Consider the following 57058-nt stretch of genomic DNA (forward strand, 5'->3'; position numbering starts at 1 on the left):
GAAGCCCTGTCAGCTCAAAGCCTCTATTCCCTCAAACCTTCACCCTTCGTCGCCAGAAGAGAGGTCGCTTACCCCTCTCTCCCACTCTCCCCCACAAGGGGGGGAGAGAGCGCCGCTTGGTTCTCTTCAGAACCGACAATCCTCGAAAGCTCTGGCCGGACACTCCTGACCGGCCCTCTCCCCCCTTGTGGGGGAGAGTAGGAGAGAGGGGTGAACCCGGCCAGACACCGGCACGCCCTCAGCCCCAAGGCTCCAATCTTACCCCTTCACGCCCTGCCACGCCTCGACCAGGCGGCCGAATCTCCCGGCCATGTCCTCGATCGCTTCGGCGTCGCTCATCTCGCCCTTCAGCCAGCGCGCGGCGGCGTCGGCGAAGATGGTGCGTCCCACGGCGAAGCCCTTGACCAGCTTCGAGGTCGCGGCACTGCGGAAGGCCGTCACCAGTTGATCCTCGGGCGCTTCGAGGCCCAGGAGCACGATGCCGCGGCAGTAGCGGTCGTTGGCCGTGATGGCCTTTTCGATGTTGGCCCAGGCAGTCACGCTGTCCTGCGGTTCCAGCTTCCACCAGTCGGGCTTGATGCCCAGCGCATAGACGCGCTCGATGATGGACGACACCGTGGTATCCCCGAGCGGGCCGTGCTTGCCGGCGATGATCTCGATCAGCAGCTCGCGGCCCGAGGTGCGGGCGGCATCATAGAGGCGCAGCAGCTCGCGCTCCTGGCGGGCCTTCAGCTCGGCACTGTCATCGGGGTGATAGAAGCACAGGCATTTGATGGTATGGCCGATCGGCCATTCGGCAAGATGGCTGCCGAGGTCGGGCAACTGGTCGAAGTCCAGCGGGCGCGAACCGGGCTTCTCCACCGGGCGGCCGACCCAGAAATTCTGGTAGCCCGCCTTGTAGAGCGCCTTCTGGCCATAGGTGGAGTCGAGCAGCATGCCGAAGCCTTCGCGGCCGCCGGCGATCTTCACGGCGGCGTCGACGGCCAGCACCTTGAAGTCGGAGATCTTCTCGCGCGGCGCACCGACGCTGTCGGCGATCTCCTCCAGCTGGATGCGATGGTCGATCGCCAGCGCCACCAGGCTGTCGGGCTGGGCCCGGCGGGTGGTCGCCCAATGAATATGCTTGAGATCCTCGTCCTTGCGCAGCGCGCGCGTCTTCGAACCATGTTCGAGGAACCAGCTCAGTTCATCCCAGGTGGGATATTCCGGCGAGCACAGCAGGCGCGACACCGCAAAGGCGCCGCAGGCATTGGCCCAGGTGGCGCAGGTGGCGAGCGGTTCGCCCTTCAGCCAGCCGCGCAGGAAGCCGGACATGAAGGCGTCGCCGGCGCCCAGCACATTGTAGACTTCGATCGGGAAGCCCTGGCCGACGATGCCGTCCTCGAGGTCATCGGAGATCGGGCCGTCATAGACGATGCAGCCCATGGCGCCGCGCTTCAGCACGATGGTGGCCGGCGTCAGCGCGCGGATGGCCTTCAGCGAGCCCAGCACCGTGTCGGCGCCGGTGGCGATCATGATCTCTTCTTCGGTGCCGATGATCAGGTCGCAGTCGGTCAGCACGCTGCGCAGCTTGGCCGACACCGTGTCGGACTTCACATAGCGCTCGAAGCCGGCGTCATGGCCGGCAAGGCCCCAGAGGTTGGGCCGATAGTCGATGTCGAACACCACCTTGCCGCCGTGCTTCTTGGCCAGCGCGATGGCCTTGCGCTGGGCAGCGTCGGAGTTGGGGCGGGAGAAATGCGTGCCGGTCACCACGATCGACCGGGTCGAGGCGATGAAGGCTTCGTCGATATCCTCTTCGGCCAGCGCCATGTCGGCGCAGTCGGTGCGATAGAAGATCATCGGTGAAACGCCTTCGTCCTGCACGGCCAGGATCACCAGTGCGGTGAGGCGAGCCTTGTCGATGGCGATGCCCTGCGTCGATACGCCCTCGCGCGTCAGCTGCTCGCGGATGAAGCCGCCCAGCTGTTCGGCGCCCACGCGGGTGATCAGGCCCGACTTGAGCCCGAGGCGGGCGGTGCCGACGGAAATGTTGGCCGGGCAGCCGCCGACCGATTTGGCAAAGGAGGTGATGTCTTCCAGCCGCGATCCGATCTGCTGGCCGTAGAGATCCACCGACGACCGTCCGATCGCCACCACGTCGAGGGTCTTGGTCATGCGGGCGTCCTCCCGTCAAAAAGCTTCTTGTTTTTGCCCAGAAATCTCGTGCAGCGCTGGGGCGACCTAACCGCGACATTGAGCGCCGCCGTCATCGGGGCCGGAGTGACCAAACCGTGACATTGTCGCCCGACTTGGAACACCCGCTGCACGTCGAATTTCAATTCATATGTTCTCTATCTCATCAAAAACGGAATGTAAATTCTATTCCGGCTTTGTCCGACGCATCTCCGCAGTGCCCACGGTGAGTGACAGGGCGAGGGACATGGTGGCGGCCAGAGAACGGAAGCCCTCGAAATCGGCCTCGACCACCTCGAACCACACGCCTTTTTCCGGCACCAGCGGGCTGAACGGGCTGTCGGTGATCACGATCAGCGGCACATTCTGGCGGGCCACCTGGCGGGCGAAATCCACTGTCGCCGAGGCATAAGGTGTGAAGCTTACGGCGAAGGCTGCGTCCTTTGGTCCGGCGAAAGAGAGGGTTTCCACATCCGTGCCGGCGCCCGATCCGACGAGGACCGTCTTGATGCCGAGCTTGCCAAAAGCGTAGCTCATATAAGAGGTTATCGGAAAGGCGCGGCGCTGGGCGATGAGATAAATGGTCTCTGCGTCGGCCAGAAGACGGCAGGCTTCCTCGAGCGTCGCCGCGTCGACTCGGGCGCGCATCTGCTCGACGGAGCGGATGGCGGCTGACGAGAATCCTTCAATCAGAGCCGCGCCAACCGCGGGGCCGGCGGCGTGCGAGACCAGCGACTGCAGGCGGTCGTCATAGTTGGACGGCCGGTCGCGCAGGCGCTCCTGAAACACCGATTGCAGTTCGGTAAAGCCCTGATAGCCGAGCGCCTTGGCAAAACGCACCAGCGTCGAGGGCTGCACGGCTGCATTCTCTGCGATGGAGGCCGCGGTTCCGAAGGCGATATCGTCAGGAGATTCAATGGCATAAGCGGCGACTTGCGCCAGGCGCTTGGGCAGGGCGTCGCGCGAGGACACCAGGAGATCGCGCAAGGAGCGGAAATCCCGTGGCGGCTGAGAAGGGGAGTTGTCTGCCATGGCCTGTCCTTGCCCTATAATCGGAGTCATCCGGCGTCAAATCGGCTTTGGAGTGCTCGAACCCCGGCCGTTGTAAGGCGTCGTTGCAGCTTGACGCTTCCTTGTAATATGGAATATACGTTCCACGCAATGCAGCATCGGTTCCAAAATGCCGATATGCCCCAGGGAATGTCAAGGAAAAATCCCGACTACTGAAGTCCAACTTCTTGATATTCAACCATAATCAGACTTTTCCCCGTCAGGTTGCCACATTTGGCGCCGTCTTTGGGAGGATGAAGCAATGACATTGAAATTTGGTCTCCTCGGCGCCGGTCGAATCGGCAAGGTGCACGCCGGCGCAGTCGCCGCCACAGCCGGCGCCAAGCTGGTTGCCGTGGCTGACGCCGTGGCCGATGCTGCGGCCTTCATCGGCTCGTCCTATGGCGCCGAAGTGCGTTCGGTGGATGCCATCATGAACGCCAAGGACATCGACGCCGTCCTGATCACCACGCCCACCGACATGCATGCCGACATGATCGAGCAGGCTTCCAAGGCCGGCAAGGCGATCTTCTGCGAGAAGCCGGTGGATCTGTCGGTCGAGCGCGTCCGCAAGTGCCTCGACACCGTAAATGCCAACAATTCCGCGCTGATGATCGGCTTCAACCGCCGCTTCGATCCCAATTTCATGGAAGTGCGCGCCCGCATCGACGCCGGTGCCATCGGCGCCGTGGAGATGGTGTCGATCACCTCGCGCGATCCCAATCCGCCCCCGGCCACCTATGCGGCCCGCTCGGGCGGCATCTTCCGCGACATGACCATCCACGACTTCGACATGGCCCGCTTCCTCCTCGGCGAGGATCCGGTGTCGGTGTTCGCGTCCGCCTCCTGCCTCGTCGATCCGGAGATCGGCAAGGCTGGCGACGTGGACAGCGCCTCGATCATCCTCACCACCAAGACCGGCAAGATCGCGCAAATTTCCAATTCCCGCCGCGCGACCTACGGTTATGATCAGCGCATCGAGGTTCACGGCTCGAAGGGTCTGGTCTCCGCCGAGAATGTTCGTGCCACCACGGTCGAACTTGCGACGGCTGAAGGCTACAAGCGCGATCCGCTGCTGGACTTCTTCATGACGCGCTACACGCAGGCTTATGCCAACGAGATCGCGACCTTCATCAAGACGCTGGAAGCCGGCAAGGCGATGACCCCGTCGGGCGACGACGGCCTCAAGGCCCTGCTGATCGCCGAAGCGGCGCTGAAGTCGTCGAAGTCGGGCAAGGCGGAAGCTGTCGCCTACTGATTTAAGTATTTGAAAAATAATGAAAAAGGCGCGTTCGGCAAATCGCCGGGCGCGCCTTTTTCAATATCGGACGTAGGACGCGTCGAAGCTGGCGATGCAGGGCAGGCCGCCATAGCCGGGATCTTCCCACGGTCCCTTGATCTGGCCGCGCAGGGTGACGAAGCGGGTTGACGTGGTGATCGGCACCGGACTGCGACTGGTCACCCTGACCTGGGCCGAGGAGGTCCAGCCGGAGTCGCCGACGGCGGTGACGGTTACCTTGCGGAAATTGCTGTCGAATTCGGCGTTGGCGAGATCAAGCGCTGCGGCGTTGAGGTCATAGACCAGCGTCACCACCGCATGGGCGCCGTTGTCGCCGACATTGCGCGGCGAGTAGATCGAGCCATATTTCGAGCCCTTGGTCTGGTAGGCGCAGTGGTCGGTGGCGGTGAACACCACGGTGCCCCGAAAGCGCACCTGCGCGGCTTCGGCGGCTCCGGAAAATGAAACGGCGGCCAGTATGGCCGCCAGCGTCTTCTTGCAGGCAATCCCCATGCTCAGCTCCAGCCGCCGTAGATCGTCTGGTAGAATATGTGCTTGCCGATCTTGGCCTTTTTGGTGAACACCCCGGCCCAGTTCGGCCGCACATAGGTGGCGTGATAGTGGGTGGCGGTGCCGATGTCATCGAGCCAGACCAGCCCCGAAGTCACCTCGGCGGCGATCTTCTCGGCGCGGGCATAGGCGCCCTGGCTGTAGACCACGTCGCGGTAGCCGTCGCAGGCAAAGGAGAACTGGCACTGATTGTAGGCGTCCTTGTTCTGGTAGACGACGCCGCAGATCGTATCGGGATAGGCGGGATTCTTGACGCGGTTCAGGACCACCTGCGCCACCGCGACCTGTCCCTTGTAGGGCTCGCCGCGGGCTTCGAAATAGATGGCATTCGCGAGGCATTTCTGCTGCTTGGCCTCGTGAACCGAGGCGGGCAGGGGGTTCACCGCCCACCAGTGGTCGCCGGGGTTCAGCGTCGGCTTGGGCGGCGCCGGCTTGTCGCCGGGCAATGCGAACAAGGCGGCGAACATGTCCTGGCTCACCACCGAACTATCAGGCGCATAGGCCTGAATGAGTTCCGATGCGGCGCGATTGGTCACCGACGGCGCATAGCCGCGCGCCGGGTAGTTGGCCGCCACCAGCGTGGTGACATGCGGTCGCGGCGCGGGCAGGGGGATCGGGTCCAGGGCGGCCACCGCCGTCAATTCTGGCTTGGGGCTGATGAAGCGCGACAAAGCCAGAATGGAGAGCGGGGCCGACGAGGCCTCAAAGGTCATCGTCGGCAGGTCTTTGGGAGCTTCGAGGCGGCTGTGCTCGCTGCCAACCGACCCGGCATTGAAGCCGCGCTCCGTCGGTGGCGTGGTGACCGTCATGGGCAGATCGCCCTTCCAGCTGCGGTCGATGCGCTCTTCGTCCGGCACGAAGGCCGAGCCGTTGACGGCACCGGTCACAACTTCGCCAACCCCTTCAAGAACAACGCTTCCGCCGTTCATCTGGACGGTCACGGCGTTGGGGTTGACCTCGTCGAGGCGCGGCGCGACGACGGCGGTGGAGCCACCGGTTCCAGCCGTCACCGTCACCGCCCAGCGGGCGGCAGGGTCGAGGCGATCGAGGAACATCCCGGCCATGTCCTGATAGGCTACGCGGACGGGCGTGAGGAGATAGAGAGTGGCAGCCAGCCCTGTGATCAGCGCATAGCGCATGGAACTGGCGGCCACACTGTTACGGCGGCGACGCATCACAATCTTGTCCTCCGGTCGGGACAGTGCTGCTACAAGGATACGGACACGAGTTCTGTTTCCGACGGGATCGATGATGGCGGGTTAACCTTGCGAAGCCGTTAATCGGGACACGCCGTCCCCGGGAAAATGCGGAATCGTCGGGCGAGCAGATTTGCCACCAATTGCGCCTTGCAACGCGTGTTGGCGGCCATGGTAAACAGGGCAACAGGTCTATGCCGGGAATCTAGGGAGGGACAGGCACATGAACCCGTTCAAGGCGGTCGTCGTCGAACGTGACGAGGAGAAGCGGCAGTCGGTCAGCCTGCGCACCCTCACCGAAGCCGATCTGATGGAAGGCGACGTCACGCTGCGCGTCAGCCATTCGTCGGTGAACTACAAGGACGGCCTTGCTGTCACCGGCAAGCTGCCCGTCGTGCGCCGCTGGCCGATGGTGCCCGGTGTCGACGTGTCGGCGGAGGTGATCTCGTCGGCCGATCCGCTGTTCAAGCCGGGCGACCAGGTCATCCTCAACGGCTGGGGCGTGGGCGAGGCCCATCTCGGCGGCTGGTCGGAGATCATGCGCGTCAAGGGCGACTGGCTGATCAAGCGCCCGGCCGAGCTGTCCGCCTATGATTGCGCCGCCATCGGCACCGCCGGCTATACCGCCATGCTCAGTCTGATGGCGATCGAGAGCTATGGCCTGAAGCCCGCCGATGGTGCGGCGGTGGTGACCGGCGCGGCCGGCGGCGTCGGCTCCATCTCCCTGATGTTGCTGAAGAATGCCGGTTGGCACGTCATTGCCACCACGGGCAAGCTGTCCGAAGCCGATCACCTGCGCCATCTCGGTGCCGAAGAGGTGATCGACCGTGCCGAGCTGTCCGGCCCGGCCAAGCCGCTCGCCAAGGAGCGCTGGGTCACGGGCATCGACAATGTGGGTTCGCACACGCTCGCCAACGTGCTGTCCATGACCAAGGGCGAGGGCGCCATCGTTGCCTGCGGCAACGCGCAGGGCATGGACCTGCCGAGTTCCGTCGCCCCGTTCATCCTGCGCGGCGTGGCGCTGATCGGCATCAACTCGGTCACGGTGCCCCGGGCCAAGCGCGAGATCGCCTGGGCGCGACTGGCCAAGGAGATCGATCTCGCCAAGTTGCACCTCAACACTCGCAAGGTGTCACTCGATGGCGCCATCGAAGCCGGACGCGCCATCGCTGAGGGCAAGATCAAGGGGCGGGTGGTGGTGGAGGTGCAGTGACCTGACCGCGCAGGAACTTCTGATAGGCCAGGCCGACACCGACCAGCACGATGCCGAGGCCGATGAAGCTAAGGGCGCGCAAGGCTCCCGTCAGGCCGGCGGTGTCGATCAGGAACACCTTGGCCACAACGACAATGACAATGGCGGCGGCGACCTTGCGCAGATTGCGCGAGGCGCCGGCCACGCCGGCAGCCAGCACGATAAGACCGCTCAGCAACCAGGCGGCGGAGTAGGCGTAGAGCTCGGCTTCCTCCGGGTCGCCCCAGGAAAGATCGCCGCTGTGCCAGCCGGCGCGGACGGCCAGCGTGACCCAGATGCCCGCCAGCACGCCGCCCAGCCAGCCGCAGGCGCTGATGTAGCGCTCCGGCTTGTCCGGTCGCTTGCTCGCCAGCCAGCGGGCGATGAACAGCATGATCGCCGGAAAGAGATATCCGAGCAGCAGCGTGCCATCGAAGCTGCCGCCAATGATGTACTCGCCGGTTAGCAGCGGATTTTCCAGGACAATCAAGCCGATGGCCGAAGCCAGCAGGCCGAGGCCGCCGAGCGCGAGGCTTCCCTTGCCGAAGACCACGCTGTTGCGGCGGATGTTGAGCCAATGCAGGCCGAAGGACACCGCCAGGAAGCTCATGGTCAGCAGGCTCTGTTCGGCCAGACCGGACACGCCGGCGAACACGTCGCCATGATTCATGCCGTGGTGGATTTCCATGACGACGGTCAGCGTCGTGTAGATGACCGCCAGGGCCTCGAACACCGGCACCCAGAAGCCGTCGTCCCGGGTCTTGCCGAAGCGCCAGGCGGCAAAGGCGAAGGAAGCGGCCGGCACGCCGTAGCCATAGAGCAGCCAGTTGAAGATCGGCGTCGTGCCGAGGTCCGGTCCGCCGATGCTGGGATCGGCGGCGATGCGCAGCGACACCGCCAGGGCAAGCAGCGCGCTCGTGAAGCGCAAGGCCTTGACCGGGCGGTAGGATTCGACCCAAGCGATGGCCGGCACCATCAGCGCCAGCACGATGGTGAGCGCGCCGCGTTCAAGGACGAAGGCGGCAGCGGCCCCCAGCGCACCAATGGCGCCGATGGCGTTCAGCGCGATGGCGCCGTCGCGCGAGGGGGTGGTCTCCGGCAGGCGGCGCAACAGATACTCGGTCACCGAGCCGAGGTAGAAGGCGAGGATCAGGCCGAGCAGGCTGAAGGCGGGGCTCGGCGTCAGGTAGTCGGTGCGCACATAGGCGACCACCAACAGGCCAAGCGGCGTCATGGCGCCGGCGGCGGCGAGCCAGCTGCGGCCACGGGCGAAGATCGCGCCGGCCAATCCTGCGGCGGCGAAGGCCAGGCCGAGGAAGATGCCCATGCCATGGAAACGGCTGCTTGCCGTCGAACGCAGGAACTCGGGCAGGCCTGGCGCGATCGGATCGCCGGAGGCGGCTGTGGTGGCGTCGACCAGAACCTCATAGGGCAAGGCAAAGGCGGCATAGCCGAGCACGGTGGCAAGCGTCGCCGTCACCGCCAGCGTGCGGACGGCGGGCCATTCGCTGGCTAGCGCCAGCAGGGCAAGGCCGTAGGCGCCAAGCAGGACGGGCGCCAGCATGCCCTCGGCATAGGCTTCCTGGAAGATCAGCACCGGCAGTGCGAACAACGTGACGCAAAGCATTGCAATCACGTCGTGTTTGGCATCCGCCGATCGATTGCGCGGGTGGATGCTGGCGACGAAGACATAGGCCGTCAGCGCCGTTGCGGCACTGATGTAGAGGGCCACGGACAGTTGATCGCCGAAGGTTGCCTCGGCCAGCATCAGTAGAGCCCAGACTGCGGCGCCCACCGTCGCGGTGATCGCCAGCCAGCGCCAGCTCCTGAGTCGTGCCACAGCCAGCGTGGCTGCGGTGACGATGAGGAGATAGACCGCCAGCGCTGCGATGGCCGGCGCGTTGGACGAGACCAGCAACGGCGTCGCATAGGAGGCGGCGAGGCCGAGGGCGGCGAGGGCCGGGCCGTGCAGCAGGGCCAGCGCCAGGGTCGCCAGGGCAATCAGCGCCAAGGCGGCAAAGGCGACGAAGGTGCCGATGAAATCGTAGAGCGCATAGGCGGCGTAGACGTCGGCGAAGGCCGCGACGATGCCGGCGGCGGTGAGCACGCCCGGTACATAAGCGCGGCGCTGGTTCTCGGTGGGGCCGTCGGCAAAGCCGGACCGGCGCAGCGCTTCGCCGCCGCCGAGCAAGGCCAGCGCGAAGAGCAGGCCGAGGGCGATACGTGCCGCCGGCCCCAGCAATCCGGCCTCGATCGAGTAGCGAACGAGGAAAATGCCGCCAAGCCCGAGGGCGAGACCGCCGACCCAGACGGCCCAGCGCGTGCCGATGGTTTCTTCAAGCGATGCCTTGGGTTTCGGCGGTTTCGAGCTGACGCTGTCGTTCTGTGCGGTGGCGGTCGGGATTGCCGCTTCCGGTGTGGCGATATGGTCCGGCGCTGCGACAGGTTCCGGTGCCACCTCGGTTTCGCTCTCGGCGAGGTCTGCTGCCGGAATCGGTGCGTCTTGCTGCGCCTGGCCCTTGATCACGACGCCTGCGGCCAGCTGCCTGCGCAGCCGCGTCAGTTCGACCTCTGCGACGGTCAGGCGCGCGCTGAGGCTTGAGGTTCGGATGAAGGCGACGAAGCCGAGAAGGGCACCGATGACCAGGATGAGTGCGGCCAACGCCGCCAGGGCCAAGATATCGTCCATTACCGCCCCAAATGCTGAAAGCCCGGTGGATGCTAGCGCATTTCCGGGCTCAGGAACATGGTGTGTCGGTTGGTCGTCTCAGGCGCGGCGGCGATCGCGCGCCTTGGCGTCCGGGCGATCTTCGCGGATGGCCGGCATCACCTCCATCACGCGGGTCGGCGGGAAGGTGATCAGCACTTCGGTGCCTTCCCGAAGTTTCGAGCGCAGATCCAGTGTTCCGCCGTGCATCTTGGCCAGCGCCTCGCAGATCGGCAGGCCGAGGCCGGTGCCCTGTTCGGCGGTCTTGATGGCCAGCGAGCCCTGGCCAAAGGCCTGCATGACAATGGGGATCTCGTTCTCGGGAATGCCCGGGCCGTTGTCCTTGACCGAAACATATTGCCCGCCGCCGGCGGTCCAGCCCAGGCGGACGCGGACTTCTCCGCCGTTCTGGGTGAACTTGACCGCGTTGGACAGCAGGTTGAGGACGATCTGCCGGACGGCGCGTTCGTCGGCCCAGATTTTCGGCAGATCGGGCTCGAACTGCTCGATGACCGTGATGTTCTTGTTCTTGGCCCGCAGCTTGATCAGGTGGTGGCAGTCCTCGACGACCATGGCGAGGTTGACCGCTTCCTCCTGCAGCTGATAGCGGCCGGCCTCGATGCGCGACAGGTCGAGGATCTCATTGATCAGATTGAGCAAATGCTTGCCGGAGTTATGGATGTCGACGGCATAGCCCTTGTAGTGCTCGTTGCCGATCGGGCCGAAGACCTCGCCCATCATGATCTCGGAGAAGCCGAGCACGGCGTTGAGCGGCGTCCGCAGTTCGTGGCTCATGGTCGCAAGGAAGCGCGACTTGGCAAGATTGGCTTCCTCGGCCCGACGGCGGCTGTCGTCGGAAACGGCCTTGGCCTGCTCGAGTTCTGCGATCAGGGCGTCCTTCTCGGCGCGGAACTCCATGGCGGTAAGCGCCGTGGCGTGCAGTCGGTAGGCCAGCAGGATGAAGAAGCCTTCCGCCAGGGCCATGAAGGCGGCCATGGTGTAGCCGACGAGTGCGTCGCCCGTCGCCAGGCGCAGCGCACCGATCAGCGCCATGGGGATGGTGCCGGCGACCACTGCGCTTGGCAGGTTGCTCGCGACCATCGCGTTGATGGCGACCGAGGTCAGCAGGGCGCCGAAGATGTAGACGCTGGTGTCCTGCGAGAAGGTTCCCGGCAGGAAGAACAGGACCGCAAAGAAGGTTCCGTAGAGGGCTTCCGCAACGATGAACTGCCGCTTCCACATGCGCAGGTTCACGTCATTGGCGGGGAGGGTGATGAAGCGGCGCCCGATCAGGCCGTTCATCACGTGAACCGACATGCAGAAGATGAACCACAGGCCGACGAAGCTGTAGTTGATCCAGTAGGTCGCGGTTCCCCCAAGGGCGATCAGCAAAATGGTCTGCGCGAGCCAGCTGGATTGCCTGTTGCGGGCGTATTCGAGAAGAATCTCGAAATCAAAGGCTGGGCGCGTGCCGGAGTCGGATGAAAGCCGCTCGCGGACGTCCTTGACGGCAAGCGACACGTCCCGCCGGCGATTGGCTCGCTGACGGTTGAGCATTGTACGGCTGGCCGTGCTTTCTACGGGCGTGTCGGTCATGCGCGAGGACAATCCTTGCCAAAGTCGGTCAAATCCTACGGGGCTTTCCCTAAAACTCGGTTCCTAGTCATGGTTAATGATTTTTTTTACCGCGCATTGGATATGAAAAACGGAATTTTTTGGAAAAAATTTCTGTTTCAGGCTTGATTTGTTTTCATGGTTGGAAAATAATTCCGTCAAATCAGGAGGGCGCCATGCTCGATCGTCTCGACAAGAAGATCCTGTCCATCATTCAGGATGATGCCACAATTCCCGTTGCTGAAATTGCCAAGCGCGTCGGCTTGTCGACAACGCCCTGCTGGCGCCGAATTCAGAAGCTCGAAGAGGATGGAGTCATCCTGCGCCGGGTTGCGCTGCTGGATCCCAAGGCGGTGAACACCAAGGTCACGGTTTTCGTCTCGATCGTGACCAATCAGCATTCGGAAGAATGGCTGAAGCGCTTTGCTGAACTTATCCGCGAGTTTCCCGAAGTCGTCGAGTTCTACCGCATGAGTGGTCAGGTAGACTACCTATTGCGCGTCGTTGTTCCGGACATCGAATCCTATGATGCCTTCTACAAGAGGCTGATCGCCAAGATTGAGATTAGCGATGTATCCTCAGCATTTGCGATGGAACAGATAAAGTATACTACGTCTCTTCCATTGTCTTACATTCAGCTGGAGAAGGACAAGCCTGTGTGATCACATGGGCGTGTAACAGTAAACTTTGCGACAGTCTGAATGATCAAGTGTTGCAAATTGCATCACTGCCTAAAATGACGCGTTTTCACTGACTGGTATTTGAGCTATCTTCCTTGGATTCCGCCAAAGGCCTTATACTGAAGGTCAGGGTGAGGATTTGTCAGGAACCGTGGTCATGAGTGAAAAGCCGGAAAGCGCGGAAATGATCGATCCTTTCGGACGACAGGTTTCCTATCTTCGGATATCCGTGACCGATCGGTGCGATTTCCGCTGCGTCTATTGCATGGCGGAGGACATGGTCTTCCTGCCCAAGAAGGACCTGCTGACCCTTGAGGAGCTTGACCGGCTCTGTTCGGCCTTTGTCGACAAGGGTGTGCGCAAGCTGCGCATTTCCGGCGGCGAGCCCTTGGTGCGGCGCGACATCATGGTGCTCTTCCGGTCGCTGTCGCGGCATCTCAAGTCGGGCAAGCTTGAGGAACTGACCGTAACCACCAATGGCACGCAGCTCGGGCGCTTCGCTTCGGAACTGGCGGACTGCGGTGTTCGCCGCATCAACGTGTCGCTCGATACGCTCGACCCTGCCAAGTTCCGCCATATCACCCGCTGGGGTGAGCTCGACAAGGTGCTGGCGGGTATCGAGGCGGCGGAGCGGGCCGGCATCAAGATCAAGCTCAACACCGTCGCCCTCAAGGACTTCAACGACGCCGAGATTCCGGGCATGCTGCGCTGGGCGCATGAGCGCGGCCATGATATGACGCTGATCGAGACCATGCCGCTCGGCGAGATCGAGGCGGATCGGACCGACCAGTATATCTCTCTCGCCTCCCTCCGGGCGAAGCTCTCCGACGAGTTCACCTTCGAGGACATTCCCTACAAGACCGGTGGTCCGGCGCGCTATGTGCAAGTGCGGGAGACCGGTGGGCGGCTCGGCTTCATCACGCCCATGAGCCATAACTTCTGCGAAAGCTGCAACCGCGTGCGCGTCACTTGCACCGGCACGCTCTATATGTGCCTTGGTCAGGACGATGCCGCCGACCTCCGGGCTCCCTTGCGGGCGTCCGAGGGCGACGAGTTGCTGAAACTGGCGATCGACGAAGCGATCGGCCGCAAGCCCAAGGGCCATGACTTTGTCATCGACCGCGTGCGCAAGGCGCCGGCGGTGGCGCGCCACATGAGCACGACCGGCGGCTGACCCTCAGCCGCAACGCAAGCGGGCGATCCGGCCGTCCTTGCTGAGTTCGATGTTCAGCCGGTCGGTCCGGAAATCCATGGTGACCATCGCTCCGACCTTGATCACGCGCACGGATCTTGCGCCGGACACCTGGCTTGCCTTGGCGATATTGGCTTCGCTCGCTGGCTGACCGATCAGATCGGTCAGTTGCTCCGTGCTGCAGGCTTCCGTCGAGGATGGGCCAGGCATTGTCTTGGGGGATGCTGCAATGCACCCTGTTGACGGCGCAATGGCGAGCGCCAGAAGGCCTGCAGCATAGAAATTTTTCATGAAATGCGTCATAGGAAAGTCTCTTTGGTAGGCGATGGTCCACTCTAGCCTGTCATCGCTGCTGGCGACAGCATTTCAGTGGTTGCGGACATCGACAAGCGGTACGGCGGAATTTGATTTACGCTGCACTGAAACATATCGATTTCTGCAATTGCCCTTGCGGCTGAATCGATCCATACCGTTATCAGGGACATCTCCGGTTCCCATCTGCTCTGGTCTCCTTCTCAATGTCCGATTATCGCGAAACGCTTCGCGGCATTTTTGCAATGCTCGTAAGCTGCCTCTTCTTTGTCCTTCATGACACGATGGTGAAGGTCGCCACGCGCGACATGCCGATCGGTCAAGTGCTCGTCCTGCGTGCCTTGGTGACGACCGCTGTTGTCACCTACATGGTCTGGCGTGTCGGTGAGCTTGGGCGCGTGCACAAGCATCTGTCACGCTATGTCGCCTCCCGCAGCATTGCCGAAGGCATTGCCGGTGTCATCTTCCTGGTGTCGCTGACCCATCTGCCGATTGCCAATGCCTCGGCCGTGTCTCAGGGCGCGCCGTTGGCCGTTACGGCGGCCAGTGCGATTTTCCTGCATGAGAAGGTGGGTTGGCACCGCTGGATGTCGATCGCCGTCGGCTTCGTCGGCATCATGGTGATTGTCAGGCCGGGAACGGCAGGGTTCAACATGTGGGCGCTCGGCCCGCTGTCCACCGTTTTCATCGTCGCCTTCCGCGAGATGAATACCCGCTTCATTGCCAAGACCACGTCGTCCCTGATCGTCCTCTTCTACACCACGGTCGCCGTAACGATTGCCTGCGCCATCCTCTCGGCATTCGAGGTCTGGCAGCCGATCTCGTTGTTGGGCGGCGCCCTCATCCTCGGGGCAGGGTTGGCCGGTCTGGTGGGCACTCAGTATTCGATCGTGGCCGTCCAGCATGGCGATGTCTCGACCGTGGCGCTGTTCCGCTATTCCTTCATTCCCTATGCCGTGTGCCTTGGGTGGCTCGTCTGGGGCGAAATCCCCGACATGATGACGCTCGTCGGCATCGTCATCGTCATCGGCTCGGGCATGTACACCTTCCATCGCGAGCGCGTCCGTCACCAGCGGATCGCGTCGGTCATGGACCCGAGCGTCTGACGATTGGCATTTGGCCAAATGAAAAGCCCCGGATCGTGTTTGCGCGATCCGGGGCTTTCTGCATTCGTGGTGGGTGATATCAGTCAATGACGATGCGCGGCGCAGCCCGGCGTGTCGTGCCGGTGACGGTGGACCACAGGTCGGCGGCGAGCTTCCGGTAGGTCTTGGCCAGCGCGCTTTCCGGATCGGTGGCGACGATGGGAAGGCCCGCGTCCGAGGTCTCGCGGATCTTGAGTTCCAGTGGAATTTCGCCAAGGAAGGGAACGCCAAGGCGCTCGGCGTCGTGGCGGGCGCCACCGTGGCTGAAGATGTCCGAGCGACCGCCGCAATGGGGGCACAGGAAGTAGCTCATGTTCTCCACAAGGCCGAGGACGGGCACTTCCACCTTCTGGAACATGGCGACGCCGCGACGGGCGTCGATCAGGGCAAGGTCCTGCGGCGTCGATACGATCACCGCGCCGGTCAGCGGCACCTGCTGCGCCATGGTCAGCTGGGCATCGCCGGTTCCGGGAGGCATGTCGACAATGAGAACGTCGAGGTCGCCCCAGGCGCATTCGCGCAGCATCTGCGTCAGGGCAGAGACGACCATGGGGCCGCGCCAGATCATCGGCACGTCCTCGTCGACCAGGAAGCCGATGGACATCACCTTGAGGCCATAGTTTTCCTTGGGCACCAGGATCTTGCCATCGATGGTTTCGGGATTGCCCGACAGCTTGAGCAGGCGAGGAATGGAGGGGCCGTAGATGTCGGCGTCGAGGATGCCGACCTTGAGGCCGTTGGCAGAGAGGCCGAGGGCCAGGTTCACCGCCGTCGTCGACTTGCCGACGCCACCCTTGCCGGAGGCGACGGCGATGATCGACTTCACGCCGGGAACGCCTGCCTTCTGGGGGACGGTACCGCGCTGCTGCGGCGCGGGCGCCGGCTTGGCACCCTGCTTGACCTCGGCGGTCAGGGCGATCATGGCCTTGTCCACGCCGGGTACCGCCTTGACGCGCCGCTCGACTTCGGCGCGGAAGCCTTCAAGTTCGCGGGCTCGTTCGGACGGCACGGAGAGCGAAAACATCACACGCCCGTCGTTGACGTAGATGTCCGAGACGATGCCGGCGGACACGATGTCCTGCTGGGAGCCGGGCAGGGCGAGCTGGCGGAGAGTTGCGACTACCTGGTCCTTGATGGAAAGGGACATGTGGGGCTCCAAAATTCGATCTGGTCCGTACCTAAGCATTGGCGTCTGGCAGGTCAACGGCACTGTCCGTGCAAAGCCCTGCGGCCCATAGCCTTGGCAGATTTCGGGGCCGTGCAGTTTGAGCAATCGCAAGTCTTGTTTCAAACTTGTGGCGCGCGCCCTTTTCTTCCCTGTGATGGAATCCGGTACAGCTCGATTAAATATGCATCTTGCATGCAACAATTTGGCGTGTTCCATTGGCACGGCGCCAGTGCTGGCAACTGGAGCGGCCATTTCCATTCCGTTCGATTTCCAGGAGGCTCATATGCAGAAAGTTGCGTTTGGTGTCGTCGCTTTGATCGCCCTTGCCGGTCCGGCCGAAGCTGCAAAGGTTCGCTTCGAGGGTGGGGCGGTCATCACGTCCGTGTCCGGAACCTGCAAGGACTACAATCCGACGGGCAATCGCTTTCATACGCGTTTCCGGCCCGCCGGTGTCGGTGATAACGGCAACTGGTCCGGGCTGTCCTTCTTCCAGTTGAACGGTGCAATGTCCTTTGCCATCGACAATGGCTCCTTCACGTCCAGCTTCAAGACCGTCACCTATGGTCAGATCTATGACAATGCCTGGGGCGGAGACTTCCCGGTGCAGGTGAAGTTCACCAAGCAGTCACCTGCGACGATCGCCACAACAACGCAGTTCGTGAACATCACGGGGGCCATCACGAATTTCGACAGCATGAAGGGATGCACGGCGAACTTCAACGCGGCGCTGGTCAAGCGCCTCGAATGATCGCTTGATTTCGATGTTTCCGTTTAGCACATTGAACTCATGCGTATTTCAGCGGGACTGATCTTGGCGGGCGGGCGTTCATCTCGCATGGAGGGGGTCGACAAGGCCTTTTGCATGCTGGGCGGACGCTCTCTTGTCGATCTGTGTGTCGAGAGGCTGGGGGCGCAAGTCCAGCCTTTGGCCATCAGTTCCAACGTTGCCGCGGCCTCGTTCTCAGACGTGGGGCTGCCCGTACTTGCCGATACGGTCCCGGGCTTTCTCGGTCCTCTGGCTGGCATCCTGGCCGGTTTGCGTTGGGCGCAGTCCTGGAATCAGCCGCCGAGCCATCTGGTCAGTGTCGCCGTGGACAGTCCGCTGTTCCCGCAGACGCTGGTCGCGGACTTCGAGGCTGCGCTCGGCGACGACACGACCATTGCCATTGCCCGGTCGGAGGATGGACGGCAGCCGGTCTTTGGTGCCTGGCCGCTGGCCGTTGCCGACGATCTCGAGGCCTGCCTTGCCACTGGCGGCATTCGCAAGGTGGCTTTGTTCCTTGAGCGGCACAATGTGGTCCATGTGCATTTTCCGGCCGTCGCGGTTGCCGGTGCCGAGGTTGACCCCTTCTTCAACATCAACAATCCACAAGACCTGAGCATTGCCGAAGGTCTTGTTTCCGCTTCCCGTTTTGCCGGCATAGCCGCGGGAAACTGAGCGCCTGAATTGCCGGCACCCTTAAATTGTGCCTGCAAATCGAGCACGCGGCGTAACTTATCCGTTGCATCAATGCGCGGAATACGATGAAGATACGTCCCCAAGTGCGGCGTCAATTTTTGACCGCATGAAAAAATATGACATCAGGAAGCCAGGTTTCGATGCATTTGGCGCGATGGCGGCTCGCATCACCAAAGGTGACATCTGCGGGCCATCAGGGGATCGCGCGATCGGAACCCCCACTGCAGAGGGGCAAAATGAAACTCACCAAGACGATTCTGACCGCCGCCACCGTGCTCGCCATCTCGCTGGGCGGCGCCATGGCCAAGGAATGGAAGAAGGTCATCATCGGCACCGAAGGCGCCTATCCTCCGTTCAACTACATTGACACGGACGGCAAGGTGAAGGGCTTCGACGTTGATATCGCGCTCGCCCTCTGCGCCGAGATGAAGGTCGAATGTGAGGTCGTCACCCAGGATTGGGACGGCATGATCCCGGCGCTGCTGGCAAAGAAGTTCGATGCGATCATCGCCTCCATGTCGATCACCGACGAGCGCAAGAAGACGATCGACTTCTCCGAGAAGTATTACAACACCCCGCCGGCCATCGTGGCTCCGAAGGATACCGACATCAAGGGCGTGACGCCTGAAGATCTCGCCGGCAAGACCATCGGCGCGCAGAGCTCGACCATGCATGCCGACTATGCCGAGAAGATCCTGACCCAGAGCACGCTCAAGACCTACCCGACTGCCGACGAGTACAAGCTCGATCTGGCCGCCGGTCGTCTCGACGCGGTGACCGACGACAGCATCGTGCTTGGCGAGTGGCTGAAGACCGAGGCTGGTGCCTGCTGCAAGATCGTCGGCCTCGTGAAGTCGATCCCCGAGATCCACGGCATCGGTGCCGGCATCGGCGTCCGCAAGGAAGACACCGACCTGCGCGACATGTTCTCGGCCGCCATCAAGGCCATCCGCGCCAACGGCAAGTACAAGGAAATCAACGACAAGTACTTCCCGTTCGACGTTTACGGCGATTGATCCGCTCTTCCCTCGAGCGGGTGTTCTCAACGCCCGCTCGAGGGGCCAGGCCAACTGATCAGGACGCGGCAAAGCCGGGAGGGGCTCTGTGGCTCAATATTTAGAGCTGTTGTCTTATGGTGAGACCGGGTGGGGTGACGAACTTATCCGCGGTGTCCTCATCACCATCATACTTGCGATCGCGACCCTTCCCCTTGGGCTCCTGTTCGGCTTCTTCATCGCGGTTGCCAAGAACTCCAGCGAACCGCTGCTGCGCAATGCCGCCCATATCTACACGACCATTTTCCGCGGTCTTCCCGAACTCCTGACGCTGTTCCTCATCTACTACGGCGGCCAGATGGCCATGTCGGCCCTGTGGATGCTGGTGTTCGGCGCAGAGTTCGAGGTGAACAGCTTTCTGGCCGGCATCGTGGCCCTGGCGCTGGTGTTCTCCTCCTATGCCAGCGAGACCTTCCTGTCGGCCTTCAAGGGCATTTCGCACGGCCAGTATGAAGGCGCCTATGCGCTCGGCCTGAACCGGGGCGCGACCATGCGGCTCGTGATCCTGCCGCAGCTCATCCGTCTGGCGCTGCCGGGGCTCAGCAATCTCTGGCTCAACCTCCTCAAGGACACTTCGCTGGTTTCGGTGATCGGCCTGTCCGACCTGTTGCGCAACACCAACATCGCCGTGGGCGTCACCAAGCAGGCTTTCTTCTTCTTTTTCGTCGCCTGCCTCATCTACCTCCTGCTGTCGATCATCTCGTCGCTGGGACTCGGGCGCATCTCGAACTGGGCTCATCGCGGGCAGGGAGGACACTGATGGCCGGCTATGTCGCCTCTTCCTTCATCGCTCCGCAACCGGCGCCAAAGGGGCTGCGCGGGCGCAAATGGACCGTCTCCCGTGCCGCCGGTCTGGTCATGCTGCTGTTCTGGGCTCTACTCGGCATCGGCATCATCATGATCCTGGTGAACGGCTATGATCCCGAGAAGATCGCCAAATATGCGCCCAAGATCGGCGATGGCATCATCGTCACCATCGAGCTGGTCGCCATGTCGCTGGTGCTGGGGGCTCTGATCTCCGTGCCGGTGGCCATGGGGCGCATGTCGGCCAGCCCCCTGTGGGGCGGCATTGCCTTTGGCTATTCCTACTTCTTCCGCGGCACGCCGCTGCTGGCGCAGACGTTCCTCGTCTATTACGGGGCAGGGCAGTTCGTAGGCTTCTTCAAGGCCATCGGCCTGTGGGCGCTGTTCCGCGATGCCTATTTCTGCGCGGTCTTCACCTTCTCGCTCAACACGGCCGCCTATCAGGCGGAGATCCTGGCGGGCGCCATTCTTGCCGTGCCCGGCGGTCAGCGTCAGGCAGCTGATTCTCTGGGATTGCGGCGGTCGGTCACCTTCTGGAAGATCATCCTGCCGCAGGCGTTGATCACCGCGCTTCGCCCCTATGGCAACGAAGTGATCCTGATGATCAAGGCCTCGTCGATCGCCTCGATCATCACGGTGCTCGACGTCATGGGGCAGACCCGTGTCGCCTTCTCCAAGACCTATGACCTGCAGATCTACCTCTGGGCGGCGATCATCTATCTGATCACCGTCGAGGTTCTTCGCCGGCTGTGGGAGCTGATGGAGCAGAGGCTCACGCGCCATCTCAAGCGCTGAGGCTTTCGCACCTAAGAACATGGGGTGGTTCATCCCCCACAAAAGCAAACGGCCCGGAGAGCATCCGGGCCGCTTTCTCATCTTGAACCGAATGTCGGATCAGGGGCAGACGACCGCATAGGGGCGACCGTAGGCGTCATAGGCGACGCAATTCTTCGGGGCGGTGGCGCCGGCAACAGCCGCGCCGCCAATGCCGCCAACGGCAGCACCGATCAGGGCACCCTTGCCGCCACCGGCGATGGCGCCAACGGCGGCACCACCCAGCGCGCCAACGGCCGCGCCGGTCGTGACGCGCTGCTGCGTCGCGGTCTGACTGCAAGCGGAGAGGCCGAGTGCCAGAACGGCTGCCAAAGCTGCTATCTTCTTCATGATGTCCTCCATTTGGTCCACTAAATAGGATAACGAAGTTTACGGTCTGAAATAAGGCGAATCTTTCTGCCGCCCCGTATGACTGCACGACGGCTAAAAGATAAGCGAAATTCTGATGCTTGGATAGATGAGGTAACAAATGGCAAGGGTTGCTTTCCTCGGGCTTGGCGTGATGGGGTATCCGATGGCCGGACACCTCCTCAAACGTGGCGGTCACGATGTCACCGTCTACAATCGCACCGAGGCCAAGGCGGAAGCCTGGTGCGCCGAGTTCGGGGGGCAGATGCGATTGACCCCGCGCGAGGCGGTGGAAGGCGTCGACTTCGTATTCGCCTGCGTCGGCAATGACGACGACCTCCGCTCGGTCACCACCGGTGCGGATGGCGCTTTCGCCGGCATGAAGCCCGGCGCGATCTTCGCCGACCATACCACCGCCTCCGCCGTCGTGGCGCGCGAGCTCCACGCTGCGGCAAGCGCGCGCGGCCTGCACTTTCTCGATGCTCCGGTCTCCGGTGGCCAGGCCGGTGCCGTCAATGGTGTCCTGACGGTCATGGTGGGTGGTGATGCCGAGCCTTACGCGGCAGCTGAGCCTGTCATCCGCAGCTATGCGCGGATGATCGGGCACATGGGGCCGTCCGGCGCCGGGCAGCTCACCAAGATGGTCAACCAGATCGCCATCGCCGGTCTGGTGCAGGGCTTGTCGGAAGCGGTCCATTTCGCCATGCAGGCCGATCTCGAAGTGGAACAGGTGATCGGCGTCATCTCCAAGGGGGCGGCGCAGAGCTGGCAGATGGAGAACCGCTGGAAGACCATGAGCGAGGGCAAGTTCGATTACGGCTTTGCCGTCGACTGGATGCGCAAGGATCTTGGCATCGTGCTCGATCAGGCCAAGGAAATCGGCGCCAAGCTGCCGGTCACGGCGTTGGTCGATCAGTTCTATGCCGACGTCCAGGCCATGGGCGGTCGCCGGTGGGACACGTCCAGCCTGATCGCGCGCCTGCAGCCAAAGAGCTGAGCCGGGTATCTTCTCAAGACGAGGAACGAACAATGGTGGATGGCAATACGGCATGGCCGGAGGAACTGCGCCTGTCTTCCGACAAGAAGACGCTTCATGTCGCCTTCGACAACGGCGAGTCCTACGATCTCGGCGCCGAGCTTCTTCGGGTCCGTTCCCCCTCGGCCGAGGTGCAGGGGCATGCGCCCGACCAGCGGCAGACCGTTCCGCGCAAGAAGGATGTGCGCATCGTGAACCTGGAGCCGGTCGGCACCTATGCGGTGCGGATCGTGTTCGACGACACGCATCAGACGGGGCTCTACACCTGGGCCTTCCTGCTGGATGCCGGCCGCAATCAGGCACGCTACTTCGACGACTATGTCGCCGAACTCAAGGCCAAGGGTCTGTCACGCTAACTCCTTGGGCAATCCCATGAAAAAAGCCGCCGGGCAGGGTGCTCGGCGGCTTTTTTCATTGCGCTGTCTCGGCACTCACTCGTGCAGGACGACGACCTTGGTGCCGACGCCGACGCGCTCATAGAGGTCGGCCACGTCGTCATTGGTCATGCGGATGCAGCCCGAGGAGACGGCCTCGCCGATGGTCCAGGGCTCAGCGGTGCCGTGGATGCGGTAAATGGTCGAGCCGATGTACATGGCGCGGGCGCCAAGCGGATTGTCCGGGCCGCCGGGCATGAAATAGGGGAGCTTCGGCTGGCGCTTGCGCATGGCCGGGGGCGGGGTCCAGCCGGGCCATTCGGCCTTGCGGGTGATGTGGTGCTCGCCCGACCAGGTGAAGCCGGGACGACCGACGCCGATGCCATACTTCATCGCCTTGCCGTCGCCCATCACGTAATACAGCCGGCGCTCACCGGTGTTCACGATGATGGTGCCCTTGGAATAGGGACCGGTATAGTCGATCAGTTCCTTCTTGATCTTGCTTTCCGTGGGCCGGCTGGCGCTCGGATTGCGCTTGATCGTCTGGATGGTGCCGCTGGAGGGGTCCCAGAAGCGGACGACGTCATCGTCGGCAAAGCTGGGCGTGGCAAACGTCGGGGCGGCAACCAAGGCTGCAGCAGCGAGAAGCAGGATCTTTCGCATCATTTCGAAGAGCCAAAATCCACTGGTTTGAAGATCAGGATTTATTTACGGGATGATCCGGCTGCCGCGGTCTTGTTGGCCTCGACCCATTGCAGCCGCAAATACGCCATGAACACGATGGCTGGTCGGGGTGAATCGTTCAATAGTCGCTTGCCCAAATTACGGGCTTTTTCCGGCCTTGGCCGCAGATTGTTGCTGGCGCGCAACGGTCGCCTCGAAGCGAGGTGTTTCGCTTCGAGGCTTTCGCGTCAATCGAGGTTCAATTCCTTGAAGAAGTCGTTGCCCTTGTCGTCGATGACGATGAACGCGGGAAAATCGACAACGTCGATTCGCCAGATGGCTTCCATGCCCAGTTCGGGGAACTCGACCACTTCCACCTTCTTGATGCAGTCCTGGGCAAGGCGCGCGGCCGGTCCGCCGATGGACCCCAGATAGAAGCCGCCATGCTTTCCGCAGGCGTTGCGCACCTGGGCCGAACGGTTGCCCTTTGCCAGCATGACCATGGAGCCGCCGGCGGCCTGGAACTGTTCCACATAGGAGTCCATGCGGCCGGCGGTGGTCGGGCCAAAGGAGCCGGAGGCATAGCCGGTCGGCGTCTTGGCGGGACCGGCGTAGTAGACCGGGTGGTTCTTGAAATAGTCCGGCAGCGGCTCGCCGCGCTCCAGCCGCTCGCGCAGCTTGGCATGGGCGAGGTCGCGCGCCACGATGACCGGACCGGTCAGCGAGACGCGGGTCTTGATCGGGTGCTTGCTGAGCTCGGCGCGAATCTCTGACATCGGCCGGGTCAGGTCGATCTTGACCACGTCGCCAGCCAGCGAGGCCTCGTCGATCTCAGGCATGAAGCGGGCGGGATTGTGCTCGAGTTCCTCGATGTAGACGCCCGACTTGGTGATCTTGCCGACGGCCTGGCGGTCGGCGGAACAGGAGACACCAATGCCGATCGGCAGGGAGGCGCCATGGCGGGGCAGGCGGATCACGCGCACGTCGTGGCAGAAATACTTGCCGCCGAACTGGGCGCCGACGCCGGTCGCCTGGGTGGCCTTGAACACTTCCGCCTCGAACTCGAGGTCGCGGAAGGCGTGGCCGCTCTCCGAGCCCTTGGTCGGCAGGCCGTCAAGGTATTTGGTCGAGGCAAGCTTGACCGTCTTCAGGTTCATCTCGGCCGACGTGCCGCCGATGACGATCGACAGGTGATAGGGCGGGCAGGCGGAAGTGCCCAGCGTCAGGATCTTTTCCTTGATGAAGGCCAGCAGGCGGTCATGGGTCAGCAGCGAGGGCGTGCCCTGGAACAGGTAGGTCTTGTTGGCCGAGCCGCCGCCCTTGGCAACGAAGAGGAACTTGTAGGCGTCTTCGCCCTCTTCGTAGATGTCGATCTGGGCCGGGAGGTTGTTCTTGGTGTTCTTCTCCTCGAACATGGACAGCGGCGCCAGCTGCGAGTAGCGCAGGTTGCGCTTCTCGTAGGCGTCCAGGACGCCCCTGGAGACGGCGGCCTCGTCGCCGCCCTTGGTCCAGACGCGACGGCCCTTCTTGGCCATGATGATCGCCGTACCGGTGTCCTGGCACATGGGCAGGATGCCGCCGGCGGCGATGTTGGCGTTCTTCATCAGATCATAGGCCACGAAGCGATCGTTGGAGGTCGCTTCGGGATCGTTGAGGATCTTGGCCAACTGCTCGAGATGGGCCGGGCGCAGGAGATGGTTGATGTCGCTGAAGGCCGTCTCGGTCAGCAGGCGGATCGCTTCGGGCGCGACCTTCAGGATTTCCTCGCCATCAAATTCGGCGGTCGAGACGAAGTCGGACGTCAGCTTCCGATAGGGTGTCTCATCGGCGGCAAGGGGGAACAAGCCGTCAGCGGCGGGATTATCGGACATGGCTCCGTCTCCACAATCAGGTAAGTGGCGCAAGGGCGGCCTGTTGCGGCGCACCGATGGCGGTGATCACGTATTAGCGTGCAAATCCTTATGCGCCAAGGCGGTTGCGCCGCAACTTTGGTCCATCGGTGGCGGGATCAGTCCGTAACACCTGGCGCTGGGCACTCGATCCCTCGCCGCTTGGCGCGGTCGGATCGGTCCCACTTCTAACATTCTCGAAAATGGCTTGCCTTTTCAGGGCGGGCCGCTACTCATCCAGACAAGGGTCTGACAATGGACGCCGATGAAGATGGCGCCTCACCAGACGGAAGGTCATGACAAGCTTTCGCGTTCCGCCGCCTGAGTTCGACGATTTTTCGATCATCGACAAGATCTACGCCGTCGCCGTAGAGCCCGACCTTTATGAAGAGTTTCTCGACGTTCTCGACCTGTCGTTCCGTGATGGCACGGAGAGCGGCAATGGATCTGGCCTGTCTCACCTGGTGACGCACGCGGCCCGAGCCGGCGATCTCCTGGATCGTCTGGCGTCCGCGCCTGATTCCGAGCTTGAGCGCCTTGTCGATTCCGTCGGCCGTCCCGCCTGCGTCTGCCGCGTCGACGGTGGTCTCGTCCAGAGCAACGGCCTTCTTCGGTCACGCTTTCCCAGCAAGGCCATCCGGAGCGTGCGCGACTTCAACCTTGACGCAGAGAGCGAAGCGCTTCTGATCGAGCGCATGGGCGCCTTTTCGACCGGCGATCATGCTGGCCATGTGCTCCTGAAGCTCACCAGCGTCGACGGTGGCGCCGTGTCGGTTGCCCTGTCGCGTCCGCGGACCATGCAGGCGGCGCTGGGCGTTGCCGGACGACTGCTTGTGACGGTCGAGGATTTCCAGTGGAACCCCATGATGGACATGGTTCTGGTGGAAGGCTACGAGCTCACGGCTTCCGAAGTGATGGTGCTGCGCAGCTTCATGGCCGGGCTGTCGCTGCAACAGATCGCCGATCAGCGCGAACGTTCGGTGGAGACGGTGCGCACGCAGATCAAGCAGATCATGGCCAAGACCGACACGCGCTCGCAGCTGGAACTGCTACGGCTGCTGCTCTCGTTCAATGCGTTGACGGCGGCGAGCGGAGCCGTGCAGACGAAGTCGGCGGTGGATGCCGGTCCTGATGCCGCTGGTGTTGCCGAGCGCTTCTGGACCTGGATCTCGGCGAACGGGCGCCGCTACGACGTGTTCCAGTCGGGTGATCCGAGCGGTCATGTCTGCCTTCATCTGCATTCGAGCATGGGGTTCTACAAGCTGCCGCAGGCAACGCGAGATCTGGCGCTGACCCGGGGGCTGTCGATCTGGTCGGTGATTCGGCCGGGTTACGGGCAGAGCGGGCCAATGCCACCGATCTCCAGCTATCTTGAGGAGCTGGTCAGCGATCTGATGGCCCTCCTTGAGTCCCGGCGGGTCCAGCGTCTGTCCATCCTTGCGGAAGGCGTCGCGTTCCGGATGGCCGTGTTGCTCGCCAATCGTCTGGGGGACCGCTGTGTCGGTCTTTCGGTCGGGGCGCCAACCCTGTGGACTGCAGCCCAGACGGCCGGCGATCATGACCAGCAATGGCACCGGATTCTCTTCCAGACGGCGACCTCGTCGCCCGCCATTCTGCCCTTTGTGGTCAAGGCTGCCTTCGCCTTTGCGCGGCGGCATTCGCCGGAACAGTATCTGGCCAAGATCTACAAGAACACGCCGGAGGATGTGGCGGTCCTCAAGGATCCCGAGTTCCGGCAGCTGGCGGCTGCGGCGCATGCCGTGTGCATCGGCTCCGACAATGTCTCGCACAAGGCCTATACCGAGGGGGTGCTGCTGGCGATGGAGGATTGGTCGCAGGATCTGCGGCTGATCCGATGTCCGGTCACGGTCTACTACGGGCAGGCCGATCTGTCGCTGAGGCCGGAAGCCATGCAAAACCTGAAAGCCGTGTGCCCGCACATGCAGCTCCACTGCATCGAGGGCGCAGCGCATTGGGTCAACTATACGAAAAGCACCGAGATTCTCGACGACCTGATCTCTCGCGATCTGGTGTCCGGCCGCTCACAAGAAAGACGATGAGGAGGGGCGGCGGTCCCAAATCCCTCATCGCTCATACTGGCAAAATTGAACCAGTCCCCAAGGGCAAATGTACAGACTAAGACTGTCAGGCAAGGTCTTCCTGAAAAAGTCGCCGTATCACTATATGCGGTATCCTACATACATTTTCGAAGGATGAAATCCCCAAATTAAGGAATCTGCACCCAGGCATGCGGAAATTTGAGGCAGAACGCGGCGTTAAGGTAAATTCGCGTGGCTTTTTGTGGTTTTCCGGCATCGGACTCGGTCAAGTTGCCGTCTGACGCCATTTGGCGATCACACGGTGATCTGCTGACCGAGCTCCACCACGCGGTTGGTCGGGATGTGGTAGAAGTCCGTCGCGTTGGCTGCCGATCGCGTGAGCGCGATGAAGAGCCGGTCCTGCCACATGGGCATGCCCGAGGTCGGGCTGGCCTTGAAGGTGCGGCGGTTCAGGAAGAAGGAGGTCGACATGATGTCGAACTTCACGCCTTGCTTGCGGCAGAGCGCCATGGCCTTCGGCACGTTGGGGCTTTCCATGTAGCCGAAGTTGAGCCGCACCCGCGTGAAGTCGTCGCTCAATGCTTCGATCTTGATGCGCTGGTCGTCGCTGAGGCGCGGCGCGGTCGCCACGTGCACGGTCAGGATGATGTTCTTGGTGTGCAGGACCGTGTTGTGCTTGAGGTTGTGCATCAAGGCGCTGGGCGCGATGTCCGGGTCGGACGTCAGGAACACGGCCGTACCGGGCACGCGCACCGGATGCGACTTTGCCAGCATCTTCACGAGGTCGAGCAGTGGAATGTTTTCCTTGTGCGACTTCTCGTAGACGATGCGCGAGCCGCGCACCCAGGTCCACATGCAGATGGCCATGCAGGCGGCCAGCGTCAGCGGCACGTAGCCACCGTCGAACACCTTGAGCATGTTGGCGCTGAGGAAGACGATTTCCATGGACAGGAAGGGCGCCACGACCAGGATCGCGACGGGCAGCGACCACTTCCAGGCCTTCCACACGACGATGAAGGCGAGGATCGAGGACATCACCATCTCGCCGGTGACCGAGATGCCGTAGGCCGAGGCCAGCGCGCTCGACGACTTGAAGAAGACCACCAGCAGCAGCACGCCGGTCAGCAGGATCCAGGTGACGCGCGGCAGATAGATCTGGCCGGCCTGCGTCTCGGAGGTGTGACGGGTCTCGAGGCGCGGCAACAGGCCAAGCTGCACCGCCTGCTGGGTCAGCGAGAAGGCGCCGGTGATCACCGCCTGGCTGGCGATGATGGTCGCCACAGTGGCCAGAATCACGAAAGGAATCCGCACCGGGCCGGGCACCATCAGGAAGAAGGGGTTGTCGACCGCATTGGGGTGCGCCAGCACCATGGCGCCCTGGCCGAGATAGTTCAGCGCCAGCGACGGGAAGACGAGGGCGAACCAGGCCAGCTGGATCGGCTTGCGGCCGAAGTGGCCCATGTCGGCGTAGAGCGCTTCGGCACCGGTGACGGCCAGGAAGACCGAGCCAATCACCACCAGCGCCAGGATGCCGTGGTCGAGGACGAAGCTGAGCGCCGATGTCGGCAGCAGCGCGTAGAGAATCGCCGGATCGTCGGTGACATGCATCAGGCCAAGGCCGGCGAGGCAAAGGAACCAGAAGGCGGTGATCGGACCGAACAGCGCGGCGACGCGCCCGGTGCCCGAGCTCTGGAAAATGAAGAGGATGACCAGGATGCCGATTGTCACCGGCACCACGAACTCCCGGAACTGCGGGGTGACGACCTCAAGGCCTTCCACAGCCGAAAGAACCGAGATTGCGGGCGTCAGCACGGCGTCGCCAAAGAACATCGAGGCGCCGAGGATGCCGACGATCACCGCAAATCCGCCTCTGGCGCCGATGGCGCCGCGCACGAGGGCGACCAGGGACAGCGTGCCGCCTTCGCCCTTGTTGTCGGCATACATCACGAACAGCACGTATTTGAGCGTCACCACCAGGGTGAGGGCCCAGATCAGCAGCGAGACGACGCCGGTCACCTCGGCGCGGGTGATGCCGTCGGTCGCCGTATGGCGCAGAGCCTCACGGAAGGCATAGAGCGGGCTTGTCCCAATGTCGCCATAAACCACGCCTATCGAACCAAGTGCCAGCGCGGTTACGCTGCTCTTGGGAAGATGGGTTTCGTGTTCGGCGGAGATGTCGCTGCCGTTCGTTTGCACCGGGCTTGCGGGCGTTGCCACGGTCGAACCATTTTCAGGGGCGTCGTTCATGCAGAACCGTCGCTGGGATCGGACGTCGATGGACGTCGGCTCGATCAAGTCGGCTGGAAATAATTGAAGCCGAGGGATTTCGCAAGTGCGTAAGCGTCAGGGGCGGGCGCTTGGCGCGGGATCGACCGGTACTTCGGTCTGGCTTTCTTGCCACCGCCACCGATAAACCATCACCTCTACAGCACCTGATACCACATCGCTCGTGGCCGCACTGTCGGCCGCACTTGGGTATTTCGCTAAAAGCGGAAGCGGCGTCCAGGCTTCGATGCTGGACGCCGCCCCTTGAGTTCTACCGTGTCAAAGCCGATCAGGCGCCGGAGGTCAGCGGCGTGATCGAGAGGCTGTCGGCGCTCTGGCTGCAGGACAGGGCAAGGCCGGCGCCTTCGCCCGAGCCGAGACGCAGGCTGTCGCCGGCGGCGACGGAGACGTCAACCGTGGCGCCGGTGCCGACGACGAAGTCCTCGCCTTCCTTCTGGGACAGGACGACGCGCACCGAGCAGGCGCCTTCCTTCTTCATGAAGTAGCCGACGGCATGCTTGGAGCCGAAATCGGCCGTGAAGCCCTGCTGGGCCAGACGGGTGACGTTGCCGGTGGTGACGGCGTCGGCGTGGGAGATGCTGAGCGGGAGGGCGGCAACAGCAGCTGCGACGGCCACGGAGGCGGCGATGAAGGAACGGAAATACATCCTAAGTCTCCAAAAAAAGCGTGCGAACGACCAACTTGGGCGCACTTGGCGAAACGCTGGGTCAGGTACAGGGACCGGGAGAAGCCCACGCGACAGGGAGGATGCGCATGGGCTTCACCGGATATCCGGATCGGCGGGGAGGGGATCGCCGGTCCGGTCTGTGGCTTTTGGGAACTTCCTCGTTCACCTTCATGATAAGTAATCGTGGCAAGCGAGCGATGATTTGGATCAAAACCATCTAACCTTTTGCCCGAATACTAATGAAGCTGCGTACGAGGAACCCCTGAATTTGCGGAGAGCAATCGTGCTTTTAATTGCTCTTCTTGCTCATGTTTATATTTCTATTTTTGTTGCATTGAAATAGAAGGAAATCCCATCTCAAACGGTTTAGATTGTACTTAATCGTTTAGCATTGGTTTGTTTCTTCTTTGATTTTCACAAAGAAAAAGTGAAATCCGCGACCGGATGGAGCTCCGGTGCAGCCTTGCAGGCAGGGCATGTAACGCAGCTACTTGCGTCGGAAAACCGTCGTTTTTGCATGCGTGGCCGTAGATTTCCGTGGACGCCGCAGCGGGCTTTGCATAATAAGCTGAAGATTGGCTGCGCTTTCAGGCACGGTCAGTTCCGGTATCTTCTCGCAGCCGATTTCCGGTATGCCGCCTTTTGACTGAAGGAATGGCGGCCCGACCTTGCGGGCAGATCGGAAATGATGAAGATCGGTTCCAGCGTCGGACGCGGGGCCTTCCAGCATTTTCGGTTCAGGTGAATGTCGCTCAATCTGGTTCTTCTGGTCGCGCTTGGAGGCGCGCTCGGGTCGGTGGCCCGCTATCTGGTCGGCGTTGCCGCCGGCAAGCTGTTTGGTGCCGATTTTCCCTGGGGCACCGTGACGGTGAACGTGCTCGGCTCCATCATCATGGGGCTGTTCATCGGCCTGCTGTCGTTGAAGTTCAACGGATCGCAGGCGTTGCGCGTCTTCTTTGCCGTCGGGATTTTGGGCGGCTTCACCACTTTGTCGTCCTTTGCGCTTGATTCCGTCACCCTTTGGGAGCGCGGGGCCTATCTTTCGGCGTCCGGTTATGTCATCGGCACGCTGATAGCGTCGATCGGCGGTCTGGTGGCCGGGCTTTGGATCGTCAGGAGTTTTGCATGAGCGACAAGGATGCGGGCGGACCGCGGGTCGATATGGTGACCGTTGCCAAGGACGAGGCCGGCATGCGCCTCGATCGCTGGTTCAAGGAACACTATCCCGGCCTTGGCTTCGGACACTTGCAGAAGCTGATCCGCTCGGGGCAGGTGCGTGTCGATGGCGGTCGCTGCAAGACGGAGTCGCGCGTGGCGCCGGGGCAGGTGGTCCGCGTGCCGCCGCTGCAATATGGCGACGCGGCCAATGGCCCGACCTATTACGATCAGGACGGCGCCCCGATGGCGCGCCCCAAGCAGGTGGCCTCGGCCAACGAAGCCGAATACCTGCGGTCGCTGCTGCTCTATGAGGACGAGCATGTGTTCGTCTTCAACAAGCCCGCCGGTCTCGCCGTGCAGGGCGGTTCGGGCATGACCCGTCATATCGACGGCATGCTGGAAGCCTTGCGCGACAAGAAGGGCGTGAAGCCGCGCCTTGTCCACCGCCTCGACCGCGAAACCTCCGGCTGCCTGCTGGTCGCCCGCTCGCGCCTTGCGGCGGCAACGCTGGCGCGTACCTTCCAGACGCGCTCGGCGCGCAAGATCTATTGGGCGCTGGTCTATTCCGTGCCCAAGCCGCCGCAGGGCAAGATTTCCACCTTCCTCAAGAAGGTGGCCGGCCCCGATGGGGACATGATGACCGTTGCCAAGCATGGTGACGAGGGTGCCATGCACGCCGTCACCTATTATTCGGTGGTCGAGAATGCCGGTGGCAAGGTGTCCTGGCTGACCATGAAGCCGACCACGGGGCGGACGCATCAGCTGCGCGTCCACTGTCAGGCCATGGGCCATCCCATCCTTGGCGATCCCCGCTATTTCGACATCGAGAACTGGGAATTGCCCGGCGGCATCCAGAATCGCCTCCACCTGCTGGCCCGCCGGCTGACCATTCCGCATCCGGCGGGCGGTCAGACGATCGACGTCACGGCGCCGCTGCCGCCGCACATGCTGCAGAGCTGGAACCTGCTTGGCTTCGAAGTTGACGAAAAGCCGGAAGAGGATCCGCGGTTCCCCGAGGATTGAGCGGAAGCGTGCAAGTTAGCGGCCGGAGATATTGGCGGGTCTGAAGATCAACCAATCGTCATTTCTGATCAGGCCATCTCAATGTACGATATGACGGCGGGGATCTCTGATTCCCGCCTTTTGTTTATCATTGAGCATTACATGAGTACCCAGTCCATTCGCACGCAGATCATTCCCTTGATTGGGCTGATCCTTATCCTCGGCTTTCTGGCGACCAATGTGGTCAGCTATCTGGTCTCCAGTCACGCCATCCGCAGTGCGCTTGTGGAGCATGAGCTGCCACTCACCGGCTCGAACATCTATTCCGAAGTTCAGACCGATCTTGTGCGGCCGATCCTGGTCTCCTCGCTCATGGCCAACGACACCTTCGTGCTCGACTGGCTCGCCGGAGGGGAGAAGGACGCAGACGCCATCACCCGTTATCTGAAGCGCATTCGCGAGGAGTACGGGGCCTTCACCAGCTTTCTGATCTCCCGCTCGTCACAGGTCTACTATCACTTCGAAGCGGCGCCGCGCCTGGTCGATCCGAAGGATCCCACCGACGCCTGGTTCTTCCGCCTGATCGACGACACCAAGCCCTACGAGATCAATGTCGATGTCAACAAGGCGCAGAACAACGCTGTCACGGTGTTCATCAACTACCGTGTCGTCGATGCCGAGGGCAAACTGCTTGCCGTCACTGGCGTAGGTCTCGACTTCTCCGCGGTCAGCAACATTGTCGCCCGCTATCGCAGCGAGTTCGATCGCAACATCTATTTCGTCGACGGCAAGGGCAACATCGTCGTCGCCACGGCCGTCGAGACGCCGGTCGGCTCCAACATCGCGACATCGGAGGGGCTCTCCGGCATAGCCTCGCAGATCCTGTCCGAAGACCATGGCGACTATTCGTTCAGCCGCGCAGGTCACACCGTCTTGCTGTCGCAGCGGCTCATCCCCGACCTCGGCTGGCGTGTATTTGTGGAGCAGGACGAGGGGACCGCACTGAGGCCGCTGTGGTTGGGCTTCCTCACAAATCTTGGCATCGGCCTCGCCATCATCGCTGCCACCGTGGTGGTCGTCGCGTTGGCCTTCGGGGTCTATCAGCGTCGGCTTGAACAGCTCGTCTTCACCGACCGGCTCACCGGCATCGGCAACCGGCGACAGATGGAAACCGAGCTGGATGCCGTCGCAGCTCATCGCGATCTCCTCAAGAATCCCGTCAGCCTGATCACGCTGGATCTCTTGCGCTTTCATGAAATCAACGAAACCTACGGCCACCCCCGGGGAGATCAGGTGCTGCGCCATGTGGGCCAGCTGCTCCAGGAACTGGCTACCGACGCTCTGGTCGTGAGCCGAATGGGCGGCGACGAGTTCGCCATCCTCTGGGACGGTCCGCTGACGAGTGCGGAGCGCTTTGCCGGGCGGTTGCTCAAAGTGGTCATCGAGGATCGGTTCCTCGATCCCGATGGCGAGCTGCGTCTGCATGCCTGCCTTGGCGTCGCAGGGCTGATGCCCGGTGATGGCCGCTCCGGCGTCATCGATCGGACTGCTCGCGCCTTGCGCCGCGCGAAAGACAGCGGCGGCGATCGCGTCGTTTCTCTGTGAGAGAGCGATTTGGCGCTCCGAAATCTCTGCACTTCTGGTCCGGCGATGCCTTTTGTCGCACCCCGACCCAAACGGGTTGCGTGCTAGAAGAAGCGCATGGGGGACGCGGAGTATGAACCGGCGGGGAGGGGGTATCATCGCCGATTGTTCAGGCTTCAGCTTAGAATAGCGGAGGATTTCTTCAATGAGAGCTATGTTTGCCGCGCTTGTCGCCGGCGCCTTGACCCTGTTCACCGGTGCGGCCGAGGCTCACGGTCCCACCCGTCAGAAGGTGGAGATCACCATCGACGTGGCCGCTCCCGCTGCCAAGACCTGGGCGGTGGTGTCCAACTTCCAGGATCTCAGCTGGCTCGCGCCGGTCACCAAGCTTGAGGGCACTGGCGGCAGCGACATCGGAGCCGAGCGCACGCTGACGCTGGCCAATGGCGAGGTCGTCAAGGAGAAGCTCGAGAAGTTCGATCCCACCAAGATGATGCTGTTCTATCGGATGGACGGCGACAACATCAAGGCGCTGCCGGTCACCAACTATTCCTCGCGCCTGACGGTCAAGTCGGTGGACGACACCCATTCCACCATCACATGGTGGGGTGCCTTCTATCGCGGCTTCCCCAACAACGATCCGCCGCCGGAGCTGTCCGACGCCGCTGCGATCAAGGCGGTGACCGATCTCTACAATCTCGGCCTTGGCGCCCTCAAGACCAAGATCGAAAGCGGCAAGTAATGGCGCACCGCCTTGTCGGAGCGATCATGGGAGCGCTGCTGTCCGGCAGCGCTCTTTGCGCTCTCGGGGGCTCGTTTGCATGGGCGGACGAGGCCTTCGTCACCAATCAGGAGAGCGACGACGTCTCCGTCGTCGATCTTGAAACGACCAAGGTGGTCGCCACCATCGCCGTCGGCGGCAAGCCGGCCGGCGTATCGGTCGCCCCTGATGGCAAGCGGGTCTATGTCACCAGCCCCGACGGCAAGTATGTCTCCATCCTGGACGCCGCTGGCCGCAGCCTTCTCAAGAAGATCGACGTGGCCGGCGGCCCGGTCGGTGTGATCGTCTCGCCCGATTCCGCCCGTGTCTATGTTGCCGACTGGTACAATGCGCGTGTGCTGGTGCTCGACGCCGCCAGGATGGAGATCGTGAGCGAGGTCAAGGTTGGCGCGTCGCCGGCCGGCATGGCCATCACGCCGGATGGCAAGACGCTCTATGTCTGCGACCGCGACGATGATCAGTTGTCGGTGATCGACACCACAAACCTGACCCGCACCGCGACCGTCAAGGTCGGCAGTCATCCCTTCGTGGTGGTGTTCAGTCCGGACGGCAAGTACCTGCTGACCGCCAACGTCATGTCCGACGACCTGTCGCTGGTCGATGTGGCCAGCCTCAAGGAGGTCAAGCGCATCCCCACCGGTTCGACGCCCTACGGGATTGCCTTTGCCGCCGGCAAGGGCTTCGTCACCGCCCAGCATGCGGACCAACTGACCGTCTTCGACGTCGCCACCTATACCCCGACGGGCAGCATCGACACGCCGACCTTTCCCGAGTCGATTGCCACCTCGGCGGACGGGCGCAAAGTCTGGGTGACCAGCTGGGGGGATGATCTGCTGGTTTCCTTTGACGCCGAAACCGGGAAGGAAGTGGACGAGGTTGCTGTCGGCAAGAGCCCCAGGGGCGACGGGAACTTCATTCGGCATACCTCCCATGCGGATTAGGTACCGAAAACTCAATTATTAACTTTGTTCATTTGCGCTTTGGCATCACTTGGCTGCGACATTTGGGGTTATGCAAAAAGGGCCCGAGATGTCGCAGCAATCGCCTTTGTCCGTCCTGACGCCGACCTTGGAACTGCACCGATGGCAGGAGTTCCTTGACCGGGCAGTGGAGCTCGACTGGAAGGGACGCATCGACGAGGCGGTTCAGGCTGCCGAAGCGGGCTATCAGGCGGCGCTCGAAAGCGGCGAGGTGGTCGGTGCCGTCTTAGCCTCGCATCGTCTTGGCCTGCTCAACTTCAATCGTGAAACGTTGGCCGAGGGGCTGCAGGTCTGCCTCAGGGCCGAGACCTGGACCAAGTTCTGTCCCGATGAGGGCGCCGTGTTGTCGCTGCGCTCGGTGCATGGCGGCATTCTCGTTGCGCTCGGTGATATCGCTGGCGGCATGGAGATGCTGGTCGACTGCTTGCAGCGGTCGCGCCGCTGCCCCGAAGCGCTGGCGGTCTGGCGCGTGCAGACGGCATATGCCGTTGCCCTGTTCGACATCATGGACTTCGATGGTGCCGCTACGGCTGCCGGCGAAGCGCTCGCCTATGCCGAAGTGAACGGGCTGTTGCAGGACTATCTGCTCATTGCGCGCTGCATTGCCGGCCGTATGGCGGCGCGGGCGCTCGCCGAGCGCAAGCTTGCCGGCCTTGAGATTGACCAGGCGCTGTTCGAGGTGACCGAGAGCATCCAGACTCAGGTCCTCACCATTGGATTGAAGTCCGACTTTGCCTACGAAGTCGCCGAGGCAAACTGCTGTCTCGGCATGCTGGCCTGGGTCCGCGGCGATGATGCCGGTGCGACGGCCCGCTATACCGCCGCCCTGATGAAGGCACGGGACGTTGAAGACAGCGGGTTGATCGGTCTGGAGACCTCCTACTGGTACGCCTATCTTCTCGCCGGCCAGGGCGATTATGCGGGGGCGGTCAGCCTTCTCGACGGGGTCGAGGAAACGGTCGCTCAGCAACAGTCGTCGCGCGTGCCGTTGCGCTACTATGGAGTGCGCTATCGTATCGCTGAAAGGGGCGAGGATTGGGCTTCGGCCTTTCGCTATCTCAAGCTCTACCACGGCCAAGTCGTCGCCGATCACGCGCGCCTCTCGTCGGCGCGTGCGTATACGATGAAGATCTCGCTCGACCTTGAGAATCTTCGGCAAAAGCAGGACAGCGCCCGGCTCGAGCGCGATCGGCTGCTGGAGGAAAACCTGCGCCTCGCTGCCGAGCGCCAGGCGTCGGACCTTGCAGCGCGGACGGATCCCTTGACCGGCCTGGGCAATCGCCGCGAGTTGCGGTTCCAGTGCGAGGCTCTGAAAGCCGCCGGCGTCGAGCACGCGACGCTGATGCTGGTCGATCTCGACCATTTCAAGCGCATCAACGACGTCTTTTCCCATGCCGTTGGCGACAATGTGCTGAAAGCGGTCGCCCGCTGTCTCGAAGCGATCCAGCTGGACGGTGCGCTGTGCTTCCGCATGGGCGGCGAGGAGTTTCTCGTCGTCGCTCCGCAGGTGACGGCTTGCGTCGCCCTTGGCGCCGCCGAAGGCCTTCGTCTGGCTGTCCAGGCCCACGATTGGCGCCAGGTCGCAGCCGGTCTCGACGTCACCTGTTCGATCGGTGTGGCCGACTGGCGCCTGGCCGACGACTTCGAGAGCGCTTTGCATGCCGCGGACGTGCGGCTCTATTCGGCCAAGAACGCCGGTCGCAATCGCTGCGTCCTCACGGTGTAAGTGTCTGGGGCCGTTGAGCGGTCTGCGAGAAGCGGGTTGCCTCCACGGCAATCGTCTGCCAAAGCGAGACCTTGCGCAGAGTGACCGGGCAGGGCGTTGCACGCCCGATCGGTTGTCGCCACCGCTGGCGCTCTGCTGCCTGGGAGTTTCTGCATGACGTCCGCCGCCCTGTCCGCGTCCCTTGAAGGCTTCTTTCTCGGTGCCAGCCTGATCATTGCCATTGGCGCCCAGAATGCCTTCGTGCTGCGCCAGGGGCTGGTGGGGCGGCATGTGGGACCGATCGTGGCGATCTGCGCCCTCAGTGATGCAGCGTTGATCTCCGCCGGCGCAGCCGGCATGGGCTCGCTGGTCAATGCGCTGTCCTGGCTGTTCGTCGGTCTCGCCTTCGCCGGCGCCGCCTTTCTTGCCTGGTATGGGCTGAGCGCCGCTCGTCGCGCGCTCCATCCGGCCAGCCTGGAGGCGGCCAAGGGCGAGGAGCTGACGCTGAAGGCGGCGGTCCTGCTGGTCCTCGCACTCACCTGGGGCAACCCGCATGTCTATCTCGACACGGTGGTGCTGCTCGGCGGCATCTCCGGGCGCTATCCGGTGGAGACGCGCGTCTTCTTCGCCGGCGGCGCCATGCTGGCCTCCTGCGTCTGGTTTGCCGCGCTGGGTTATGGCGCGCGCCTGTTGCAGCCGGTGTTCCGCAAGCCCGCCGCCTGGCGGGTGCTCGACGCCATCATCGCGCTGGTGATGCTGTCGCTTGCCCTCAAGCTGGCGCTCGAGGGCTGGGCGCGGCTAGGCTGACGCTCGTCCGTCAGCCGACCTTGGTCCAGACACCGTCGGCTGCCGACGATCGCACGGCGGCATCGAGGAACTGCATGCCCTTGAGCCCGTCCTCCACCGTCGGGAAGGTCACCTCCGCATCAAGCGGCGTGCCGTCCTTGGCGGCGCGGATCGCGCGGGCGGCCTCCTGGTAGATGGTGGCGAAGCCTTCGAGATAACCTTCCGGATGGCCGAAGGGCACGCGGCTGACGCGCGTGGCGGCCGGACCGGCGCCGGCGCCGGCGCGGGTGATCAGGCGCTTCTCGCCGCCGAGCGGGCTGTACCACAGATAGTTGGGGTCTTCCTGCCGCCATTCGAGCGCGCCCTTGTCGCCGTAGACGCGCAGGCTGAGATTGTTCTCGTTGCCCACGGCCACCTGGCTTGCCCAGAGCATGCCCTTGGCGCCACCCTGGTAGCGCAGGAGGATGGCCACATTGTCGTCGAGGACGCGACCTTCGACGAAGCTCGTCAGGTCGGCGGAGACGCTGTCGAGTTCCAGCCCGGTCACGAAGGCGGCCAGATTGAAGGCGTGGGTGCCGATGTCGCCGATGGCGCCGCCTGAGCCCGAGCGGTTGGGATCGACGCGCCATTCGGCCTGCTTTGACCCGGTGTCCTCCACCTTGGTGGCCAGCCATCCCTGCGCATATTCGGCCTGTACCACACGGATGGTGCCGATGGCTCCGGCGGCGACCATTTCGCGCGCCTGCCGCACCATGGGATAGCCGGTGTAATTGTGGGTCAGCACGAAGACCTTGCCGGTGGCCCTGGCGAGCTCGGCCAGCGCCACGGCGTCTTCCACCTTGTGCGTCAGCGGCTTGTCGCAGATCACCGCAATGCCGCATTCCAGGAAGGCCTTGGCCACCGGGTAGTGCAGATGGTTGGGCGTGACGATGGCGACAGCGTCGATGCCGTCCTTGCGGGTGGACTCGGCCTTGGCCATGCCCTCGAAGGAGGTATAGGCCCGGTCGGGCGCAATGCCGAGGTCGAGCGCCGACAGGCGGGCGCGTTCCGGATCGGACGACAGGGCGCCCGCCGCCAGGACCCAGTCGCCGTCGAGGCGGGCGGCAATGCGGTGCACGGCGCCGATGAAGGCCCCCTGGCCGCCTCCCACCATGCCAAGGCGGAGCGGGCGGGCGGCGCTGTCCTTCGAAGCTTCGATCGTCATGGCGTCAAGTCCCTGATCTCAATTGGTGATGCCGAGCATGCGGCGGTTGGCGGCCTCGTCGGTGCCGCCGGATGCGAAGTCGTCGAAGGCCTTTTCGGTGACGCGGATGATGTGGCTGTCGATGAACTGAGCCCCTTCGCGCGCGCCGTCTTCAGGATGCTTGAGGCAGCATTCCCATTCCAGCACGGCCCAGCCCTCGAAGTCATATTGCGTCAGTTTGGAGAAGATGGCGGAGAAATCCACCTGTCCGTCGCCCAGCGACCGGAAGCGGCCGGCGCGGTTCACCCAGGACTGGTAGCCGCCATAGACGCCCTGCCGTCCCGTCGGGTTGAACTCGGCATCCTTGACGTGGAACATCTTGATCCGCTCGTGGTAGATGTCGATATTGTCAAGATAATCAAGGCATTGCAGCACATAGTGCGAGGGATCGTAGAGCATGTTGGCGCGCGGATGCTGCTTCACCGCGTCCAGGAACATCTCAAAGCTCACGCCGTCGTGCAGGTCCTCGCCGGGATGGATCTCATAGCAGAGGTCGACGCCGTTTTCCTCATAGGCATTGAGGATGGGCGTCCAGCGCTTGGCCAGCTCGGCGAAGGCCGTCTCGATCAGGCCGGCCGGGCGCTGCGGCCAGGGATAGACATAGGGCCAGGCGAGCGCCCCGGAGAAGGTGGCGGCGGCCTTGAGGCCGAGGTTGCGCGAGGCGCGGGCCGCGCGGATCACCTGATCGGTCGCCCAGGCCTGCCGCGCTACCGGATTGCCGTGCACCTGCGGCGGCGCAAAGCCGTCAAAGGCGGCATCATAGGCGGGGTGGACGGCCACCAGCTGTCCCTGCAGATGGGTCGACAGCTCGGTGATCACGATGCCATGGCGGGCGGCGATGCCGGTGATCTCGTCGCAATAGGTGCGCGATTCGGAGGCCTTGACGAGGTCGATGAAGCGGCTGTCCCAGGAGGGGATCTGCACACCCTTGAAGCCGAGCGAGGCCGCCCAGGCGCAGATGTGGTCCAATGAGTCGAAGGGTGGCGCGTCGCCGGCAAACTGGGCGAGAAAAATGGCAGGGCCCTTGATGGTCCGCATGGTGCTGATCCTCCCTTTGATCCGGCTGTGGCAAACCTCCCTGCCGCCCGGCAGCGCGAGCTAATCAGAAAATCGGTTCAAGAGGAAGGGTCCGCAGAGCTAAAGCCGCGCGGTTGGGAAGGATAAATGGTACAGTAAACTCTGAAAATATCACTTTTTGCTCCAGACATTGTGAACCTTATGCAACTCTGATACCCAGAAGGTTACGCGATCTTTAGTATTATTTCCAAGATTGTTCGCGAGCTCGTAGAATCCGGCTCCTGGTTCCATATCACCTTCTTTGTGAACAACGATAACACTCAGCATTCCTCTGCCGCTATTGTGTTCTTCCGTGGAAATTTCCCCAAGTAATTTTGCTAGATGGTGTGAATTTGGCGCGACTTTTATGGATTTTATTTGTGACGCTAAATCGGAATACGTAATCATTCCGAGTGTCTCTGCCTTTCTAATCATAGCGTCTCTCGCTTGGGTCTTAGCTTCGTCCCATTCTTTCTGTGTGAAATTGCCCGCCATGATTTTATACTCCATCCAAAATTAGTAAGTTACTGTGGTTCCTGGCAATTGTATCTTCAAGGGTGAAAATGGCAAGCCAATGCAATGCGGGGGTGTGGGGCTCTGTCCACATCGGTCCATAGAAAGAAAAACCCGGCCGCGGGGTTGCGCGGCCGGGTCGAAGTTCATCTCAGGCGTGCCGGATCAAGTCCGCTCATTCCTCGCGCGGCTGGGCGAGGCGCATGTCGAGATATTCGGCGCAGGTGTCGATCAGCGGATCGACCTTCTGGTCGAAGAAGTGGTTGGCGCCTTCGATCAGCTTGTGATCGATGACGATGCCCTTCTGCGCCTTGAGCTTGTCGACGAGGCCCTGCACGTCCTTCTGCGGCACGACCTTGTCCACGTCGCCGTTGACGATCAGGCCGGAGGAAGGGCAGGGGGCCAGGAAGGAGAAGTCATAGAGATTGGCCGGCGGAGCGATCGAGATGAAGCCCTCGATCTCAGGGCGGCGCATCAGCAGCTGCATGCCGATCCAGGCGCCGAAGGAGAAGCCGGCCACCCAGCAGAACCTGGCTTCGGGGTGGATGGTCTGCACCCAGTCCAGCGCCGAGGCGGCATCCGACAGCTCGCCGGCACCATGGTCGAACTGACCCTGGCTGCGGCCGACGCCACGGAAATTGAACCGCAGCACGGCAAAGCCACGCTCCTTGAACATGTAGAACAGGCGGTAGACCACCTGATTGTTCATGGTGCCGCCGAAGGACGGATGCGGATGCAGGATCATGGCGATCGGCGCATTGCGGGTTTTGGCCGGCTGATACCGTCCCTCGATACGCCCTGCGGGGCCGTTGAAGATCACTTCAGGCATCGGTTCCTCGAATGGCATCGGCCGGGTCAAGCAGGGCCTTGGGCTTCAACACAAAAGTTGAGGCAAAAGATCATCTATCTTGACCTACGGGCGAATACGTCCTAAGTTTAGAAATGTTCAAAACTGCAGAGGCTGTATATGCCTCGCTTGTCTGAACGTCTGCACTGGACCGTCTAGCTGCGTTCCGTCAAGAAAAATCGAACACCCGCATGTGTCATCGTTCGAATTGGTTGACTTGAAGGCCCTCGTTTGCGGGAATTCGGCCAATAGGCTAAGGAACTGACACTGCAGGTCCAGGTTGGATCAGGGACAGAGAGCTGGACGCTCACATGACAAACACCGCGCGCATCTATTTTGATTGGAACGCTGGAGCCCCCGTGAGGGGTTCTGCGCTCGCGCGCTTTGTCGAAGTCGCGGGCCGGCCGGGCAATGCTTCCTCCGTGCACAGCGAAGGGCGCCAGGCCAAGGCCGTTCTCGAACAGGCACGGCGCTCCGTTGCGCGCCTGGTGACGGGCGACGCCAAGGGCGTCACCTTCTGCTCGGGCGGCACCGAAGCTGCCAACACCGTTCTGACGCCCGACTGGACGCTGTTCGGCAAGCCGTATCGTCTCGATCGTCTCGTCGTCTCCGCCGTCGAACACCCGGCGGTGGCGCGCGGCGGGCGCTTTGCCGCCGACCGGATCGACGTGCTGCCGGTGAACGCCGACGGGATCGTCGACTGTGCCTGGCTGGAGGCCCATCTTGCCGCGCTGGCTGCGCGGGGCGAGCGGGCGCTTGTGTCTGTGATGCTGGCCAACAACGAGACCGGTGTCATCGAACCGCTGGCCGATGTGGTGCGCATCGCACGCGCCCATGGCGCCGTGGTGCACACCGATGCGGTGCAGGCCGCCGGCAAGATTGCCATCGACATCAACGCGCTGGGCGTCGACGTGCTGACGCTGTCGGCACACAAGATCGGCGGCGTGCAGGGGGCGGGCGCCATCGTGCGCGGCCAGAACGGCTTTGCCTTCGCGCCGCTGCTCACTGGCGGCGGTCAGGAGCTTTGGGGCCGTGCCGGCACCGAGAATGTTGCCGCGATTGCCGCCTTCGGCGTTGCCGCCGATGAGGCGCTGACCGAGCTTGGCGACGAGGCCGAAGTCGCGCGCAAGCGGGACTCGATTGCCGTCCTGCTGCGTGCGCTGCTGCCCTCGGTGCAGATCTTCGGAGAAGCCGCACCGCGGCTTGGCAATACGCTCGCCTTCGCCGTCCCCGGCACCGCGGCCGAGACGCTGGTGATCGCCTTCGATCTCAACGGCGTGGCGCTGTCGTCCGGCTCGGCCTGTTCGTCGGGCAAGGTCACGGCCAGCCCGGTGTTGAAGGCCATGGGCGTGGCGCCGGAGCTGCTGAAAGCCGGATTGAGGATTTCGATCGGTTCTGCGACCACGGAAGATGAAATCCAGCGCTTCAATGTGATCTGCCGCAAGGTATTCGGCGCTATCATGAAAGAACATGGGTCCTGTGCAGCCTAAGCACCTGCACACGGGCGAAAAAGAGACTAGATTGGATGTGTTCCCACGGTCCTTGAAACCGCGCGGAAGGAGTTGAAAATGGCTGCTGTCAAGGAGACCGTCGATCAGGTTTCGGCCCTCGACGTCGACAAGTACAAATATGGCTTCGTGTCGGACATCGAGTCCGAGTTGGCGCCCAAGGGGCTCAACGAAGACATCGTCCGGTATATTTCCGCCAAGAAGAACGAACCCGAGTGGATGACCGAGTGGCGCCTTGAGGCGTTCCGCCGCTGGCAGACCATGGAGGAGCCGACCTGGGCGCGCGTCCATTATCCGAAGATCGATTTTCAGGATCTGCACTATTACGCCGCGCCGAAGAAGAAGGCCGGCCCCAAGAGCCTCGACGAGGTCGATCCCGAGCTGCTTGAGACCTACAAGAAGCTCGGCATCCCCCTGAAGGAGCAGGAGATCCTTGCCGGTGTCGAGCGTGGCGAGGGCGCCAAGGTTGCCGTCGACGCGGTGTTCGATTCGGTGTCCGTGGTCACCACCTTCAAGGCCGAGCTTGCCAAGCACGGCGTCATCTTCTGCCCGATCTCGGAAGCGGTGCGCGAGTATCCCGATCTCGTGCGCAAGTATCTCGGCACCGTGGTGCCGACCACCGACAACTATTACGCCACGCTGAACTCGGCTGTCTTCTCCGACGGTTCCTTCGTCTACATCCCCAAGGGCGTGCGCTGCCCGATGGAGCTGTCGACCTATTTCCGCATCAACGAGAAGAAGACCGGCCAGTTCGAGCGGACGCTGATCATCGCCGACGAAGGCGCCTATGTGTCCTATCTCGAAGGCTGCACGGCGCCGTCGCGCGACGAAAACCAGCTGCACGCCGCCGTGGTCGAGCTCATTGCGCTCGATGACTCGGAGATCAAGTATTCCACCGTTCAGAACTGGTATCCGGGCGACAGTGAGGGCAAGGGCGGCGTCTACAATTTCGTCACCAAGCGTGGCGATTGTCGCGGCAAGAACTCCAAGATCTCCTGGACGCAGGTGGAGACCGGCTCGGCCATCACCTGGAAATATCCCTCCTGCGTGCTGCGCGGCGACAACTCGCGCGGCGAGTTCTATTCCATCGCCATCTCCAATGGCCGCCAGCAGGTGGACAGCGGCACCAAGATGATCCACCTCGGCAAGAACACGTCGAGCAAGATCATCTCCAAGGGCATCTCGGCGGGCAAGTCCAACAACACCTATCGCGGCCTGGTCTCGGTCGGCCGCAAGGCCTCCGGCGCGCGCAATTTCACCAATTGCGACAGTCTGTTGATCGGCAACAAGTGCGGCGCCCACACCGTTCCCTATATCGAGAGCAAGAATGCCTCGGCCGTGGTCGAGCATGAAGCCACCACGTCGAAGATCTCCGACGATCAGATGTTCTACTGCCTGCAGCGCGGCCTGCCGCAGGAAGAGGCCATCGCCCTGATCGTCAACGGCTTCGTGCGCGACGTGCTGCAGCAGCTGCCCATGGAATTCATGGTGGAGACGCAGAAGCTCATCGGCATCAGCCTCGAGGGGAGCGTGGGGTGAAGCCATGTCTTCTGCCGCTGCTTCCCGCTCTGTTGCCGCCAATGTCGGTATCTTCGCGAATGAACAGGACGCGCTCGATGCCGTGGTTAGTCGGCTTGTGAACGCGCTCGATCCCGAATCCGTCTGGCTGTTCGGCAGTCGTGCCCGCGGTACGGGCCGCCCTGACAGCGACTTCGACATTCTGGTTGTCGGCAAGGAACACTCCGACTTCGACGGTGACGACTACGATCGGGTCTATGCTCCGCTGAAGGGATTGGCCGTCGGTGTCGATGTGGTTCCGTGCGACTACGAGACCTTTCGCGCCTCGCTCGGGCTCCAGACCAGTCTGGTGCGCCGGATCGTTGACGAAGGGCGTCTGATCTACGGAGCAGGCACATGACCCCGGAGGAACTGCGCCGAATCCGTGTCGGAGCCTTTCATCGTCTTGCGGCGGAAGAGCTGGATGCCGCAAGGCTGTTGGCAACGTCTCATCCGGCGCAAGCTGCTTACTTCCTTCAGCAGTCGGTAGAAAAGCTGGCGCGAGGGGTTCTGGAAATGCTCGACGTTCCAGTTGGCCCTACCCACAACATACACCAACTTGCGCTATTGATGGCGGGACAAGATGCTTGGCGAGACCGATTTGCGGCGCTCGACGAGTTGTCGGTTGCAGCTACACGCTACCGGTATCCGGGACCGAAAGGAACCCTTGGCGCCATGCCTCTGGATCGCCTCGTGCGATTACTCGATGGGGTGGGGCGTCTGAACGAAGAGTTTGGCGCGATCCTTCTCGCCTTTGCCAACAATGACTGACAGGGCAGACGAGACATGACGACTGAAACTCAACTAGGCAAAAGTCAAGCCAGCGCCACCCCCAAGCCCGTCGTCAACATCGACGAGGTCGAGCTCGTGGCGAGCTCCGTGGGCGACATCTTCGAGGAGCGCTATGCGCCGCTCAGCGATGTCGTTGGCGGTCGCATGCTCGGCTACAACCTGACCATCGTGCCGCCGGGCAAGCGCTCGTGCCCCTTCCACAGCCATCGGGCCAATGAAGAGATGTTCTTCATCGTGGCCGGCGAGGGTACCTATCGCTTCGGCGAAGAGAGCTATCCGGTGAAGGCGGGCGATGTCTGCGCCGCCCCGGCCGGCGGGCCGGAAACGGCCCATCACCTCATCAACACCGGCACGCGGGATCTCAAGTATCTCGGCGTGTCGACCGTGATCTACCCGGACATTTGCGAATATCCGGATTCGGGCAAGTTCCTCGCGACCACTGGACCCGGCGCTCAGGGACACCGTTTCCGCTTCATCGGACGCAAGACCACGAGCCTCGATTATTACGACGGCGAGATCTGACAGGAATTTACGAACATGCTCGAAATCCGCGACCTGCACGCCAAGATCGGCGACCGCGAAATCCTCAAGGGCCTGAGCCTCACCGTCAAGCCGGGCGAGGTGCACGCCATCATGGGCCCGAACGGTGCCGGCAAGTCCACGCTGTCCTACATCCTCGCCGGCAAGGAGGATTACGACATCACCTCCGGCGACATCCTCCTGAACGGCAAGTCCATCCTCGAACTCTCGCCCAACGAGCGTTCGGTGGCCGGCCTGTTCCTGGCCTTCCAGTATCCGATCGAAATCCCCGGCGTCGCCACCATGACCTTCCTGAAGGCGGCGCTCAATGCCCACCGCAAGGCCAAGGGCGAGGGCGAACTGTCGACGCCGGACTTCATGAAGGTGGTCAAGGAAACCGCCGCCAAGCTCAACATCACCTCGGACATGCTGAAGCGTCCCGTCAACGTCGGCTTCTCCGGCGGCGAGAAGAAGCGCGCAGAAGTGATGCAGATGGCGCTCCTGCAGCCGCGCATCTGCATTCTCGACGAGACCGACTCCGGCCTCGACATCGACGCGCTCAAGGTGGTGTCGGAAGGCGTCAACGCCCTGCGCTCGCCGGAGCGGTCCTTCGTGGTGATCACCCACTATCAGCGCCTGCTCGACCATATCGTGCCCGACATCGTGCACGTGCTCTCGGCCGGGCGCATCGTCAAGACCGGCGGCCCTGAGCTGGCGCTGGAGCTTGAGCAGAATGGCTACGCCGCCTATGTCGACGCGGCCTGAGGGGGACGGAATGGCACATCCCATGCGTACCCCCGCCGAGGAGACGCTGATCGCCCGCTTTGCTGCCGAAAAGGCCGCCTTGCCGGGCACGGCGACCCTCATCACGCCCTTGCGCGAGACGGCCTTCCGCGCCTTCGAGGAAGTTGGCCTGCCGCATCGCCGCGTCGAGGATTGGCGCTATACCGATCTGCGCGCCAACCTCAAGTCCATCGCTCCGGCAGCCGGCCCGGCCAATCTTGACGCCATCCGCACCGCCAAGCCGGCCGTGGAAGGCGACGGCGCCCGTCGCCTGGTGGTCGCCAACGGCACCTTCCTTGCCGACCTGAGCGACCTTGCCGACCTCGAAGCCGGTCTGTCGATCCGCAGCCTTGCCGAGGATCTCGCCAACGGCACCACGTCGGTGGCCCATGCCATCGGCATCGACCCGCTGCCGGCCGGCAACACGGCCGTCGAACTCAACACCGCCTTCATGACCGACGGCGTCGTCATCGAGGTGGCCGAGGGTGTCGTGATCGAGCGGCCGCTGGAGATCGTGCATCTGGTCGCCAGCGCCACGCCGGTGTCGACCGCGGTTCGCAATTTCGTCTTCGTCGGAGCCGGTGCGCGGGCGACGGTGATCGAGACCGTTGAGTCGCTGGACGCGGTCGCGCACCAGTCCAACATCGTGACGACGCTCAGCGTGGGTGACGATGCCGCACTCGATCACATCCGCTTGCAGCTGGAGCCGGATACGGCCGTCAGCTTTGCCACCGTCACCGCGCGCATCGGTGCTCGGGCGACGCTGAACACCTTCAACGCCGCGCTCGGTGCCGGCCTTGCCCGCGCCCAGGTCTTCGCCACTTTCACCGGGCGCGAGGCCAAGGGTGGCTTCCGCGGCGTGACGCTGCTGTCCGGTCGTCGCCATGCCGATACCACGCTGGTGGTTAATCACGACGCCGAGGCCTGCGAGAGCCGCGAGCTCTACAAGGCCGTGGTCGACGACAGCGCCAAGTCGGTGTTCCAGGGGCGGATCGAGGTGCCCTCGCACGCGCAGAAGACCGACGCCCGCATGATGACCGCGTCGCTGCTGCTCTCCGAGGACGCCGAGGCTGCCGCCAAGCCCGAGCTGGAGATCTTCGCCGACGACGTCCAGTGCGGTCACGGCGCCACCTGCGGCGAGATCGACGATGACCTCATGTTCTACCTGCTTTCGCGCGGCATTCCCGAAGCGGAAGCGGAGTCCATGCTGATCCTCGCCTTCCTCGGCGAAGCCATCGACGAGATCGACAATGAAGCCGTGCATGACGCGTTGATTCATCGCGTCGAGGATTGGCTGAAGGCGCGGCAGGGGTAGGGCGTCCGCGCGTTGTTGGTGTCATTGGAGCAGCAGGGGGGCTACCCCTCTCTCCAACTCTCCCCCGCAAGGGGGGAGAGGGCCTCGATTGGTTCACTTCAGAGCCGATCGACTTTCGAGGCTCTGAACGGAAACTCCTGTCCGGCCCTCTCCCCCCTTGCGGGGGAGAGTTGGAGAGAGGGGTGATCCAGTCCAACGACGCGGGTGCGATCAACTGAAACAGCCTGGATGATAGGCGGACAAGACCATGACTACTCCTTATGACGTCGAGGCCATTCGCAGGGATTTCCCGATCCTGGACCTGAAGGTCTATGGCAAGCCGCTGGTCTATCTCGACAACGGGGCCTCGGCGCAGAAGCCGCAGGCGGTGATCGATCGCATGGTGCACGTCTTCACGCATGAATATGCGAACGTGCATCGCGGTCTGCATTTCCTGTCCAATGCCGCCACGGAAGCCTTCGAAGAGGCCCGTGAGATCGTGCGCGCCTTCCTCAATGCGCCGAGCCACGAACAGATCGTCTTCACCCGCTCCTCGACGGAAGCCATCAATCTGGTAGCCGCCAGCTATGGCGGCATGGTGCTGGAAGAGGGCGACGAGGTGATCCTGTCGATCCTCGAGCATCATTCCAACATCGTGCCCTGGAACTTCCATCGCGAGAAGAAGGGCGTTGTGATCAAGTGGGCGCCGGTTACCGACGACGGCGCTTTCGATCTCGAGGCCTTTGCCAAGCTGTTGACGCCGCGCACCAAGATCGTGGCGATCACCCACATGTCCAATGTCACCGGCACCATCGTCCCCATCAAGGACGTGGTGCGGCTGGCGCATGCCAACGGCACCAGGGTGCTGGTCGACGGCAGTCAGGGCGCCGTGCATCTGCCCGTGGACGTTCAGGATCTCGACGCCGACTTCTACGTGATCACCGGTCACAAGCTTTACGGCCCCACCGGCATCGGTGTGCTCTACGGCAAGCGCGAGCTGCTGGAGGCCATGCCGCCCTGGCAGGGCGGCGGCGAGATGATCCGTGAGGTGACACAGGCGGGCGTCACCTATAACGAGCCGCCGCATCGCTTCGAGGCCGGCACGCCGCCGATCGTCGAGGCGATCGGTCTCGGCGCCGCGCTGAAATACATGGAGAGCCTTGGTCGCGAGGCCATCCTTGCCCATGAGAATGATCTGCGCGACTATGCCATGAAGCGGCTGTCGGAAATGAACTCGGTGCGCATCTACGGCACCACCCGGGAGAAGGGCGCCATCGTGGCCTTCTCCATGGCCGGCGCCCATGCCCACGACGTTGCGACGATCATCGATCGATCCGGCGTCGCCGTGCGCGCCGGGACACACTGCGCGATGCCGCTGCTCGAACGTTTCGGCGTCACGTCCACTTGCCGGGCGTCATTTGCCCTCTACAATACCCGCGAAGAGGTGGATGCACTTGTGGCCGCCCTTCGAAAGGCGGAAACCCTGTTCGGATGAATGCCATGAACGAGATTGCTTCCGATCCCGAAATGGGCGCCACCCCGGTGGTTGCCAGTGCCCTTCCAGCCGAAGAACTGGAACGGCTGACCGCCGATATCATCGCCGCGCTCAAGACGGTCTATGATCCGGAGATTCCGGCGGACATCTACGAGCTCGGCCTCGTCTACAAGATCGACATCGACGACGATCGTCTTGTCACCATCGACATGACGCTGACGGCGCCCGGTTGCCCCGTTGCCGGCGAGATGCCGGGCTGGGTCGAGAACGCCGTCGGTGCCGTGCGCGGCATTCATGGCGTGCAGGTGAACATGGTCTTCGATCCGCCGTGGACGCCCGACCGCATGAGCGAGGAAGCGCAAGTCGCCACGAACTGGTATTGAGGATCGGGTGGAGCATCTCCATCTGATAGGATCGGACCTGCCTTGAACCGGATCTGCTCAGGAGCAATTGACATGGCATTGGCCAAGCGCAAGCTGGACGTCATCACCATCACCGAGGCCGCCGCCGAACGCGTGCGCGAAATCGTCGAGAACGCCGATTCCGGCGTGATCGGGTTGCGCGTTGGCGTCAAGAACGGCGGGTGTGCCGGCATGAGCTACACCATGGAGCTCGCCACCGCCGCCGCCCCCGGCGACGAGCGCGTCGACGCCCATGGCGCCACGGTATTGGTCGATCCCAGGGCCGTGCTGTTTCTGCTCGGCACGCAGATGGACTTCGAGCGGACCACGCTCAAGACCGGCTTCGTCTTCAACAACCCCAATCAGGTCAGCGCCTGCGGTTGCGGTGAAAGCGTCAGCCTGAAGCCGGCCGAAGCGGTTGAGTAAGGCGGAAAGGCGAGGGGACGCATTTTTCATCGAATAAAACTCCTCGCTGGATTGTTTGTCTCCCTGAAAGCAAGTCTGGTCCCGTTGATTTCCGGCGGGCCAGGACATTCAGGCGATCAGGGAGCTTCACATATGCGTCTATCCCTTGGAATATTCGTTGCCGCCGGCATGATGAGCCTGGCAGCAGCCCGTGCCGACGATCTCTCTGAGGCCGCCGGCCATTACACCATCGATCCGGCCTCCGAGATCAACTTCAACGTCGGCCAGGTCGGCGGCGGTGGCATCTCCGGCAAGTTCCCCGATTTCACCGGCTCGATGGACCTTGATGCCCATGACCTCGGTCACTCCAGGGTCGCCTTCGTCCTGAAGCCGGCCAGCCTCACCACCGGGCAGGATCGCATCGACGGCTTCCTGCGGTCGAGTGCGGTCTTTGACGCCTCCGAATATCCCGATGTGGTGTTCCGTTCGGCGAGCGTCGAGCGCACCGGGACCGACACGGCCCGCATCGTCGGCGCCATCACGGCGCGCGGGATCACCTACAAGGCCACCTTCGATGCGCATCTGGATCGCAAGTCCGGTCGCGCCTTGTCCTTCACCGTCACCGGTCAAGTGCCGCGCCTGCCCTTCGGCATGGGGATCGGCGTGCCGATCTACGACAACATGGTCGCCTTCAACATGACGCTGGTGGCAAAGAGGGGCTAGGCTGTCCGATGTTTCGCAACTCTTCCCAAGGCTACGGCTGGGTCTCCGTCGGCCTGCACTGGTTGATGGCAATCCTGTTTGTGGGCCAGATCGGCCTTGGCTACGCCACGCAGGCGGTGACCGACCCGGCTCTGCAGTTCGATCTCTACCAGTGGCACAAGTCGACCGGCTTTCTCCTGCTGGCGCTGGCACTGCTTCGGCTGACCTGGCGCCTCAGCGAGCGGCAGCCGGACGACGCGCCGTCATCTCGTTCGCTGCAGCGATCGGCAAAGCTCGTGCATCTGGGGCTGTTCGTGGCGCTGTTCGCCGTGCCGCTCACGGGCTGGGCCGTGGCGTCGACGTCGGTGCTCGACATTCCGAGCTATGTCTTCAATCTGGTGGTGATCCCGCCGCTGCCACTGACGCCTTCGGACGCCGCCGAGGCTTTCTGGTCGACGTTGCATGCCACACTTGCCTATGGTGCGGCCGCCTTGATTGCATCGCATGCCGGCGCGGCGCTCTGGCATCAGTTCATCCGCCGCGACGGTTTGCTGCGGCGGATGTGGTTTCGCTCAGCCTGATCGGGATCAGGCGGCTGCCACCTGGCTGAGGAAGCTCTCGACCTGGTGACGCAAGGCGCGCGTCTCCTCGTTCATGTCCTCGGCGGTGGCGGCCACGTCGGCGGCGAAGACGCTCGTGTCGGCCACGCCCTTGCTCACCGCATCGATCTCGCCGGTGGCATTCTGCGTGCCGTCGGAAGCATCGGCCACGCTGCGGGAGATCTCGTCGGTGGCGGCACTCTGCTGGCTGATGGCGCTGGCAATGGCGTTGGTGTTGCCGTTGATCTCTTCCATGATGGCCGAGATCTGGCGGATGGCGCCCACGGCTTCGCCTGTGGCTCCCTGGATGTCATTGACCTGCACGGCGATTTCCTCGGTCGCCTTGGCGGTCTGGTTTGCCAGCTGCTTGACCTCGGACGCCACCACGGCGAAGCCGCGGCCCGCCTCGCCGGCGCGGGCGGCCTCGATGGTCGCATTCAGCGCCAGAAGGTTGGTCTGCTCGGCGATCTCAGAGATCAGGTTCACCACCGCGCCGATCTTGGTGGCCGCTTCGGCCAGGCTGTCGATGCGGCTGTTGGTATGGCGCGCGGCGTCGGCGGCGCGATCGACGATCTTGTTGGTGGTCTGGATCTGACGGCCGATCTCGCCGATGGAGGCCGCGAGTTCTTCCGCCGAGGCGGCAACCACCTGGACGGAATGCGTGGCGCTTTGTGCGGCCGACGCAGCCGATGCCGCCCGCGCGCTCGCCGCGTTGCTGGTGCCCTTCAACTGTTCCGAGGCCGAGAGCATCTTGCCGGCGCTCTGCGAGAAGGTGTTGAGCGCATTCGTCATGCCCTGGCGGAAGGCGACGATCAGATTGTCCACCTTCTGCTGGCGGCCCGCGCGGGCCTGCTGGTCTGCCGCGGCGGACTGACCGAGCTGCACGCGCTCGTCAATTGCATCGCGGAACGAAACGATCGTGGCGTTGATCGCGACGATCTCCTTCAGCTTGCTGGCGGAGGCGTTGGTCTGCGAGGTGTCGCCGCGCGCCAGCCGGTTCAGCGCAACGACGATGGCTTCCAGCGGGTTGGAAATGGAGCGGACGATGAGCAGCGACACGACGATGAGCAGCCCGAGAGCGATCACGCAGATTGCGCCAACCCAGATGGCGAGCGACCACACCTGCGCTTCCAGCTCATCCACATAGACGCCGGTGCCGATCACCATGTTCCACGGCTTGAAGTACTTGATGTAGGACGTCTTGGGGAACAGCGTCGCCTTGTCTTCGCCGGGCTTCGGCCAGGTGTAGGAGTAGAAGGCGTCTTCGCCGCCGTTGTTGCGGATGGCGTCATTCATGGCGCCATAGAGCGGCGTGCCGTCCGGCTGCTTCACGTCGGACTTGATCTGGCCTTCCCACTCCGGCTTCAGCGGGTGCATCACCACGCGCATGTCCATGTCATGGATCCAGAAGTAACCCGACGGGCCGTAGCGCATCACGCGCAGTGCTGCGAGCGCCCGCGCCTTGGCGTCCTGTTCGGAAAGCTCTCCTGTTGTGCTCTTGGCTTGATAGTCGGCCACTACACTATATGCACTGGCGACCAGGAGGCTTAGCCGGTCATTCGTGTCGGCGAATATGTTGTTCTTGTAGCTTTGGACTGTATATGCAGAGAGCGATACAAATCCGACGGCAAAAATCAACACGAGACCCAGTAGACGTGACTTGATCGAATTGAACACAGCTATCCCCTGGATGATCATGCACCGCAAAGTTGAACATACTGTGGTGTGAATTGATTAAGTAACTGTTATTTTTGGGCTCCGAGCTTTCAATTTTGAAGGAATTTAAACCTGATGGTCGCGGTTCACTTTCGATATATTCTGACGTAATCGACCAACATTTCCATCGGGAACTTGCTGGTCGCGTCAGGTGCGCCCGGCCAATCACCACCGACGGCGAGGTTGAGCAGCAGATATTGCGGCTTGCTGAAAGGCCATTGGGCGCTGCCCGATCCGGCGTTGCGATAGCTGTGGTAGATCTTGTCGTCGACGCCGATGGAGATCTTGGCCGGCGTCCACGTCATCTGGTAGCGGTGGTAGGCCGTGCAGGCCGTTGCCACCTTGATTGCTCCGCCATTGCCCGAGGTCCCCGCCGTCGAGCGCGTGTGCAGCGTGCCGTAGATGGTTGGATCCTTGTTGATCTTCTCCATGATGTCGATTTCGCCGCTGTCGGGCCACTTGTCGGCTGTGCCCAGCATCCAGATGGCCGGCCAGGCGCCCTGGGTGCAGGGCAGCTTGGCGCGGACCTCGACGAAGCCGTAGGTCCAGCTGGCCTTGCCGCGGGTGATGAGGCGGCCCGAGGTATAGTCCTGCTGGCCATAATCGGCGGCGCTGGTCAGACGCTCCTTGCGGGCGATGATGTGCAGCTTGCCATCCTTCACCCGCGTATTGGCAAGGCGACGAGCGGCATAGTATTGCAACTCATTGTTGTACCAGCCCGTCTTGTTGGCCTCGGTATCGTAGACCCAGTTCCTGGCCGAGGGCAGGCCGTCGGTGCTGAACTCGTCGTGCCAGACCAGCTTGTAGCCGGTCGGCGGCGCCGCCATGGCCGGGCCGAAGGAGAGCGTGGTGCTCGACAGCAGGGCGGCGGCCGCTGCTTTGATGATGCTCTGAATGGCCGGCGCCATTGGGCCCTCCCTTTGCGTCAACGAGGATATCTTGCGAAGCCGGTAATGCAGGTAATGCCGAGCGTCCTTGAAAATGACTCTCGGTATCCCGCTTTCGAATGTCTCATGCCCTTGATGCAGATGCGATATTGGAAATGTCTTCAATCAGCCGATGCGGCAGCATCTTGGCGCATTGGTACAAGGTGCCACGATTGCGCTAACAGCGGGTTGAAAATGTGGCCCAAATCGTCGGGAAGATCTGAAACTTGCGTCCGGAGCATCAAGCTCTTGGAACGATTTCGACTGAATACACTCAAATGGTCTATTCAGTTACATATTATATACTTCAAATATATTCTTTGAGGTTCGGCGACTTGAGCCGCCGAACCATTGTTCTGAGAACGTTTTCACCAGTTATGATGATGCGAACCGATTTGCTCGAGGAAACGATCGACGTCCGCCTTGTGGCACAGCTGCGTTCCCGAGGTGATCACCGACGCCGTACCGCAGGCAACGCCGAGGCGGAAGGCATCTTCCGGGATCAGGCCCGAGGCAAGACCGAAGACCATGCCGCCAACGAAGCTGTCACCGGCGCCGGAGGCCGACTTCACTTCCACCTTGGGCGACTGCAGGAACACATGGGTGTCCGGCGTCACCAGCAGGGCGCCGTCTTCGCCCATGGTGATGGCGATCATCTTCACCTTGCCGGCAGCGATCATCTCGCGGGCGGCGATGACCATGTCGTCATTGGTCGGCAGCGCACGGCCCACGAGCTTTTCGAACTCGCCCTGGCTCGGCTTCATCAGTTCGATGCCGCCGCGTTCCAGCGCCAGGTCCAGCGGCTTGCCGGAGGTGTCGAGCACCAGATGGCCGCCACGCGCCGCGACCAGATCGGCCAGCTGCACATAGAAGTCGGCCGGAATGCCGCGGGGCAGGGAGCCCGACCCGACGCACCAGTCCCAATCGAGGTCCTTCAGCGCGAACAGGCAGCGCTTCCACTCGATTTCGCTGACCTCGGGGCCTTCCGGAATGAAGCGATACTCAAGACCGGTGGACCGTTCGTAGACCAGATGGCAGACGCGCGTGTTCTGGGCAATCGGAATGCGACGGCGCGGAATGCCGCGCGAGCCGAGGAGTTCGTCGAACACCTGACCGGTCGTGCCGCCCGACATGTAGAGCGCGATGGAATTTCCGCCGAGTTCCTTGATCACACGTGTTACATTGATACCGCCGCCACCTGGATCATACTGTTCGGCGGTAATGCGGATCTTGTGGGTGTGACGAACGACGTCCGCTTCGGCGGTATCGTCGATCGACGGATTGAGTGTGAGCGTTACGATCGGTTTCATGGGTCGTTATTTCATGGCCCGTTCAGTTTTCGTGACGACCCACAAGGGTCAGAAGCCAGTGACGCGTTTCGGAAAACCGATCAAGAGAGGGGTTTTCCTGCCCTAGTCGACGGAAGACGAGGACCACACTCCGCCGTTTGGCTCGGTTGTCGATTTATCGTGCTTTCGATACGAAAGCCATGGTTTAGATCAATTCCGTCAGGAAGCCGCTATCATGTTCTCGAAGATTCTGATCGCAAATCGTGGTGAAATCGCCTGCCGCGTCATCAAGACGGCCCGCAAAATGGGGATTTCCACGGTCGCGGTCTACTCGGATGCCGATCGTGATGCCGTTCATGTGGAAATGGCTGATGAGGCTGTGCATATCGGACCTGCAGCTGCCGCACAGTCTTATCTCCTGATGGACAAGATCATTGCCGCCTGCAAGCAGACGGGCGCTGAAGCCGTGCATCCCGGCTATGGATTCCTGTCCGAGCGCGCCGCCTTCCCGCGCGCACTGGCCGCAGAGGGAATCGTTTTCATTGGTCCCAACCCCGATGCGATCGACGCCATGGGCGACAAGATTCAGTCGAAGATCTTTGCCGACCGTGCTGGCGTCAGCACCGTGCCCGGCAATCTCGGGCTGATTGAGAATTCCAAGGAAGCCGTGCGCGTCGCCGACGAGATCGGCTATCCCGTGATGATCAAGGCGTCGGCCGGCGGTGGCGGCAAGGGCATGCGCATTGCCTGGGACGCCGTCGAGGCGGCCGAGGGCTTCACGCGCGCCCGGTCGGAGGCGGTCAACTCCTTTGGTGACGACCGCATCTTCATCGAGAAGTTCATCGTCAATCCGCGCCACATCGAGATCCAGCTGCTCGGCGACAAGCATGGCAATGTGATCTATCTGGGCGAACGCGAATGCTCGATCCAGCGCCGCAATCAGAAGGTCATCGAGGAGGCTCCGTCACCGCTGCTCGACGAGGCCACCCGCAAGGCCATGGGTGAGCAGGCCGTCGCTCTCGCCAAGGCCGTCGGCTATGACAGCGCCGGCACGGTGGAGTTCGTCGCCGGACAGGACAAGAGCTTCTTCTTCCTGGAGATGAACACCCGCCTGCAGGTGGAGCATCCGGTCACCGAGTTGATCACCGGCATCGATCTCGTTGAGCAGATGATTCGCGTTGCCGCCGGCGAGCCGCTGACGATCACGCAGGACGACGTGAAGCTGAAGGGCTGGGCCGTCGAGAGCCGCGTCTATGCCGAAGATCCCTATCGCAACTTCCTGCCGTCCACCGGCCGTCTGGTGAAGTACCGGCCGCCGGAAGAGGGCGTGAAGGGCCGCATCACCGTGCGTAACGACACGGGTGTGACCGAGGGCTCGGAAATCTCCATGTTCTACGATCCGATGATCGCCAAGCTGGTGACGCATGCGCCGACCCGCATCGAGGCGATCGATGCGCAGGCCGAGGCGCTGGATCGCTTCCTGATCGACGGCATTCAGCCGAACATTCCTTTCCTCACCGCCCTGATGCAGCATCCGCGCTGGCGGGCTGGAAACCTGTCGACCGGGTTCATCAAGGAAGAGTTCCCCGACGGCTTTACCGGTCGCGCTCCGGACGCTGAAGC

The 57058-nt window shown here is 62.6% G+C and carries 53 protein-coding genes (1 of these 53 cut by a window edge); 33 read left to right on the top strand and 20 right to left on the bottom strand.

Annotated elements, in window-relative coordinates; genetic code table 11:
- Positions 1-258: 258 nt before the first annotated feature.
- On the bottom strand, positions 259-2157 hold the full coding sequence (locus L2I41_RS00005; protein ID WP_237151440.1) for a bifunctional 5-dehydro-2-deoxygluconokinase/5-dehydro-2-deoxyphosphogluconate aldolase: 1899 nt from the start codon (positions 2155-2157) through the stop codon (positions 259-261).
- A gap of 204 nt (positions 2158-2361) precedes the next feature.
- Positions 2362-3207, bottom strand: coding sequence for a MurR/RpiR family transcriptional regulator (locus L2I41_RS00010; RefSeq protein WP_237151441.1), 846 nt, complete (start codon positions 3205-3207; stop codon positions 2362-2364).
- Positions 3208-3487: 280 nt separating this feature from the next.
- On the opposite strand from L2I41_RS00010, the gene iolG reads away from it, so the two are divergent.
- Positions 3488-4483 carry an inositol 2-dehydrogenase gene (gene iolG, locus L2I41_RS00015; protein ID WP_237151442.1) on the top strand — a complete coding sequence of 332 codons (996 nt, stop codon included), beginning with the start codon at positions 3488-3490 and terminating at the stop codon, positions 4481-4483.
- Between the two features lie 60 nt (positions 4484-4543).
- On the opposite strand, the gene L2I41_RS00020 is transcribed toward iolG, so the two are convergent.
- Positions 4544-5017 carry a hypothetical protein gene (locus L2I41_RS00020; RefSeq protein ID WP_237151443.1) on the bottom strand — a complete coding sequence of 158 codons (474 nt, stop codon included), beginning with the start codon at positions 5015-5017 and terminating at the stop codon, positions 4544-4546.
- Between the two features lie 2 nt (positions 5018-5019).
- Positions 5020-6249 carry a cell wall hydrolase gene (locus L2I41_RS00025; protein ID WP_237151444.1) on the bottom strand — a complete coding sequence of 410 codons (1230 nt, stop codon included), beginning with the start codon at positions 6247-6249 and terminating at the stop codon, positions 5020-5022.
- Positions 6250-6493: 244 nt separating this feature from the next.
- Here L2I41_RS00025 and acuI point away from each other — a divergent pair, with 244 nt between their 5' ends.
- A complete protein-coding gene (acuI, locus tag L2I41_RS00030; RefSeq protein WP_237151445.1) occupies positions 6494-7483 on the top strand; it encodes an acrylyl-CoA reductase (NADPH) in 990 nt (329 codons plus the stop codon).
- Here the strand turns inward: acuI and L2I41_RS00035 are convergent.
- A complete protein-coding gene (locus L2I41_RS00035) occupies positions 7452-10190 on the bottom strand; it encodes a DUF2339 domain-containing protein (RefSeq protein ID WP_237151446.1) in 2739 nt (912 codons plus the stop codon). The genes acuI and L2I41_RS00035 overlap by 32 nt on opposite strands.
- Before the next feature lie 78 nt (positions 10191-10268).
- Positions 10269-11804 carry a sensor histidine kinase gene (locus L2I41_RS00040; protein ID WP_237151447.1) on the bottom strand — a complete coding sequence of 512 codons (1536 nt, stop codon included), beginning with the start codon at positions 11802-11804 and terminating at the stop codon, positions 10269-10271.
- A 194-nt stretch (positions 11805-11998) separates the two neighbouring features.
- Between L2I41_RS00040 and L2I41_RS00045 the strand changes: the two genes are divergently transcribed.
- Positions 11999-12484 carry an Lrp/AsnC family transcriptional regulator gene (locus L2I41_RS00045; RefSeq protein WP_237151448.1) on the top strand — a complete coding sequence of 162 codons (486 nt, stop codon included), beginning with the start codon at positions 11999-12001 and terminating at the stop codon, positions 12482-12484.
- A 175-nt stretch (positions 12485-12659) separates the two neighbouring features.
- Positions 12660-13676, top strand: a complete 1017-nt coding sequence (gene moaA, locus L2I41_RS00050; RefSeq protein ID WP_237151449.1) for a GTP 3',8-cyclase MoaA — start codon at positions 12660-12662, stop codon at positions 13674-13676.
- Between the two features lie 3 nt (positions 13677-13679).
- On the opposite strand, the gene L2I41_RS00055 is transcribed toward moaA, so the two are convergent.
- Positions 13680-13997, bottom strand: a complete 318-nt coding sequence (locus L2I41_RS00055; protein ID WP_237151450.1) for an I78 family peptidase inhibitor — start codon at positions 13995-13997, stop codon at positions 13680-13682.
- A 215-nt stretch (positions 13998-14212) separates the two neighbouring features.
- Here L2I41_RS00055 and L2I41_RS00060 point away from each other — a divergent pair, with 215 nt between their 5' ends.
- On the top strand, positions 14213-15112 hold the full coding sequence (locus tag L2I41_RS00060) for a DMT family transporter (protein WP_255720024.1): 900 nt from the start codon (positions 14213-14215) through the stop codon (positions 15110-15112).
- Between the two features lie 79 nt (positions 15113-15191).
- On the opposite strand, the gene apbC is transcribed toward L2I41_RS00060, so the two are convergent.
- Positions 15192-16298, bottom strand: coding sequence for an iron-sulfur cluster carrier protein ApbC (gene apbC, locus L2I41_RS00065; protein ID WP_237151452.1), 1107 nt, complete (start codon positions 16296-16298; stop codon positions 15192-15194).
- A gap of 118 nt (positions 16299-16416) precedes the next feature.
- Here apbC and L2I41_RS00070 point away from each other — a divergent pair, with 118 nt between their 5' ends.
- The 5 genes from L2I41_RS00070 to L2I41_RS00090 all read left to right on the top strand — a co-directional run bounded on the left by L2I41_RS00070 (position 16417) and on the right by L2I41_RS00090 (position 20432).
- Entirely contained in the window at positions 16417-17067 is a 651-nt protein-coding gene (locus L2I41_RS00070) for a hypothetical protein (protein WP_237151453.1), read from the top strand.
- A 39-nt stretch (positions 17068-17106) separates the two neighbouring features.
- Positions 17107-17757 carry a molybdenum cofactor guanylyltransferase MobA gene (gene mobA / locus L2I41_RS00075; protein WP_255720025.1) on the top strand — a complete coding sequence of 217 codons (651 nt, stop codon included), beginning with the start codon at positions 17107-17109 and terminating at the stop codon, positions 17755-17757.
- Between the two features lie 257 nt (positions 17758-18014).
- Positions 18015-18794: an ABC transporter substrate-binding protein gene (locus L2I41_RS00080; protein WP_237151455.1), complete on the top strand. Its 780-nt coding sequence runs from the start codon at positions 18015-18017 to the stop codon at positions 18792-18794.
- An 88-nt stretch (positions 18795-18882) separates the two neighbouring features.
- The gene (locus L2I41_RS00085) at positions 18883-19593 is read left to right on the top strand and encodes an ABC transporter permease (protein WP_237151456.1); all 711 of its coding nucleotides are present in this window, start codon (positions 18883-18885) and stop codon (positions 19591-19593) included.
- Entirely contained in the window at positions 19593-20432 is an 840-nt protein-coding gene (locus tag L2I41_RS00090; RefSeq protein WP_237151457.1) for an ABC transporter permease, read from the top strand. Before L2I41_RS00085 ends, L2I41_RS00090 begins: the two co-directional genes overlap by 1 nt.
- Before the next feature lie 99 nt (positions 20433-20531).
- Here L2I41_RS00090 and L2I41_RS00095 read toward each other — a convergent pair whose 3' ends face one another.
- The gene (locus tag L2I41_RS00095) at positions 20532-20801 is read right to left on the bottom strand and encodes a YMGG-like glycine zipper-containing protein (protein WP_237151458.1); all 270 of its coding nucleotides are present in this window, start codon (positions 20799-20801) and stop codon (positions 20532-20534) included.
- Between the two features lie 139 nt (positions 20802-20940).
- Between L2I41_RS00095 and L2I41_RS00100 the strand changes: the two genes are divergently transcribed.
- Together L2I41_RS00100 and L2I41_RS00105 are read left to right on the top strand one after the other, a co-directional pair.
- On the top strand, positions 20941-21816 hold the full coding sequence (locus L2I41_RS00100) for an NAD(P)-dependent oxidoreductase (RefSeq protein WP_237151459.1): 876 nt from the start codon (positions 20941-20943) through the stop codon (positions 21814-21816).
- Positions 21817-21848: 32 nt separating this feature from the next.
- Complete coding sequence (locus L2I41_RS00105; RefSeq protein WP_237151460.1) at positions 21849-22211, top strand: gamma-butyrobetaine hydroxylase family protein; 363 nt, start codon at positions 21849-21851, stop codon at positions 22209-22211.
- A 75-nt stretch (positions 22212-22286) separates the two neighbouring features.
- Here L2I41_RS00105 and L2I41_RS00110 read toward each other — a convergent pair whose 3' ends face one another.
- Together L2I41_RS00110 and L2I41_RS00115 are read right to left on the bottom strand one after the other, a co-directional pair.
- The gene (locus tag L2I41_RS00110) at positions 22287-22892 is read right to left on the bottom strand and encodes a L,D-transpeptidase (RefSeq protein WP_237151900.1); all 606 of its coding nucleotides are present in this window, start codon (positions 22890-22892) and stop codon (positions 22287-22289) included.
- Between the two features lie 248 nt (positions 22893-23140).
- A complete protein-coding gene (locus tag L2I41_RS00115; protein WP_237151461.1) occupies positions 23141-24763 on the bottom strand; it encodes a fumarate hydratase in 1623 nt (540 codons plus the stop codon).
- A 314-nt stretch (positions 24764-25077) separates the two neighbouring features.
- Between L2I41_RS00115 and L2I41_RS00120 the strand changes: the two genes are divergently transcribed.
- Positions 25078-26841 carry a bifunctional helix-turn-helix transcriptional regulator/alpha/beta hydrolase gene (locus tag L2I41_RS00120; protein WP_237151462.1) on the top strand — a complete coding sequence of 588 codons (1764 nt, stop codon included), beginning with the start codon at positions 25078-25080 and terminating at the stop codon, positions 26839-26841.
- A 294-nt stretch (positions 26842-27135) separates the two neighbouring features.
- Here L2I41_RS00120 and L2I41_RS00125 read toward each other — a convergent pair whose 3' ends face one another.
- Both L2I41_RS00125 and L2I41_RS00130 read right to left on the bottom strand, forming a co-directional pair.
- Complete coding sequence (locus L2I41_RS00125) at positions 27136-29088, bottom strand: potassium transporter Kup (RefSeq protein WP_237151463.1); 1953 nt, start codon at positions 29086-29088, stop codon at positions 27136-27138.
- 307 nt (positions 29089-29395) lie between these two features.
- Positions 29396-29773, bottom strand: coding sequence for a hypothetical protein (locus L2I41_RS00130; protein ID WP_237151464.1), 378 nt, complete (start codon positions 29771-29773; stop codon positions 29396-29398).
- Positions 29774-30539: 766 nt separating this feature from the next.
- Between L2I41_RS00130 and crcB the strand changes: the two genes are divergently transcribed.
- The 7 genes from crcB (at position 30540) to L2I41_RS00165 (ending at position 37811) form a co-directional block, all read left to right on the top strand.
- Positions 30540-30923 carry a fluoride efflux transporter CrcB gene (gene crcB / locus L2I41_RS00135; RefSeq protein WP_237151465.1) on the top strand — a complete coding sequence of 128 codons (384 nt, stop codon included), beginning with the start codon at positions 30540-30542 and terminating at the stop codon, positions 30921-30923.
- Entirely contained in the window at positions 30920-31975 is a 1056-nt protein-coding gene (locus L2I41_RS00140; RefSeq protein ID WP_237151466.1) for an RluA family pseudouridine synthase, read from the top strand. The genes crcB and L2I41_RS00140 overlap by 4 nt, the downstream gene beginning before the upstream one ends.
- A gap of 141 nt (positions 31976-32116) precedes the next feature.
- Positions 32117-33559 (top strand): sensor domain-containing diguanylate cyclase, encoded by a 1443-nt coding sequence (locus L2I41_RS00145; protein ID WP_237151467.1) that lies wholly within the window; start codon positions 32117-32119, stop codon positions 33557-33559.
- Between the two features lie 184 nt (positions 33560-33743).
- On the top strand, positions 33744-34280 hold the full coding sequence (locus tag L2I41_RS00150; RefSeq protein WP_237151468.1) for an SRPBCC family protein: 537 nt from the start codon (positions 33744-33746) through the stop codon (positions 34278-34280).
- A gap of 26 nt (positions 34281-34306) precedes the next feature.
- Positions 34307-35260: a YVTN family beta-propeller repeat protein gene (locus L2I41_RS00155; RefSeq protein ID WP_237151469.1), complete on the top strand. Its 954-nt coding sequence runs from the start codon at positions 34307-34309 to the stop codon at positions 35258-35260.
- Between the two features lie 88 nt (positions 35261-35348).
- Positions 35349-37025 (top strand): GGDEF domain-containing protein, encoded by a 1677-nt coding sequence (locus tag L2I41_RS00160; RefSeq protein ID WP_237151470.1) that lies wholly within the window; start codon positions 35349-35351, stop codon positions 37023-37025.
- Positions 37026-37178: 153 nt separating this feature from the next.
- On the top strand, positions 37179-37811 hold the full coding sequence (locus L2I41_RS00165; protein WP_237151471.1) for a LysE/ArgO family amino acid transporter: 633 nt from the start codon (positions 37179-37181) through the stop codon (positions 37809-37811).
- A 10-nt stretch (positions 37812-37821) separates the two neighbouring features.
- Here L2I41_RS00165 and L2I41_RS00170 read toward each other — a convergent pair whose 3' ends face one another.
- The 4 genes from L2I41_RS00170 to L2I41_RS00185 form a co-directional block, all read right to left on the bottom strand.
- A complete protein-coding gene (locus L2I41_RS00170; RefSeq protein ID WP_237151472.1) occupies positions 37822-38994 on the bottom strand; it encodes a Gfo/Idh/MocA family protein in 1173 nt (390 codons plus the stop codon).
- Positions 38995-39012: 18 nt separating this feature from the next.
- Positions 39013-40071: a sugar phosphate isomerase/epimerase family protein gene (locus L2I41_RS00175; RefSeq protein WP_237151473.1), complete on the bottom strand. Its 1059-nt coding sequence runs from the start codon at positions 40069-40071 to the stop codon at positions 39013-39015.
- A gap of 150 nt (positions 40072-40221) precedes the next feature.
- A complete protein-coding gene (locus L2I41_RS00180) occupies positions 40222-40584 on the bottom strand; it encodes a hypothetical protein (protein WP_237151474.1) in 363 nt (120 codons plus the stop codon).
- Positions 40585-40777: 193 nt separating this feature from the next.
- Positions 40778-41431 (bottom strand): alpha/beta hydrolase, encoded by a 654-nt coding sequence (locus tag L2I41_RS00185; protein WP_237151475.1) that lies wholly within the window; start codon positions 41429-41431, stop codon positions 40778-40780.
- 377 nt (positions 41432-41808) lie between these two features.
- Here L2I41_RS00185 and L2I41_RS00190 point away from each other — a divergent pair, with 377 nt between their 5' ends.
- From L2I41_RS00190 to L2I41_RS00245, 12 genes are all read left to right on the top strand, one after another.
- A complete protein-coding gene (locus tag L2I41_RS00190; protein WP_237151476.1) occupies positions 41809-42939 on the top strand; it encodes a cysteine desulfurase family protein in 1131 nt (376 codons plus the stop codon).
- Positions 42940-43017: 78 nt separating this feature from the next.
- A complete protein-coding gene (sufB, locus tag L2I41_RS00195) occupies positions 43018-44496 on the top strand; it encodes a Fe-S cluster assembly protein SufB (protein ID WP_237151477.1) in 1479 nt (492 codons plus the stop codon).
- A 4-nt stretch (positions 44497-44500) separates the two neighbouring features.
- On the top strand, positions 44501-44875 hold the full coding sequence (locus tag L2I41_RS00200; protein WP_237151478.1) for a nucleotidyltransferase domain-containing protein: 375 nt from the start codon (positions 44501-44503) through the stop codon (positions 44873-44875).
- Positions 44872-45285: a HEPN domain-containing protein gene (locus L2I41_RS00205; protein ID WP_237151479.1), complete on the top strand. Its 414-nt coding sequence runs from the start codon at positions 44872-44874 to the stop codon at positions 45283-45285. The genes L2I41_RS00200 and L2I41_RS00205 overlap by 4 nt, the downstream gene beginning before the upstream one ends.
- Before the next feature lie 15 nt (positions 45286-45300).
- A complete protein-coding gene (locus L2I41_RS00210) occupies positions 45301-45828 on the top strand; it encodes a cupin domain-containing protein (RefSeq protein WP_237151480.1) in 528 nt (175 codons plus the stop codon).
- Positions 45829-45843: 15 nt separating this feature from the next.
- Complete coding sequence (sufC, locus tag L2I41_RS00215; protein ID WP_237151481.1) at positions 45844-46590, top strand: Fe-S cluster assembly ATPase SufC; 747 nt, start codon at positions 45844-45846, stop codon at positions 46588-46590.
- A gap of 10 nt (positions 46591-46600) precedes the next feature.
- Positions 46601-47923: a Fe-S cluster assembly protein SufD gene (gene sufD / locus L2I41_RS00220; RefSeq protein WP_237151482.1), complete on the top strand. Its 1323-nt coding sequence runs from the start codon at positions 46601-46603 to the stop codon at positions 47921-47923.
- Between the two features lie 247 nt (positions 47924-48170).
- Positions 48171-49397 carry a cysteine desulfurase gene (locus L2I41_RS00225; protein WP_237151483.1) on the top strand — a complete coding sequence of 409 codons (1227 nt, stop codon included), beginning with the start codon at positions 48171-48173 and terminating at the stop codon, positions 49395-49397.
- Positions 49398-49402: 5 nt separating this feature from the next.
- On the top strand, positions 49403-49780 hold the full coding sequence (locus L2I41_RS00230) for an SUF system Fe-S cluster assembly protein (RefSeq protein WP_237151484.1): 378 nt from the start codon (positions 49403-49405) through the stop codon (positions 49778-49780).
- 72 nt (positions 49781-49852) lie between these two features.
- The gene (sufA, locus tag L2I41_RS00235; protein WP_237151485.1) at positions 49853-50224 is read left to right on the top strand and encodes a Fe-S cluster assembly scaffold SufA; all 372 of its coding nucleotides are present in this window, start codon (positions 49853-49855) and stop codon (positions 50222-50224) included.
- 132 nt (positions 50225-50356) lie between these two features.
- The gene (locus L2I41_RS00240) at positions 50357-50926 is read left to right on the top strand and encodes a YceI family protein (protein ID WP_237151486.1); all 570 of its coding nucleotides are present in this window, start codon (positions 50357-50359) and stop codon (positions 50924-50926) included.
- A gap of 8 nt (positions 50927-50934) precedes the next feature.
- Complete coding sequence (locus L2I41_RS00245; protein ID WP_237151487.1) at positions 50935-51486, top strand: cytochrome b; 552 nt, start codon at positions 50935-50937, stop codon at positions 51484-51486.
- A 6-nt stretch (positions 51487-51492) separates the two neighbouring features.
- Here the strand turns inward: L2I41_RS00245 and L2I41_RS00250 are convergent, their stop codons facing one another.
- The 3 genes from L2I41_RS00250 to L2I41_RS00260 all read right to left on the bottom strand — a co-directional run bounded on the left by L2I41_RS00250 (position 51493) and on the right by L2I41_RS00260 (position 55456).
- Positions 51493-53202: a methyl-accepting chemotaxis protein gene (locus L2I41_RS00250; RefSeq protein ID WP_237151488.1), complete on the bottom strand. Its 1710-nt coding sequence runs from the start codon at positions 53200-53202 to the stop codon at positions 51493-51495.
- A gap of 104 nt (positions 53203-53306) precedes the next feature.
- Positions 53307-54128 (bottom strand): glycoside hydrolase family 16 protein, encoded by an 822-nt coding sequence (locus L2I41_RS00255; RefSeq protein WP_237151489.1) that lies wholly within the window; start codon positions 54126-54128, stop codon positions 53307-53309.
- A 386-nt stretch (positions 54129-54514) separates the two neighbouring features.
- The gene (locus L2I41_RS00260; protein WP_237151490.1) at positions 54515-55456 is read right to left on the bottom strand and encodes a 1-phosphofructokinase family hexose kinase; all 942 of its coding nucleotides are present in this window, start codon (positions 55454-55456) and stop codon (positions 54515-54517) included.
- 214 nt (positions 55457-55670) lie between these two features.
- Between L2I41_RS00260 and L2I41_RS00265 the strand changes: the two genes are divergently transcribed.
- Positions 55671-57058, top strand: the 5' portion of a protein-coding gene (locus tag L2I41_RS00265) for an acetyl-CoA carboxylase biotin carboxylase subunit (RefSeq protein WP_237151491.1). 625 nt of this gene lie beyond the right edge of the window; the window shows 1388 of its 2013 coding nt (coding positions 1-1388); its start codon is at positions 55671-55673; the stop codon falls past the right edge of the window.

Source organism: Oryzibacter oryziterrae (assembly GCF_021864535.1).
Taxonomy (GTDB): domain Bacteria; phylum Pseudomonadota; class Alphaproteobacteria; order Rhizobiales; family Pleomorphomonadaceae; genus Pleomorphomonas; species Pleomorphomonas oryziterrae.

Coding starts and splice junctions, on each gene's coding strand:
- L2I41_RS00005 (WP_237151440.1), bottom strand. CDS start 2,157: ATGACCAAGACCCTCGACGTGGTGGCGATCGGACGGTCGTCGGTGGAT.
- L2I41_RS00010 (WP_237151441.1), bottom strand. CDS start 3,207: ATGGCAGACAACTCCCCTTCTCAGCCGCCACGGGATTTCCGCTCCTTG.
- iolG (WP_237151442.1), top strand. CDS start 3,488: ATGACATTGAAATTTGGTCTCCTCGGCGCCGGTCGAATCGGCAAGGTG.
- L2I41_RS00020 (WP_237151443.1), bottom strand. CDS start 5,017: ATGGGGATTGCCTGCAAGAAGACGCTGGCGGCCATACTGGCCGCCGTT.
- L2I41_RS00025 (WP_237151444.1), bottom strand. CDS start 6,249: ATGCGTCGCCGCCGTAACAGTGTGGCCGCCAGTTCCATGCGCTATGCG.
- acuI (WP_237151445.1), top strand. CDS start 6,494: ATGAACCCGTTCAAGGCGGTCGTCGTCGAACGTGACGAGGAGAAGCGG.
- L2I41_RS00035 (WP_237151446.1), bottom strand. CDS start 10,190: ATGGACGATATCTTGGCCCTGGCGGCGTTGGCCGCACTCATCCTGGTC.
- L2I41_RS00040 (WP_237151447.1), bottom strand. CDS start 11,804: ATGACCGACACGCCCGTAGAAAGCACGGCCAGCCGTACAATGCTCAAC.
- L2I41_RS00045 (WP_237151448.1), top strand. CDS start 11,999: ATGCTCGATCGTCTCGACAAGAAGATCCTGTCCATCATTCAGGATGAT.
- moaA (WP_237151449.1), top strand. CDS start 12,660: ATGAGTGAAAAGCCGGAAAGCGCGGAAATGATCGATCCTTTCGGACGA.
- L2I41_RS00055 (WP_237151450.1), bottom strand. CDS start 13,997: ATGACGCATTTCATGAAAAATTTCTATGCTGCAGGCCTTCTGGCGCTC.
- L2I41_RS00060 (WP_255720024.1), top strand. CDS start 14,213: ATGTCCGATTATCGCGAAACGCTTCGCGGCATTTTTGCAATGCTCGTA.
- apbC (WP_237151452.1), bottom strand. CDS start 16,298: ATGTCCCTTTCCATCAAGGACCAGGTAGTCGCAACTCTCCGCCAGCTC.
- mobA (WP_255720025.1), top strand. CDS start 17,107: ATGCGTATTTCAGCGGGACTGATCTTGGCGGGCGGGCGTTCATCTCGC.
- L2I41_RS00080 (WP_237151455.1), top strand. CDS start 18,015: ATGAAACTCACCAAGACGATTCTGACCGCCGCCACCGTGCTCGCCATC.
- L2I41_RS00090 (WP_237151457.1), top strand. CDS start 19,593: ATGGCCGGCTATGTCGCCTCTTCCTTCATCGCTCCGCAACCGGCGCCA.
- L2I41_RS00095 (WP_237151458.1), bottom strand. CDS start 20,801: ATGAAGAAGATAGCAGCTTTGGCAGCCGTTCTGGCACTCGGCCTCTCC.
- L2I41_RS00100 (WP_237151459.1), top strand. CDS start 20,941: ATGGCAAGGGTTGCTTTCCTCGGGCTTGGCGTGATGGGGTATCCGATG.
- L2I41_RS00105 (WP_237151460.1), top strand. CDS start 21,849: ATGGTGGATGGCAATACGGCATGGCCGGAGGAACTGCGCCTGTCTTCC.
- L2I41_RS00110 (WP_237151900.1), bottom strand. CDS start 22,892: ATGCGAAAGATCCTGCTTCTCGCTGCTGCAGCCTTGGTTGCCGCCCCG.
- L2I41_RS00115 (WP_237151461.1), bottom strand. CDS start 24,763: ATGTCCGATAATCCCGCCGCTGACGGCTTGTTCCCCCTTGCCGCCGAT.
- L2I41_RS00120 (WP_237151462.1), top strand. CDS start 25,078: ATGACAAGCTTTCGCGTTCCGCCGCCTGAGTTCGACGATTTTTCGATC.
- L2I41_RS00125 (WP_237151463.1), bottom strand. CDS start 29,088: ATGAACGACGCCCCTGAAAATGGTTCGACCGTGGCAACGCCCGCAAGC.
- L2I41_RS00130 (WP_237151464.1), bottom strand. CDS start 29,773: ATGTATTTCCGTTCCTTCATCGCCGCCTCCGTGGCCGTCGCAGCTGCT.
- crcB (WP_237151465.1), top strand. CDS start 30,540: ATGTCGCTCAATCTGGTTCTTCTGGTCGCGCTTGGAGGCGCGCTCGGG.
- L2I41_RS00140 (WP_237151466.1), top strand. CDS start 30,920: ATGAGCGACAAGGATGCGGGCGGACCGCGGGTCGATATGGTGACCGTT.
- L2I41_RS00145 (WP_237151467.1), top strand. CDS start 32,117: ATGAGTACCCAGTCCATTCGCACGCAGATCATTCCCTTGATTGGGCTG.
- L2I41_RS00150 (WP_237151468.1), top strand. CDS start 33,744: ATGAGAGCTATGTTTGCCGCGCTTGTCGCCGGCGCCTTGACCCTGTTC.
- L2I41_RS00155 (WP_237151469.1), top strand. CDS start 34,307: ATGGGAGCGCTGCTGTCCGGCAGCGCTCTTTGCGCTCTCGGGGGCTCG.
- L2I41_RS00160 (WP_237151470.1), top strand. CDS start 35,349: ATGTCGCAGCAATCGCCTTTGTCCGTCCTGACGCCGACCTTGGAACTG.
- L2I41_RS00165 (WP_237151471.1), top strand. CDS start 37,179: ATGACGTCCGCCGCCCTGTCCGCGTCCCTTGAAGGCTTCTTTCTCGGT.
- L2I41_RS00170 (WP_237151472.1), bottom strand. CDS start 38,994: ATGACGATCGAAGCTTCGAAGGACAGCGCCGCCCGCCCGCTCCGCCTT.
- L2I41_RS00175 (WP_237151473.1), bottom strand. CDS start 40,071: ATGCGGACCATCAAGGGCCCTGCCATTTTTCTCGCCCAGTTTGCCGGC.
- L2I41_RS00180 (WP_237151474.1), bottom strand. CDS start 40,584: ATGGCGGGCAATTTCACACAGAAAGAATGGGACGAAGCTAAGACCCAA.
- L2I41_RS00185 (WP_237151475.1), bottom strand. CDS start 41,431: ATGCCTGAAGTGATCTTCAACGGCCCCGCAGGGCGTATCGAGGGACGG.
- sufB (WP_237151477.1), top strand. CDS start 43,018: ATGGCTGCTGTCAAGGAGACCGTCGATCAGGTTTCGGCCCTCGACGTC.
- L2I41_RS00200 (WP_237151478.1), top strand. CDS start 44,501: ATGTCTTCTGCCGCTGCTTCCCGCTCTGTTGCCGCCAATGTCGGTATC.
- L2I41_RS00205 (WP_237151479.1), top strand. CDS start 44,872: ATGACCCCGGAGGAACTGCGCCGAATCCGTGTCGGAGCCTTTCATCGT.
- L2I41_RS00210 (WP_237151480.1), top strand. CDS start 45,301: ATGACGACTGAAACTCAACTAGGCAAAAGTCAAGCCAGCGCCACCCCC.
- sufC (WP_237151481.1), top strand. CDS start 45,844: ATGCTCGAAATCCGCGACCTGCACGCCAAGATCGGCGACCGCGAAATC.
- sufD (WP_237151482.1), top strand. CDS start 46,601: ATGGCACATCCCATGCGTACCCCCGCCGAGGAGACGCTGATCGCCCGC.
- L2I41_RS00225 (WP_237151483.1), top strand. CDS start 48,171: ATGACTACTCCTTATGACGTCGAGGCCATTCGCAGGGATTTCCCGATC.
- L2I41_RS00230 (WP_237151484.1), top strand. CDS start 49,403: ATGAACGAGATTGCTTCCGATCCCGAAATGGGCGCCACCCCGGTGGTT.
- sufA (WP_237151485.1), top strand. CDS start 49,853: ATGGCATTGGCCAAGCGCAAGCTGGACGTCATCACCATCACCGAGGCC.
- L2I41_RS00240 (WP_237151486.1), top strand. CDS start 50,357: ATGCGTCTATCCCTTGGAATATTCGTTGCCGCCGGCATGATGAGCCTG.
- L2I41_RS00245 (WP_237151487.1), top strand. CDS start 50,935: ATGTTTCGCAACTCTTCCCAAGGCTACGGCTGGGTCTCCGTCGGCCTG.
- L2I41_RS00250 (WP_237151488.1), bottom strand. CDS start 53,202: ATGATCATCCAGGGGATAGCTGTGTTCAATTCGATCAAGTCACGTCTA.
- L2I41_RS00255 (WP_237151489.1), bottom strand. CDS start 54,128: ATGGCGCCGGCCATTCAGAGCATCATCAAAGCAGCGGCCGCCGCCCTG.
- L2I41_RS00260 (WP_237151490.1), bottom strand. CDS start 55,456: ATGAAACCGATCGTAACGCTCACACTCAATCCGTCGATCGACGATACC.